This window comes from Arthrobacter sp. 001422645 (assembly GCF_059816125.1).
Genome location: NZ_JCBANT010000018.1, coordinates 1 through 56,636, shown reverse-complemented (window position 1 = coordinate 56,636; position 56,636 = coordinate 1). Strand labels below are relative to the sequence as shown.

Sequence of the window (56,636 nt, the reverse complement as noted above, 5' to 3'; positions counted from 1 at the left end):
TGCAGCTCTTCGACTCCCAGCCCACAGCCGCCACAAAGGAATCCCGCCGTGAAAATTGAACGCATCGAGGCCATCCCCTATTCAATCCCCTACGCGCGCCCGCTGAAATTCGCCAGCGGCGAGGTGACCTCCGCGGAACACGTGCTGGTCCGGATCTACACGGACACCGGCGTCTGCGGTGTTGCCGACACCCCGCCGCGTCCCTACACCTACGGCGAAACCCAGGATTCGATCGTCTCGGTGGTGACCAAGGTCTTCGCCCCGCAGCTCATCGGGCTGGACCCGCTGGACCGTTCAAAGGTCCAGCAGCTGCTCCGGCGCACGGTCAACAACCCCACGGCCAAGGGGGCCCTGGACATCGCGCTCTGGGATGTCATCGGGATTTCCCTGGGCACCCCGGTGCACAAACTGCTGGGCGGCTTTACGGACAGCATGCGGGTCTCTCACATGCTTGGCTTCAAGCCCGCCGCGGAGCTCCTCGAGGAAGCGCTCCGGTTCCGCGAAACGTACGGCATCAACACCTTTAAGCTGAAGACCGGACGGCGGCCGCTCTCCCTCGATGTCGAGGCCTGCCATGTCCTGCGTGAGGGGCTCGGCGCGGAAACGGAGATTTACCTCGATGCCAACCGCGGCTGGACGGCGAATGAGGCCATGGAGGTCCTCCGCCGGACCGAGGGCCTGGGCCTGTCCATGCTGGAGGAACCATGCGACGCCGGAGAAGCCCTCGGCCGCCGTCGGCTGGTGCAGAGCTCCAGCATTCCGATCGTGGGCGACGAAAGCGTGCCCACCCTCGGTGACGTCTCCCGGGAACTGCTCTCCGGCGGCAGCAACGCGATCTGCATCAAGACCGCCCGGAGCGGGTTCACCGAAGCCCAACAGATCCTCGGCCTCTGCGAAGGCCTCGGCGTGGATGTCACGATGGGCAACCAGATCGACACCCAGGTCGGCAGCCTCGCCACGGTTACCTTTGGCGCTGCTTTCGAGGCCAGTTCCCGTCGGGCTGGGGAGCTCTCCAACTATCTGGACATGACAGACGACCTCCTGGCCGAGCCGCTCAAAATCAGCGACGGCGCCATCCGGGTCCGTGAGGTCCCCGGCGTCGGCGCGGCCATCGACGCGGACAAACTGCAAAAGTACCGGCAGGACTAGGCCTGACCCGGCCGCATTCTGCCGTCAGAAAGACCGCACACCACAAGGAGAACCACATGCTGTACCTGGTCCGCATGGACGTCAACATTCCGCTGGACATGCCCAAGGAGCGCGCCGACGCCATCAAGGCGGAGGAGCGGGAGTATTCCCAGCAGCTCCAGCGCGACGGACGCTGGGCGCATCTGTGGCGGGTTGTCGGCGAGTACTCCAACTACTCGGTGTTCGACGTCGCGGACAACGACGAGTTGCACACCCTGCTCTCCGGACTGCCGCTCTTCCCGTTCATGGACATCAAGGTGACGCCGCTCGCCAAGCACCCGTCCGCCGTCGAATAGTCCGCGTACCCCCTCCGCCCTTTCATATCCGAAAGCTCTCAATGGGCTGGAAATAGGTATTTCCCCTCGATCAATTCCAGGCCTACCGTTGAAGCAACACCGGATGTGATGCGGGGCACGACGCGCAGCGCAGTCTGCCAGCCCGGAACCCACCGACAGCCGTTTCTACCATCGTTCTTTTGACACAGGAGTCACCATGACAACGGAAACTGAAGCCACAGCAGCCTCCTCGGGTGCGGGGGCAACCGCCCGCTTCCGGGAGAACAAGCACATCGCCGACAGCACAAGCCAGGAGCGGGTCAGCATGCTTGCGGGCCGCGTCATCAAGGCGATCAACGACACCGTCCTGGACGAGAAGGTCACCTACGACGAATACAACGCCTTCAAGGCCTGGCTCATCCAGGTCGGCGAGGACGGCGAATGGCCGCTGTTCCTGGACGTCTGGGTGGAGCACTCCGTCGAGGAGGTCGCCAACTCCAGCCGCCACGGCTCCAAGGGCAGCATCGAGGGGCCCTACTACATCCCAGACGCCCCCACCCTCAACACCCCGGCCACCCTGCCGATGCGCGAGGACGAACCCGGCACTCCGCTGCTGTTCCAGGGCCAGGTCACAAACGTCGCCGGAGAGCCGCTCGCCGGGGCCCTGATCGAACTGTGGCACGCCGACGACCTCGGCTTTTACTCCCAGTTCGCCCCCGGACTGCCTGAATGGAACCTCCGCGGCTCCATCATCGCCGACGCCCAGGGCAACTTCCAGATCAACACCATGCAGCCCGCGCCTTACCAGATCCCCACAGACGGCGCCTGCGGTGCCCTCATTGCTGCGGCCGGCTGGCACGCCTGGCGGCCCGCCCACCTGCACCTGAAGGTGTCGGCCCCGGTGCACCAGCTCATCACCACCCAGTTGTATTTCCAGGGTGACGAGCACGTCGCCGACGACATCGCCTCAGCCGTGAAACCGGAACTCATTCTCGCGCCCACGGAGCGCACTGACGGCAAGGGACGCGAAGTCACCTACGACTTCGTTCTCGACCCCCAGGACTAAGCCCCTTTCCCGATCCCGGGGCCGGAACCATCCGGCCCTGGGGTCGACCCACAATTCATCCCCAACATCCGCCGTAATGCCGCCTGCCCAAAATGAAGTTGCCGCAGCCGCACGGACCCCGGATCAGTCGGGTCAGAACATTCACACGAAAGTGAGTTAACGGTGACTAAACCCGCCTATAACGTCCAGGACGTTATCGACAACACGCCCATGGGATTCAAACGATGGTCCATCGTCGTCCTCTGTTTCGTGATCGCATTGCTGGACGGATTCGACACGCAGTCCATTGCATTCATCGGACCCGCGATCGCCGAAGACTTCGGCCTGCAGGCCACAGACATGACCTGGGTGATCACCGCCAGCACCGTTGGCATGTGCGTGGGCGCGATGTCCCTTGGCACCTTCGGGGACCGGATCGGCCGGAAGAAGACCGTCCTGCTCGCCCTGGCCCTTTTTGGTGTGTTCTCCCTTGCCGGAGCGTTCGCTCAATCCCTGGAACAGATTGTCATTCTGCGCTTCCTCATTGGCCTCGGCATGGGCGGGGCCACCCCGGCACTGCTGGCGTTGACGGCTGAGTACAGCCCCAAATCCCGCCGTGGCACGTTTATGACATTGGTGTTGCTCGGCCTGCCTGGCGGCGCGCTTCTCGGCGGGCTTGTGGCGGCGGCATGGCTGCCGGTGATGGGCTGGCGCGGCATCTTCCTGGTCGGCGGCGTGCTGCCACTTGCCATGGTGTTGGTCTGCAGCAGGATGCTCTCGGAATCGCCGGTCTTCCTGGCGGCCAAGGGCACCCCCGCGGCAGACGCTCGGGCACGTCAGATCATGGCCTCCATTTCCGGCAGCCCCGTCAGCCCGGATGCCGTGCTCGCGACAAACGACAAAATGGAGGAGCGCAGCTCTGTCGCTGCACTTTTCTCAGCCAGATACCGGATGGTCACGATCGCAGTCTTCGCCACCTACCTGCTCAATTGGATCGCCTGGTTCCTTCTGCTGCTCTGGATGCCAACCGCGCTCAAAATGTTGGGGCTGGCCGGCTCGCAGGCCGCGATGGGAACCGTTACCGTCAACGGTGCGTTCATCCTCTTCGCCATCCCTCTGTCCATCATCCTGCCCAAGGTAAACCCCAGAAAACTGCTGCTGGTCATGTTTGCCGCGGGGATCCTCATCGCGCTGGGTCTGGGGCTGGCCGGCTCCAACTTCGCGCTGGTGTTCGTGCTGATCGGGCTGGCCGGCTTCGGCATTGGCGGCCAGCAGTTGGCCCTGAATTATCTGATCGCCAACGCCTACCCCACTCAACTTCGTGCCACTGCTACCGGCTGGGGCATCGGAATTGGCCGCCTTGGTGCCATCGTTGGCTCTGCCCTGGGCGGGATCATTCTCACGGGGCTGGGCGTCTCCGGTTACTTCATGGCGCTCGCCGTACCGCTGGTTCTGGCCGGCCTGGCCACCCTAATGGTGCGGAACTCGGCAAGCCAAGCCGGGGCTGTCCCGACGACTTCGGCGCCATTGGAACGCGAAGCCGTCAGCTGACGACGCAAGAGACGACTGGCAGGGCCCGCGGCAGCGGCGCGGACGGGCAAACCCGGGACCCGCACCGGTGCTGCGGGCACCTGCGAGTTTACGAAAATTGGCCGTAACCGGCCGAAAGATCCCAGGAAGAAGGGGACGCACAGCAATGCGTTTTACTGACAAGGTTGTAGTGGTAACCGGCGCCGCCCAGGGGATTGGCGCCGTCGCCCATAAGATTGCCGCCGAGGGCGGCAGCGTCGTCTTGGCGGACCGGTCCGAGCTGGTCATTGAGGTGTGTGCTGAGCTGACGGCCGGTGGTGCTCCTGCCCGGTATTTTGTCTGCGATCTGGAAACCTATGCAGGCGCCGCGGACCTGATGGCCTACGCCGTGGCGGAGTTCGGCCGGATCGATATCCTGATCAACAACGTCGGCGGCACGATCTGGGCCAAGCCCTATGAGCACTACCAGGAGGAGGAGATCGAGGCCGAGGTACGGCGCTCGCTCTTCCCCACACTGTGGTGTTGCCGCGCCGTCATGCCGCACATGATCGAGCGGACCGCTGGGGTCATCGTAAATGTCTCCTCGATAGCCACGCGCAGCATCAACCGTGTGCCGTACGCGGCGTCCAAGGGCGGGATCAACGCCTTGACCGCGTCGCTGGCCTTCGAGGCAGCATCAAAGGGTATACGCGTCGTGGCCACTGCACCCGGCGGCACGCAAGCCCCGCCGAGGAAGGTTCCACGCAACCCCAACGCGCAGTCCGCCCAAGAAGAGGTCTGGTACCAGCAGATCATAGACCAGACCACCGAAAGCACCCTGTTCAAGCGCTACGGCACTTTGGAAGAGCAGGCCGCTCCGATCTTGTTCATGGCCTCTGACGACGCCAGCTACATCACCGGTGGGGTGCTGCCGGTGGGCGGCGGGGACCTCGGATAACCCAGGCGGTTCGAACAACAGCAGGAAGGGGAAGTCGATGACGCAGGACGTCATGGGAGGCATGGAAAAGCGAGAATTGCGCCAGGTATTCGGCACGTTCGCCACCGGTGTCACGGTGGTCACCACCCGGACGGACGACGGGGTTGCGCATGGCACCACGGTCAACGCGTTCGCCGCGGTATCCGTCGACCCGCCGCTGGTCCAGATCACGCTGACCCGGGCCTCGCGCGCCGCTGGGTACCTTGAAGGTGCCCCGTTCGCCATCAACATCCTGTCCCTCGAACAAGTCGATGCGGCCCGGCACTTTTCCGGCGAAGTCGTCGACACGGAACCGGAATGGACTCTGAACGGCAACGTCCCGGTGCTGACCGGGAACGCCGCCACGCTTAAGTGCCGGCCGTGGAACATCTACGACGGCGGTGACCACATCATCGTTGTCGGCGAGGTCATGGCCATGGACATCACACAGCGTGAACCGCTCGTGTTCTTCGGCGGTGAGTTCCGCACAATGGGGCGCCGCGTCGAGGCAATTCGGTCGGATCACTCCGGCGCTGACTCCGAATCGGGCTGGTTCGCGGGGTCCAACTACTTCAGGCCGCTTCATGCCCCAAAGTCCCGCTAGCCTGCCCGGGGCCCCGGCGCGGGGCTAGGTCCCCGAGTAAGCCGTCAGCAGCTCGGCCATTCCCGGGTCGCCGCTCATGCCGGCGAGGGCGACGGCGGCGGCGGTCATCGCGCCGGCGAAGCCCGTGGTGCACGCGGTCATCACGGCAAAGAACTTCCAGTCATCGCGGAGGACGCTCCGCATCGTGTCCGGCATTCGCAGCCCGGGAGAGATCATGTTGGGGGCGCTGTCCGTGGATCCGTCGTCCAGATAGGCGACGACGCGGCCGGACTGGCGGTCGACGCGCATGGCGCTGATGTGGTTGCCGTGCCGGGCGAGGAGAATGTCGTGGCCAACCAGCTGGCGGCGCTGAAGAGTGAGCATGTTCATCCCTTGGAACTCAAGAATATTGGACGTCCACGCCGGCGGGGGCACCTTCAATTTTACCGCCGGCACAGTGCCGCGACGGGGCGGAATCCCCGTGAGCCTGCCCACGGGGCGTGGTGACGCGCGTCAAGGCGGACCTGTCCCGGACGGTCCGCCGGCACTAGAGTGGCACCAGCCGCCGCCACTCTGGCGGACGCGGATCAAAGGAGATGTTGCGTGTTTTCGAGCCCGTTCCCCGATGTGGAAATTCCCAATGTCAGCCTCTACGACTACCTCTTTGGCGGCCTGGTGGAGGCGGACCTGGACCGGATCGCCGTCGTCGACGGCACGAGCGGCGCGGAGACCAGTTACCGGACCCTGGTGGGGCAGATCGACGCCGTTGCCGGAGCCGTGGCGGCGCGGGGCCTGGGCGTCCACGGCGTGGCGGCGATCCTGTGCCCCAACGTCCCGGCTTTCGCCGTGGTTTTCCACGGACTCCTGCGGGCCGGCGCCACGGTCACCACCGTCAACTCCCTGTACACGGCGGACGAGATCGCCCTCCAGCTTGACGACGCCGGAGCCGAATGGATGTTTACGGTCTCGGCCCTGCTCCCCGCAGCCCGGGAAGCCGCCACGCGTGCCGGGATCCCGGCGGACAGGCTCGTCGTGCTCGACGGCGCCGCCGGCCACCCCTCGCTGCGGGACCTGCTGACGTCCGGCGCCCCGGCGCCGGACGTCACGTTCGATCCCGCTACCCACGTGGCCGTCCTGCCGTACTCCTCCGGGACCACCGGCCGGCCCAAGGGAGTGATGCTCAGCCACCGGAACCTTGTGGCGAACGCCGAGCAGTCCCGCGGGCTGCTCAAGGTCACCGCTGAGGACCGGCTGCTGGCGCTACTGCCGTTTTTCCACATCTACGGACTGACCGTGCTGCTGAACCTCGCCCTGCGCCAGCGCGCCTGCCTCGTGACGATGCCGAAGTTTGACCTGGCCGAGTTCCTGCGGATCATCCAGGACCACCGGTGCAGCTACCTTTTTATTGCCCCGCCGGTGGCCGTGGCCCTGACAAAGCACCCGATGGTGGCCGACTACGATCTCAGCTCGGTGCACACCGCACTGTCCGGAGCGGCGCCCCTCGACGGGGAACTGGGCGGCAGGCTGGCCGAACGCCTTGGCTGCCGGGTCCTGCAGGGCTACGGCATGACCGAGATGAGCCCGGTGTCCCACTTGATTCCCGCTGACGCCGCCGAGCTGCCCGTCAGCTCGGTGGGATACACGGTCCCCAACATGGACTGCCGGCTGCTGGATCCCGCCACCGGGGAGGACATCGACGTTCCGGCCGAGGGCACCAGCGCGCCCGGGCACCTTCTCTGCCGGGGACCGAACGTGATGCTCGGCTACCTCAACCGCGCCGAGGAAACGGCGGACACCCTCGATGCCGACGGTTTTCTGCGCACTGGGGACATTGCCACCGTGGACGCCCACGGCGTCGTCACCATCGTCGACCGGCTCAAGGAACTGATCAAGTACAAGGGCTACCAGATCGCTCCGGCGGAGCTTGAGGCGCTGCTCCTCACGCATCCCGGCATCGCCGACGCCGCGGTGATCGGCACGTCCGACGCCGACGGCCAGGAAGTGCCGATGGCGTTTGTGGTGCGCCAGCCCGGAGACAACGGCGAGCGGCTCGACGAGGCCGCGGTGATGGACTTCGTGGCGGCCAAGGTGGCGCCCTTCAAGAAGATCCGGCGGGTGGAGTTCATCGACGCCGTGCCCAAGTCCTCCTCCGGCAAAATCCTGCGCCGGAAGCTCAAGACGGCTGAGGCTGCAGCCGGATAAGACTGCCGCTGCCCGACTGGCGGTCCAGCCACGCTGGAGCGCTAGTCGGGGACGTCTGTCTTGGCGATGTAAACGTCGCAGGGGGCGTTGTGCGCCACGGAGTTGGCAACGCTCCCGAGCACACGCCCCAGCCCCCTCATCCGGCGGTTGCCGACCACGATCAGCTGCGCGCCGGATCGTGCCGCTTCGTCGATGAGAGCCTCGGCCGGCTTGCCGCGGGCGGCCGCGTACGTGACGTGGAGTGCAGGAGTGCGCAGGCTGTCTGCGACGCTCCGCGCGACTTTCTCCGCGTCGCCGGCGTCGGAGACAATCCACTTGTCGCCGCCGCTGCTGTAGACCTCTGTCCTGTCGCTGTCGAACGCGCTGACCACATGAAGGGTGGCCCCGAGCGAAGTGGCCAGGTCGCGTGCGGTTTGCGCGGCCCGCAGGGCAGTCTCGCTGCCATCGACGCCGACAACAATAATTCCGGTCATGAAGTGCTCCTTGAGATCAACGAACGGCTGGCCATAACAATGATTCAGGCTACAGCGCGGCGATGGCTTCCCGCAGGACCGGTGCCAGCCGGCGGACCCCTTCGCGGATGGTCTCCGGCGGTACGGCGCTGAAAGCCAGCCGGATCTTGTTGGAGGGATCGTCGGAATGGGTGAAGGCCGCACCCGGAATGAAGACCACCCCGGCGTCGATGGCCTTCTTCAGCAGGGGGTAGGTGTCCACGCCGTCGGGCAGGGTGACCCAGACGAAGAATCCGCCTTCCGGCCGGGTCCAGCTCAGGCCCGGCGGCATAAACTCGCCGAGGGCGGCCAGCATGGCATCGCACCGTTCCTTGTACAGTCCCCGGTACGTCTCGATCTGGCCGCGCCAGTCGTAGTCGCGGAGGTAGGCGGACACCAGCATCTGGTTGAGGGTCGGCGGGCACAGGGTGACCGCTTCGGAGGCGAGGTAGTAGCGGCGCTGGAGGTGCGCGGGGACGAGGGCCCAGCCGATCCGCAGACCGGGCGCGAAGATTTTCGAGAAGGACCCCATGTAGATCACGTCGTCCGGGTTGGCGGCCCGCAGCGGCGTGAGCGGCTTACCGTCGAACCGAAGCAGTCCGTAGGGATTGTCCTCCAGCACCAAAATATTCGCATTGCGGCATATGTCCACAACCTGCTGCCGCCGCTCCGCCGACAGGGTGACGCCGGAGGGGTTGTTGAAGCTGGGGATGGTGTACAGGAACTTGATGTTCTTGCCGGCCGTCTGCAGGGCGGCGATTTTTGCCTCGAGGAGGTCCGGGACGATGCCGTCGCCGTCCATCGGCACGGTGGCGACCTGGACCTGGTAGGCCTCGAAGGTGTTGAGCGCGCCGACATAGGTGGGATCCTCCACCAGCACCACGTCCCCCGGGTTGCAGAAGACTTTGGTGGCGACATCCTGGGCCGACTGCGAACCCGCGGTGACCACCACGTTCTCCGGTTTGGCGTCCAGGATTCCCTCCGCGGCCATGACTTCGCAGATCTGGGTGCGGAGTTCCTCGGTGCCCTGGCCGCCGCCGTACTGCAGGGCGGTCATTCCCTGTTCGGCGATGATCTTCGCGGCGGTCTGGCCGAGCCGTTCCAGCGGCAGGGACTGGAGGTATGGGCTTCCGCCGGCCAGGGACACGAGGCCGGGGCGCAGCGAGATGTCGAAGACATCGCGGACTGCCGATTGCTTGATATTTGCTGCGCGCTCCGAGAACAGGTCCTCGTGGCGGTGGGCGGACGTAGCCGCACGTTCGATTGCGTCAATTGCCTCGGCCGGAAGTACTTCTGCGGCGGCATCAAGTGTTTCGTGGGTCACATCTCCCAGAATACAACCCTTGTTGCTACAGGGGAAACGTTTGTTTCCTCCCACCCGGATTCGCGTCGGAAACGGACAGCCGCCACGTGGATCCACGTGGCGGCTGTCTGGAATCGGCGCGAAATCGACGGGGAATTAGGCCGCGGTAGCCGTAAGGGATTCTTCCAGCGCGTCGAAGACACCCTTGATCTGCTCCACGACCTCGGCGTCGTCCTTGGGGTGGACTTCGGCGAAGCGGACCATGGAGCCCGGGACAGCCAGCTTGACGTCCTCGAGGACACGGGCGCCGGCGATGCCTACAGCCTTGCGGGCCTCATCCTGGGCCCAGACTCCGCCGAACTGGCCGAAGGCGGTGCCGACGACGGCAGTCGGCTTGCCGTTCAGGGCGCCGGCGCCGAACGGGCGGGACAGCCAGTCGATGGCGTTCTTGAGCGAGGCGGGGACCGTGCCGTTGTGCTCCGGGGTGACCAGGAGCAGGGTGTCGGCGTCGTTCGCGGCGGCGCGCAGGGCGGCGGCGGCGGCCGGGACCTGACCCTCGACGTCGATGTCCTCGTTGTAGAACGGGATGTTGCCGAGGCTGTCGTGGATGAGCACCTCAACCTGTTCCGGCGCGTTCAGCTGGATGGCTTCGGCCAGCTTCTGGTTGGTGGAATCCGCGCGGAGGCTGCCGACCAGGGTGAGTACGGTGTTCTTGGACATGTGAACTCCTAGGTTTCGCGCCACAGGTGATCCTGCGGCTGGATGATCATGGAGGCTTTGCCGGCCTTCACTGATCAAAACGGACTGCGGTCCGTTTCTATTCCCCGGGACTAGACTGTGCGGTGTGAGCTCAATCCCAATGCGCCCGGGCCTGGAGCCCGAGCGCCGCGACGCCGCCCGGAACCGCGAGCTGCTGCTCCGTGCTGCCCGCGAGCTTATTGAGGAGTGCGGGGCCGACGGCCTGACCATGGGAACGCTGGCGCAGCGGGCCGGCGTGGGCAAGGGGACGGTGTTCCGGCGGTTCGGCAGCCGGGCCGGACTCATGATGACCCTCCTGAGTGACGCGGAGGCCCACTTCCAGGGACGCTTTATGTTCGGTCCGCCCCCGCTCGGCCCCGGCGCACCGCCACTGGAGCGGCTCATCGCCTTTGGCGAGGAGCGCATCGCCTGGGTGTTGGAATTCGGCGAGCTGGCCCGGGCCGCGGACGTGTCGGCCTACAACCGGTTCGACGTGCCGGCGGCCGTCCTCTGGCACCGGCACCTGGAGATGCTGCTGCGGGAAGCGGGGGTCACCACGGATCCCTGGCTGATGGCCACATCGCTGAGCGCTGTGCTGGAGCCTGAGCGGATCCTGCATGCCGTTCGCGTGCACCACATAGCCCCGGAGCGGCTCGCCGCGTCGTGGCGCGAGCTCGTCTCGCGCGTAGTCCGCGGAGCGTAGGCGGGCGCGGCTCTCCGGCTCACACCGATCAAATCAATTCCCCTGAATTATTCATAACGATCTGATACCTGACTGCCGGAACGCCGGGCAGGCGGCATCTGGCGGCAATATCGATGTGATAGTTTCCTCTGGAATGTGACCTGCAACATAGCCCACAAGGGCCTGCCGAAAGGCCTGCAGGCGGCCAGATACCCGCTGGCCCAGATCCCGGATCGGCAGCGGTAATCCCCTGCCGGATGGGGACTACGGAAGGATCAGGTAGTGAAACTTGTCAAATATCCTGCGCGCGGCGAGGCTGTTTCAGCCGGCCCGGCAGGCACCGCACAGGCACCGGCGATCCAGAACTAGCTACCCATGCTCCGATACCTCGCCAAGCGCGCCCTCACCTATGCCTTCATGATCTTCCTGACCACCACCGCCGGGTACTTCCTGGCCGTGAACACCCTGCAGCCGGCGCTGCTGGAGCAGGAGCGGATCCCGCGGCCCACCCCCGAACAGGTGGCCAACTCCTTCCGGCTCAAGGGCCTCGATCCGGATCTCAGCCCCTGGGAACGCTACGTCGAGTGGCTGACGGCGATCGTCACCCGCTGGGACTGGGGGCGCAGTCCCAGCGGCGCGTTCATCAACGCCGAATTCGGCGACCGGGTCTGGATCTCCACCCGGCTGTTCCTGGCCTCCATCATCCTGACCCTCATCATCGGCATCGCCCTGGGCGTCTACACGGCGGCCCGGCAGTACAAAGCCTCGGACCGGGTCATCACCTCCTACAGCTACCTCGTCTACATTGTGCCCGCGCCGATCGCCTACTTCCTGGTGCAGCTCGGAGCCATCAACATCAACGAGACGGTCGGTGAACGCATCTTCTTCGTCACCGGCATTTCGACGCCCGGCCTGGAGGGGGACGGCTGGGCGCAGTTCGTGGACATGCTGGCCCACTACGCGGTGCCGACCTTCGCGATCACCATCGTGGGCTGGGGCGCCTATCAGATCGCCCAGCGCCAATACCTCCTGGACAACGTCAACGCCGACTTCGTCCGGACCGCGCGGGCCAAGGGACTCACCCGCAACCAGGCCATCAGCCGGCACGCCCTGCGTGTGTCCTTCATCCCTGTCGCACAAAGCATCGCCTTCACGATCCCGGCCATCTTCGCCGGCGGCTTCTTCGCTGAAAAGATCTTCGCCTGGCACGGCGTCGGATCGTGGAGTATCGACGCGATCGCACTGCAGGACGTCAACGCCGCGACGGCGACCCTCGCCTACGGCTCCGTGATCTTTGCGATCGGCGCGATCCTCGCGGACTTCGCCACCACGCTGGTCGACCCGAGAGTGCGGGTGCAGTAACCATGACAAACCTCAACACCATCGACCCGGCCGCCGTCACCGGCGAGGCCAAAATCGAGAACAACGACGTCGTCATCGCGAAGTCGACGATCATCCTCCGCCGCTTCCTGCGCAACAAGACAGCCGTCGTGGGCCTCGTCATCTTCGTGGCGCTGACCCTGTTCTCCCTGGTCGGCGGCCTTTTCTCCAGCTGGGACAAGGAAACGATCGACCCCTTCAGCATCGGCATGCCGCCGTCGGCCGAGCACCTGCTGGGCACCTCGCAGGCCGGCATCGACCTGTACGCCCTCACCGTCGAGGGCACCCGGGTCTCGATCCTGATCGGCCTCGTCGTCGGCCTCGTCTCCGTCCTGATCGCGGCGGTGTACGGCTGCACCATGGCCTACTTCGGCGGGAAGGTGGACAAGGTCATGCTGTTCATCCTTGAGGCCCTGATCATGATGCCGGCGCTGCTGGTCGTGGCCGTGGCCACGAGCGGCGGCGGCAACGGCCTGCAGGAGAGCCTGCCCAGCTGGCTGCTGCTGATCATCGTGCTGCTCGTCTTCAGCTGGATGGGCACTGCCCGCCTCATCCGCTCGCTGTCCATGTCCCTGATGTCCCGCGACTTCGTCAAGGCAGCCCAGTACATGGGCATCCCGCCGCGGCGCATCGTCTGGCGGCACCTTGTCCCGAACATCGGCTCGCTCCTTGTCCTTGACATCACCCGCGGAGTCACCGGCGCGATCCTGGCCGAGGTTGCCTTCTCCTTCATCGGCATCGGCATCAAGGTTCCGGATGTGAGCCTGGGCGTGCTGATCGGCCAGGCGACGTCCCAGGTCTCCACGTTCCCGTGGATGTTCTGGGTCCCGCTGACCGTCATGTTCCTGCTGACCGGTTCGCTCGCCATGATGAACGACGGCCTGCGGGACGCGTTCGACCCCAGCTCCAGCTCCATCGGCAGCGCCAAGAAGCGCGCCTCCGGCAAGGGCAGGACCGGCAGGAATCAGAAGAAGGACCAGACCGGCAAGACACAGGAGAAGGCCTCATGAGCCACGAAATGACCGCCAGCGCCGAATCCTCCGAGCTCTCCGCCTCCGGCCTCTCCACTGCTGAGCGCCTGCGCGTCGCCGGTCTGCACGCCGCAGGTGATGCCGTGCTCTCCGTCCGTGACCTGAACGTCCGCTTCAACACGGAGAACGGGGTGGTCCACGCCGTCCGCGGCATCGACTTCGACCTCCATGCCGGCAGGACGCTGGGCATCGTCGGTGAATCGGGGTCCGGGAAGTCCGTCACCTCCATGGCCATCCTGGGCCTGCTGCCGGACACCGCCCAAGTCACCGGCTCGGTCCGGCTCCAGGGCAAGGAGCTGCTGGGCCTCAGCGACAAGGCGATGTGCCGGCACCGCGGCAACGACATCGCCATGGTCTTCCAGGATCCGTTGTCCTCCCTGACCCCGGTCTACACGGTGGGCACCCAGATCATCGAGGCGCTCACGGTCCACAACCCCGCCATGAGCAAACAGGCGAAGGAGGCGCGCGCCGTCGAACTCCTCGGCATGGTGGGCATCCCCAGCCCGAAGGACCGGCTCAAGGCATTCCCGCACGAATTCTCCGGCGGCATGCGCCAGCGCGTGATGATCGCCATCGCCATCGCGAACAACCCGCGGGTGCTGATCGCTGACGAGCCGACGACGGCGCTCGACGTCACCATCCAGGCGCAGGTCCTCGAGGTGCTGCACACCGCGCAGGAGGAAACCGGCGCCGCCGTCGTGATGATCACCCACGATCTGGGCGTCGTCGCCGGCATGGCGGACGACATCATGGTGATGTACGCCGGCAAGCCCGTGGAGACCGGCAGCGTCGATGACATCTACTACAACCCGCGGATGCCTTACACGATGGGCCTGCTGGGCGCGGTGCCGCGCGTCGACGTGGCCGAGAAGACCTCGCTGGTGCCGATCGAGGGCATCCCGCCGAATCTTGTCCATACCCCGACGGGCTGTTCCTTCGCGCCGCGCTGCCCGCTGGCCGGCGACGCGTGCCTCGACGGGGAGCCGGAGCTGTGGCCCGTCGCCGGGGCCGGACTGGACGGCGGCCTGCAACACAAGGCCGCCTGCATCAAGACCGACTCCCTCGGCGGTGACGTGGACGTCCGCGAGGTCTTCCGGGCCCCGGCCGTGCCGGTGTCACACTTTGACGCGATCCCGCGTGCAGAGCGCCGGACCGTGCTGGAGCTCCGGGACGTGCGGAAACACTTCCCGCTGATGAAGGGCGCCCTGATCAAGCGCCGCATCGGCACCGTCAAGGCCGTCGACGGGCTGAGCTTCGATATCCGCGAGGGTGAGTGCTTCTCGATCGTCGGCGAGTCCGGCTGCGGCAAGACCACCACCCTGCTCGAAATCATGGAGTTCCACAAAGACCAGGACGGCGAGGTGGTCATCGGCGGCCTCAGCAACAAGCAAGCCGCGGATGCCAGGACCAAGGGCGCCATGCGCAAGGAACTCCAGATGGTGTTCCAGGACCCCACCGGCGCCCTCGACCCGCGTTTCACCGTCTTTGAAGTGCTGTCCGAGCCGCTTGAGAACGCGGGCATGGCCAAGCCCCAGATCCGCGCGCGGATCATGGAGCTGATGGAACTCGTGGGCCTCCAGCCGGACCACGTGAACCGCTTCCCCAACCAGTTCTCCGGTGGCCAGCGCCAGCGCATCGGCATCGCCCGCGCCCTGGCCGTGAACCCCAAGCTGGTGGTCCTGGACGAACCGGTATCAGCCCTGGACGTGTCCGTGCAGGCCGGCGTGATCAACCTCCTGGACAAGCTCCGCGCCGAACTCGGGCTGAGCTACCTGATGGTGGCCCACGACCTCTCCGTGGTGCGGCACATCTCCAACCGCGTGGCCGTGATGTACCTGGGCAAGATTGTGGAGATCGGGGACGTCGACGCGGTCTTCGACAATCCGCGCCACCCCTACACCCGGGCACTGCTCTCCGCGATTCCGGTACCCGACCCGGTCCTGGAGCGCACCCGGGAACGGATCATCCTGCAGGGGGATCTGCCCTCGCCGCTTGAGGCGCCCAAGGGCTGCAACTTCGCCACCCGCTGCCCGGTCTTCGCCGCCCTGCCGGCGGCCAAGCAGGAGAAATGCCTCACCCTTGAGCCGCCGCTGGAAGCGGCCGCGGCTCCCGCCCCGGCCGCAGGTTACCGGGCTGCCGGTCTTCCGGCCGCACCCGCGGCCCCCACAGACCAGCACTTCGCCTGCTTCTACCCGGACGGCGAACTGGACGCGGACATGTTGGTTGTCCACGAGTCCCTCTGACGCACCAAACCGCACCTGCATCACAACTCGCACAAAAAATGAAGGGGATCATGATGAAGAATCTGACCAAGATCGGCGGGGTGGCCGCCGTCGCGGCAGCACTCGCGCTGACCGGCTGCGGCGGAGGCGGCGCCACCACGTCCGCCGAGAGCGCCAAGGCCCAGGACGCCTCCGGCGACATCAACAAGCTCATCAGTGTCAACGCCAAGAAGGCCGATGAGCTGAAGCAGGGCGGCACCGTGACGCTGCCGGTCGGCAACATCGGCCCGGACTTCAACGGCTTCTCCAACGCGGGCAACTCCGCGGACAACACGGAACTGCACTACCCGATCGACGAGGCCGGCTACGTGGGCTGCTGGAAGCTCGACTTCGACGGCACCAGCAAGCTGAACACCAACTTCTGCGAAGACTTCCAGAGCGAGGTCAAAGACGGCAAGCAGACCATCACCATCAAGATCAACCCGAAGGCCGAGTACAACGATGGCACCCCCATCAACGCCGACACCTTCGTGAACACCTGGACGATGCTCAACGGCAAGAACAAGGACATCGACATCGTGTCCTCCGGTGCCTACGAGTTCATCGACTCCGTGAAGGCCGGAAGCAATGACAAGGAAGTCATCGCAACCACCACCCAGCCGGTCTACCCGCTGAGCGACATCTACGGCGGCTTCATCCCGCAGGCAGTCAACACCCCGGAGCTGTTCAACACCGGTTTCTCCGGCGAAATGCACCCCGAGTGGATGGCCGGCCCGTTCAAGGTCGAAAAGTACGACTCCGCGGCCAAGACCGTCTCCATGGTTCCGAACGAGAAGTGGTGGGGCGAGAAGCCGGTCCTGGAAAAGGTGATCTTCCGCCAGCTCGAGGCAAGCGCCGAGATCGCCGCCTTCAAGAACAGCGAAATCGACATGGCCGACGGCCGCACGCTGACCAAGTACAAGCAGCTCGAAGGCACCAAGAACTCCGAGGTCCGGCGCGGCCAGCGCCTGTTCGCCGGCGGCCTGAACCTCAACGCCATGAAGGCCCCGCTGACTGACGTCGCGGTCCGCCAGGCGATCTTCACCGCCGTCGACCGTCCGGCCGTCCGCGCCGTGCGGTTCGGCGGGTTGAACTGGGAAGAGGAAAGCTCGGGATCGATGATGCTGATGCCGTTCTCCAAGTACTACCAGGACAACTACCCGGTCAAGGAAGCGGGCACCGACGCGGCCAAGAAGGTCCTGACCGACGCCGGCTACGCGCCGAACGCCAAGGGCACCATGGAGAAGGACGGCAAGCCCGTCTCCTTCAAGATCACCAACTTCGGTGACGACCCGACGTCCCTCGCCACCGTGCAGACCCTGCAGAAGCAGCTCCAGGCCGCCGGCATGGAGGTCGGCATCGACCAGCGCGGCGACGCGGACTTCGGCAAGGTCCTGGGCAGCCGCGACTTCCAGCTCACCATCAGCGGCTACACCGTCGGCGCGGATGCAACCTCGGGTGTGAAGCAGTTCTACGACTCCAAGACCAACGAGAACGAACTCGGCGACGCCGAACTGGACAAGGCCATCAAGGACCTCGCCTCCATCCAGGACGACACCGAGCGCAACAAGGCCGCCATGGAGGTCGAAAAGAAGCACATGGCCAAGTACTACTCCATGGGCGTCCTTATGAACGGCCCGCAGATCTACTTCGCCCGCACGGGCCTCGCCAACTACGGCGCGTCCCTGTTCCAGACTCCGGACTGGAGCGTCGTCGGCTGGCAGAAGTAACCCCTCCGACGCTCCCTCACCTTTAGCAGCTTTTCGGGCGACGCTCCCTCACCTATTGAGGGGGCGTCGCCTGTCTTGTTGCGATATCTGAGGGAGCGTTGAATGGGCCCGCGGGAGTAGCGTGGGACCATGACAACAGACTCCAACCGGCCCGTCCGCACGGCCGTCGCCGGCTTTGGCCTCTCGGGCAGCGTCTTCCACGCGCCCTTGCTCACCTCCGACCCCGCCTATTCCCTGGAGATGATCTCCACGTCCGACGCCGGCCGGCAGTCCGCCGCGTCCGCCCGGTACCCCGGCGTCCGGATTGTGGACACCCCGGCGGACATCCTGGCGCGCGCCGGTGAGCTGGACCTGCTGGTCCTGGGAACCCCGCCGGCCACGCACTACCCGCTCGCGAAAGCCGCGCTGGAAGCCGGACTCGACGTCGTCGTCGACAAGCCGTTTACGGTGCGCAGCGCCGAAGCCGGGGAGCTCATCCGGCTCGCAGAGCGGCTGGGCCGCGTCCTCACCGTCTTCCAGAACCGGCGCTGGGACGGCGACTACCTCACGGTCCGCGGGCTGCTGGACAGCGGTGCCCTGGGCGGCGTTACACGGTTCGAATCCCGCTTTGAACGCTGGTCCCCGACGGTCGCCAAGGCCTGGAAAGCGGAGGCGACCGCGGACGACGGCGGCGGGGTGCTGTTCGACCTCGGCACCCACCTGCTGGACCAGGCCGTGCAGCTCTTCGGACCCGCCACGGTCACCCACGCCGAACTCGCGGCCCGCCGGGCCGGGGAGAAGACAGACGACGACGTGTTCCTGGCCCTGCGGCACGAATCCGGCGTGACGACCCACCTGTGGATGAACATGCTCTGCGCCCAGCAGGGGCCGCGCTTCCGGCTGCTGGGCAGCGACGGCGCCTTCACCAAGCACGGCGTCGACCCGCAGGAGCCCTTCATCGTGGCCGGCGGCAGCCCGCTGGATCCGGACTACGGGGTCGAGGACCGCGAGTGGGCCGGGCTGCTGGGCCGCGACGGGCACCTGGACCGGCTGCCCACCGAACGCGGCGCCTACCCGGAGTTCTACCGGATCCTCGCGGAGAAGATCAGGGGCGGCGGGGCGGCGTCGGCACTGCCGGTCCCGGTGGATCCGGCGGGGACGGTGGAAGTGCTGCGGCTGATCGAGCAGGCGCGGGCGCTGGCCTAGCCGTTAAACAGCAATCGGCTGCTCCGTAACTGCCCTTCTGGGGGTCCAAAAGGGCGGTTTGGGCCCACACCGGCAGGGTTCCCTGGCCGAGCTTGCGAGGCGAGGGGGCCGGTGGGGAGGAGCAACCGATGCTAACTCCGGGGTGTTACGCGGAGACCAGTTCGTGCCAGTCGGCGACGAGGGGCAGGTTGTGCGCCTCGGAGACCGAGCGGTGCGCCACCTTGCCACCGGCGATGTTCAGGCCGGCGGCCAGGGCGGCATCGCGTTCGAACGCGGCCTTGACGCCCAGGTTCGCCAGGGCGACGGCGTAGCGCAGGGTGACGTTGGTCAGCGCGTAGGTGGAGGTGTTCGGGACGGCGCCCGGCATGTTGGCAACGCAGTAGAAGATCGTGTTGTGGACCTTGTACGTCGGTTCCTGGTGCGTGGTGGGGTGCGTGTCCTCGAAGCAGCCGCCCTGGTCAACGGCGATGTCCACCAGCACGGAGCCGGGCTTCATGCGGGAGACGAGCTCGTTGGTGACCAGCTTCGGGGCCTTTGCGCCCGGGATCAGCACGGAGCCGATCACGAGGTCGGCGTCGACCACGGACTTCTCGATCTCGTAGGCGTTGGAGGCAACGGTCTTCAGGCGGCCCTGGTACTGGGCATCCAGTTCGCGCAGGCGGTTGATGTTGATGTCCAGGATGGTGACGTCGGCGCCGAGGCCCAGGGCCATGGCGGCGGCGTTGGTGCCGGCCACGCCGGCGCCGAGGACAACCACCTTGGCCGGGCGGACGCCCGGTACGCCGCCGAGCAGCACACCCTTGCCGCCGGCCGGAGCCATCAGCGAGGTGGCGCCCACCTGGACGGACAGGCGGCCCGCGACCTCGGACATCGGGGCGAGCAGCGGCAGGGCGCGGCCTTCCTGGACGGTCTCGTAGGCGATAGCGGTCACGCCGCTGTTGATAAGCGCCTGCGTCAGCTCCGGCTCGGCCGCGAGGTGCAGGTAGGTGAAGAGGATCAGGCCCTTGCGGAAGCGGTGGTATTCGGCCTTGACCGGCTCCTTGACCTTCAGGACCATGTCGGCGCGCGCCCAGACGTCATCTGCTTCGGTGACGATCTCGGCGCCGGCGATGGCGTATTCCTCGTCCGTGATGCCCGAGCCCAGGCCCGCGCCGCGCTCCACCAGGACCGAGTGGCCGTGGGTGCGGAATTCGTGGACACCAGCAGCTGTGATGGCGACGCGGAATTCGTTGTTCTTGATCTCTTTGGGGACACCGATGATCATTTGGGGACTCCATTGCTGGCGGCTTTATGGGCCTGGGTGTGTGGGGGAAGTTGTACTTCCAGAATAAATCCGGCTGTGAGGCAAGCGACAGGCCCGGCCGCGCGTCAGCACCCGGCTTCCGCGGAATTCCGCGCTTTTCCAAATAGTGTGTTGGACATTTGTCGAACCCTCGAGCGTCAGGTGTCGCCTGCTGTCCGTTGGGGGTGACATTCGCCGCCGCATTCCCGGCGCGGGGCCAATGCGCAGTAATGTGGCAGCATGCAGCAGCAGGACGTCGAACAGCTCGTGGAGCAGGTCGCACTGAAACTGGGCCGCGGCCTCTCACTTGAGGACCTGGACGGCCTGCTGCTCGCCTACAGCTCCAACCAGTCGCACGCGGACCGGGTCCGGGTAAATTTCCTGCTCAGCAAGCGGGTCCCGGTGGACGTCAGCGCCTGGCAGCTCTCGCACGGTATCGCGACAGCGGTGCGCCCGGTGGTTGTGCCGGCCAACGAGGACCTGGGCATGCTCGGCCGCGTCTGCGTTCCCCTGCTGCTGCGCGGTTTCCGGGTGGGCTACCTCTGGGTCCAGCTCGACGCCGAGGAACCGAACGCGACGGCGGTCCTCGGCCAACTGCCCGACGTGGCGCGCGAGCTCGAGCAGCTTTCGGCCCTGCTGCTGGAATCCAACACGGCCGAATCCGAGTTCCGCCGCCGCCGCGAGCAGGAATTCCTGGCCGCCTGCCGGGGCGAGTCCAACGCCGTCGCGGCTGTGGGCGGGTGGAAGGAAGTGCAGGGGCGCGGGCCCTGGCAGCTCGTGACGGTCCTGGATGCGGACGGCTGGGCGGAAGGATCGGACCCGAACGCCTCCACGCTGATCCACCGTTCCGCGGCGCTGCAGTCCACCATCGGGGTGGACGCCGCCCTGTTCAGCGCGGGCACGGAGACGCACTCCGTGGTCCTGTTCAAGGAATCTACCGGCCGGGCGGACCACGCCCAGGTGCTGGTCCACTACCAGCTGGAGCTGGCCAAACGCTCCGGCAGGGCGGTCGATCGGATCATCCTGGGGACCTCCGAGGGCTTCGCGCGGCCGCGGGAACTGGCGGACGCCTACCGCCAATCCCGGCAGGCCGCACAGGCAGCGGCGGTGGATCCCCAGCTGGGGGAGCTCGTCGACTGCCGCGCCACCGGAATCTATCAGCTGCTGGCCTCGGCGGGCGGCGGTGCGGGGGCATGGGCGGACGCCGGGTCTGTCTATTTCCGCCTCCTGGAGGACCATGACCGGAACCAGGAGCTGCTGCCGGTGCTGGAGCTCTTCTACGACAACGACGGCTCGGTCCAGGAAGTGGCGGACAAGCTGCACCTGCACCGGAGCAGCATCTACAACCGGCTGGGCCGGATTCGGCAGCTGCTAGGCGTGGACCCGCTCAAGGGGATGGTGCGGCTGGAGCTGCATGCGGCGCTGAAGGCGCGGCGCTGGGCGGGAAGGCCCAGGATTTAGTGCTCGCGGTTGGAGGAGTCGGAGTCCAAGGCAGGGTCCCGTGCCGTCTCCCGCGCTGCCTCTCGCGCCACGTCCCGCGATGCCTCTCGCGCTGTTTCCCGCGCTCTTTCTCGCGCTGTTTCTCGCGCGCTTTCTCGCCTGCGGCGGGTAATCCTGCCGTCCATCCACATCGCCACAGCCACAAACGCAACACAGCTGGACATAAAGGCTGCCGTATTGTTCAGCCCCATCGCGGTTCCGAGGATGCCGGTGAGCACCATGGCGGCAATGCCTGCCACAATGTGCCACCCTCTGAACTTACCCACAATCCAAGCGTAACCCCGGCCTTCCCCACGTTTCCGCGCAGGGCCGGGATCGTTGTTTGATCCTTATCACGCCGTCACGAAGCATCCGCGGCACCGTCATTTCCGTGGTCCCGGGCGCCGTCGGCGGTACTGTTCTTCTTCTGCTTCTCAATCCAGGCCATGATGTCGGCGAGTCTGATCCGCCGGTGCGTGCCCCGGTATTCCACCGGAATTTCACCACGGTCCGTCATGTTCCGCAGGTAGGTGTGCGAGATTCCCGCCAGCTCCGCGGCCCGCGACGTGGTGAGCATTTCCTCCACGCTGCTGACCGTCACCGCCTCGCCCCGGCTGAACCGGGCCAGCAGGTCGACGACGGCGTCCCGCGCCTGGGCCGGCAGCCGGTGGACGGTGCCGTCCACGAACACCGTGATGTCGTCGCTGCCGTGGAGAGCGTACTGGAGTTTCTGCGCCTCATCGGCCGGAAGGGCGGCCGCCACCCGGGGAGCTATCTGTGTCATGGAGTGCATCCTAGCGCCCGCGGATCAGTCGCACACTGCCGCCTGCCAGCCATGCCATGCCATGCCCTGCCGCGCCGCTACAGCCCCAGCTCCTCGAGGATCGGAAGCTTCGCCCGGACCCAGGCGCGGGCCTCGGTGGCGCTCGGCGCGGAGAGCGCCAGTTTGGCCAGCGCCTGCGCCTCGGCCAGGGTGACGGTCTTCAGCACTGCCGCCACCGCGGCGAGCGACCGGGCCGTCATGGACAGCGTCGAGACGCCAAGCCCGGTCAGGACGACGGCGAGGGCGGGATCCGCGGCGGCCTCGCCGCAGACGCCGACGGGTTTGTTGTGGCCTTCCGCGGCGGAACCCTCCACAGTCAGCCCGACCAGCCGAAGGACGGCGGGCTGCCAGGGCGTGTTGAGGGCGGCGAGCGGGCCGAGCTGGCGGTCCGCCGCCATGGCGTACTGGGTGAGGTCGTTGGTGCCCAGGCTCGCGAACCCCACTTCACGGAGGATGGCCTCGGCGGTGAGCGCCGCGGACGGCACTTCCACCATCACGCCTGGGGTCTTGATTCCGGCCTCGGCGCACAGCGTGGCGAAGCGGGCGGCCTCCTCGGCGGTGGAAATCATCGGCGCCATCACCCAGACGTCCGCCTCGGATTCCTGCTCGGCCCGGGCGATGGCCTGCAGCTGGCGTTCCAGCACGCCCGGCGTCGTGAAATCGGTGCGGTACCCGCGGACGCCGAGGGCCGGGTTCGGTTCGGTGGCGTCGGTGAGGAACGGCAGCGGCTTGTCCGCGCCGGCGTCAAGGGTCCGGAGCACCACCTTCTTGCCCGGGAAGGCGTCGAAGACGCCCTTGTACGCGGCAGCCTGTTCGTCCACGGTGGGCTCGGTGTCCCGCTCCAGGAAGCAGAATTCGGTCCGGAACAGCCCCACCCCCTGCGCGTTGAGCTTGGCGGCGGCCACGGCGTCCTTGGCCCCGCCGACGTTGGCGAGCAGCGGCACCAGGTGGCCGTCCGCCGTCGCGCCGGTGCCGTCAAAGTCGGCCAGCAGCGAGGCGGTGGCGGCCCAGTGTTCGGCCGCGGCCCGCTGGGAGTCATCCGGGTCCGCCGTGATCAGTCCGGCGGCGCCGTCCACGTACACCTCCGTGCCGTCCGGCAGCTGGTCGACGCCGGTCGCGGCGACGACGGCGGGAAGGCCCAGCGAGCGGGCAATGATGGCGGTGTGGGACTGCGGCCCGCCGCCTGCCGTGAGCAGGGCGAGGATCTTCTCCGGGTCCAGGGTGGCGGTGTCCGCCGGGGCCAGGTCCTCGGCGATCAGGATGAACGGGGTGGGGGAGGACGGGATGCCCGGTGCCGGGACTCCGCGCAGTTCGGCCACGATCCGGGCCCGGACGTCCAGGACGTCGGTGGCGCGCTCGGCCATGTAGCCGCCCAGGTTGTGCAGCATTTCCGAGACAGAGCCGCCAGCTTCCCAGATGGCCCGCTGGCTGGACGTGCCGCGGCCGATCAGTTTGGCGGCCGATTTCAGGAGCATGGTGTCCGTCGCCATGAGCGCAGTCGCTTCCAGGACCGCCTTGCCGTCGCCGCTGACCGTCTCCGCCCGGGCCTTCAGCTCATCGTGGACGGCTTTGGCGGCGGTCTTCAGCGCCGCCGTCGCGTCCTCGGCGGTGGCGCCGGCCGGCAGCTGTTCCCCGGCCGGCGGTTCGCTGACGGGTTTGGGCATCTGGCGGATGGTTCCGATGATGCGGCCGGGGCTGACGCCTACTCCTGGGAAGTTCTGCACTGAAGGTCCTCATTCTCTGCCGTGGGCCCGTAAGCCGGTGAGTCAGGTAGCGCCGGAGCCGGCCGTCCGATCCGGCCGGAGACTCCGTGCCGGATCGTCCGGGTAGGCCAGTCGACGGCTACGTCGGCGGGCGGATCCGGTACCTGAAAAAATTGTATGTGATGCACTTCATATAGCGTTGCTATAGGTGCTAGGGTAGCGGTTATGAGTTTCGATGGCCAGCTTCCGCCAAAGACGCGGCTGCTCCGTGCAGCCGCCGAGTTGCTGGCCAACTCCGCCGGGGGTGCGGTTTCCACCCGCCAGATCACGCAGCTGGCTGGCGTTACGGCGCCCACCCTCTACCACCACTTCGGTGACAAGGAAGGGCTGTTCGACGCCGTCGTCGCGGCAGGATTCGAAGAGTACGTCGCGGGCGAACGTGACTTTGCGCCGTCCGGGCAGCCGCTGGAAGATATCCGGCGGATGTGGGACAACCATGTGCAGTTCGGGCTCAACCAGCCGGAACTGTACCTCGTCATGTTTGGCAATATCCGCCCCGAGAGCCGCCCGGCGGTCGTCGCCGACGCCGAGGGCCTCATGGAGGAGATGCTGAACAAGGCCGCCGTCGCCGGCCAACTGAACGTCCCTCCGCGGGAGGCAGCCAGGAGCATCCTGGCTGCCAACGTGGGGGTGACGCTGATGCTGATCACGGAAAAGGCGCCCGAGCGCAACCTCGAGCTCTCCACCATGACCCGCGACGCCATGATCTTTGCGGTGTCCTCGGACCAGGCCAAGAGCAGCAGTCCTGAAGCCTCCGGGAAATCCTCGGTGGTTGTGGCGGCGATCGCCCTGAACGCGGCATTGCAGGCATCGCACTCGGACCAGCTGTCCAGCTCGGAACTCAAGCTCTTCCTCGAATGGCTCCACCGGATCTCAACCAGCTCCACCAGCTAGCTTTCGCGAAATTATCGGACGATCCTGCGATGCAGCAGGAATGACGGTTAGGAATTCACATGGCAACAGAGACAGTTGCGAAACCCCGCACCAGCATGCGGGTACACGTTCAGAAATTTGGGACGTTCCTGTCCGGAATGATCATGCCCAACATCGGCGCGTTCATCGCCTGGGGCATCATCACGGCGCTGTTCATCCCGGCGGGATTCCTGCCGAATGAGGAGCTCGCCAAGCTTGTCGGACCAATGATCACCTACCTGCTGCCGCTCCTGATCGGCTACACCGGCGGCCGGATGGTCTACGGCGTGCGCGGCGGCGTCGTGGGCGCTGTGGCCACCACGGGTGTCATCGTCGGCACGGACATCCCCATGTTCATCGGCGCCATGATTCTCGGCCCCCTCACGGCCTGGCTCATGATGAAGGTGGACAAGATCTGGGAAGGCCGGGTCAAACCCGGCTTCGAAATGCTCATCGACAACTTCTCGGCCGGCATCCTGGCCGCCGGCATGGCGGTCGTCGGCATGCTGGTGGTCGGCCCGGTGGTGAAGGCCTTCAGCAACGGCGCCAGCGCCGTCGTCGAATTCCTGGTTCTTAACGGACTGCTTCCGTTCACCAGCATCTTTATCGAACCCGCCAAGGTCCTGTTCCTGAACAACGCGGTCAACCACGGCATCCTCACGCCGCTGGGAACGCAGCAGGCCCTGGAGGAGGGCAAGTCCCTCCTGTTCCTGCTCGAAGCCAACCCCGGTCCCGGCTTCGGCATCCTGCTGGCCTACTCGATCTTCGGCACGGGGCTCGCCCGGGCGTCAGCGCCGGGCGCAGCCGTCATCCAGTTCGTCGGCGGCATCCATGAGATCTACTTCCCGTACGTGCTGATGAAGCCCATCATGATCCTCGCCGCCATCGGCGGCGGCATGACCGGCATCTTCACCCTGGTGGTCACCGGCGCCGGGCTCCGCTCACCGGCAGCCCCGGGCAGCATCCTTGCCGTCTACGCAGCGACCGCACGCGACAGTTACGTCGGTGTGACACTCTCCGTGCTGTTCGCCACCATCGTGTCCTTCCTCATCGCCTCGGTGATCCTGAAGGCCAGCAAGGCGACCGCGGAGGACGACCTGGACGAAGCCACCCACCGGATGGAAGCCCTCAAGGGCAAGAAGAGCTCGATTTCCTCCGCCCTGACCGGCGCGGGCATGAACGCCGGCGGTGTCGCCGTCCTCGCCGGACCGGTCAAGAACATCGTCTTTGCGTGCGACGCCGGTATGGGCTCCAGCGCGATGGGCGCCTCGGTGCTGCGGAACAAGATCAAGGCGGCCGGCTTCCCGGACGTCAAGGTCACCAATTCCGCGATCGCCAACCTCACGGACACGTACGACGTCGTCATCACGCACCAGGACCTGACGGAGCGGGCCAAGCCCGTCACCGCCAGCGCCGTCCACGTTTCGGTGGACAACTTCATGAACAGCCCGCGCTACGACGAGATCGTGGAGCTCGTCCAGGCCAGCAACACGGACGGGGGAACGGGCGCCGCCGCCCCGGCGGCTGGTGCTGCTCCCGCCGTCGGCGCTCCTGCCGCTGCCGCGGCGGAAGCACCCGAGGAGGCCGGTCCCGCCGGCATCCTGGTGGCCGAAAGCGTTGTCCTCAACGGCACCGCCACCACGCGGGACGCCGCCATCGACGAGGCCGGCCGGCTCCTGCTGGACCGCGGCGCCGTCGACTCCGGCTACCTGGACGCCATGCACGAACGCGAGGAGTCCGTGTCCACCTACATGGGCAGCTACCTCGCCATCCCGCACGGGACCAACGCCGCGAAGGACCACATCATGAAGTCCGCGGTCTCCGTGGTCCGGTACCCGGACGGCATCGACTGGAACGGCAAGGAAGTGAAGTTTGTGGTCGGCGTCGCCGGCATCAACAACGAACACCTGCAGATCCTGTCCTCGATCGCCAAGGTCTTCACCAACAAGGCGCAGGTGGCACAGCTTGAGGCGGCCACCACCGTCGAGGAAGTCCTTGACCTGTTCGGAAAGGTCAATTCATAGTGAAGGCCGTTCATTTTGGAGCCGGGAACATCGGACGCGGGTTCGTGGGCTTGCTGCTGCACGAGGCGGGGTATGAGGTGGTGTTCGCGGATGTCGCGGAGGACCTTATCAACCAGCTGGCCGCCGCGGACAGCTACCAGGTCCACGAGGTGGGGGACAACCCCGCCGTCCGCACCGTGGAGAACTTCCGCGCGCTGAACTCCAGCACCCAGGAGGCGGACGTCATCGCGGAAATCGCGACGGCGGACATCGTCACCACCGCCGTGGGGCCCCACATCCTCAAGTTCCTGGCGCCTGTGATCGCCAAGGGGATCACGGCCCGCGCCGCCGGGCTGGCGCCACTGCAGGTGATGGCGTGTGAGAACGCCATCAACGCCACGGACACCCTGAAGGCCGAAGTTGCAGCGCAGTGGGATCCGGCCGCCGGCTCCCTGGACGCGGCCGCCGTCTTCGCCAACACGGCGGTGGACCGGATCGTGCCCAACCAGGAGCCCGGGCAGGGCCTGGACGTCACGGTGGAGACCTTCTACGAATGGGTCATCGACCGGACCCCGTTTGCGGGCAAGGAGCCGGTGATTCCGGGAGCGACGTTCGTGGATGACCTGGAGCCGTACATCGAGCGGAAGCTGTTCACCGTGAACACCGGGCATGCCGCGGCGGCCTATTTCGGTTTCGAAGCCGGCCTGGGCAAGATTTCCGAGGCCATGACCGATCAGGATGTCTCCGCGGACGTGCGCGCCGTCCTGGACGAAACCAAGGAACTGCTGGTGGCCAAGCACGGCTTCAACCGTGACGAGCAGGAGGCCTACGTCCAGAAGATCCTGGGCCGTTTCTCCAACCCGCACCTGCCGGACACCGTGAATCGGGTGGGACGGGCGCCGCTGCGCAAGCTCAGCCGGCACGAACGCTTCATCGGGCCCGCAGCGGAGCTGGCCGAACGCGGGATCGTCCCGGAGGCCCTGCTCGGTGCGATCGCCGCGGCCCTGCGCTTCAACGATCCGGCCGACACTGAAGCCGTGGAGCTCGGGAAGATTCTGGCTTCCTCGGGCGCGGACGAGGCGACGGCGACCATTACCGGTCTGGCGCCGGACCACCCGCTGTTCAAGGCCGTCTCCGCCATGGTCGAGGAGGCCAAGGCCGCCGTCTAGCCCGATTCCCATCGCGAAAGCAAGCCGCCGGCGCCGGAACTCACCCGAGTTCCGGCGTCGGCGGCTTTGTTGGCGCCCCCTCGGTTGCGCTATCACTTGGTGCGCCCAAATCCGGGTTCTAACCACCGGAAGTGATAGGGCAACTCCTTTTCTTTGACCATTAGGTAGCCTAACTGTTAGGCTACCTAACTATGAGTGTGAGCGAAACGACCGATCCCGGCCTTCTGGCCCTGGCCCAGGACTTCCGTGAGGCCCTCCGCCACAGCATCTACCTCGTCCGCCGACTGGACGCTGACGGCGAGCTCAGCGCCGCCCAGCTCAGCACGCTCAAGATGCTGATGGACGCAGGAACTTCCCGCGAGGCCGGCGGTGGTTCCTCCGCCGCCGGAGTGCGGGTCGGTGAAATCGCCCGGAACCTAGGCGTCAGGGTACCCAGCGCCACCGAGCAGATCATCAAGCTCGAGCGCGCCGGCCTCGCTCGGCGCGAACCGGACCCCGAGGATTCCCGGGCCGTCCGGGTGAGGCTCACCGAAGCCGGGCTCGCCGCCGTCGCCTCCGCCAATGAGCGCCGCAATGCCGTCATGGCCGGCGTCCTCTCGTCCCTTTCGGACGATGAACGCGCCACCCTGGCTGCCGCCCTGCCGGTCATTGGCAGGATCAACGCGACGGTCCAGGCCTGATCTTCAACCGACATTCCAATCAACCAGGAGTACCAAATATGCACGGCCAGCCAGCCGACACCCTACCGGCAGCCGACGTTACCCTCGAGGCGGAGAAGGCCTCACTACTCAAGCAGCCCAAGGCGGTGTGGGCCACGGCTCTCGCAGCCGTCTTCGCCTTCATGGGCATCGGGCTGGTGGATCCCATCCTGCCCGCGATCGCCAAGAACCTGGATGCCTCGCAAAGCGAGGTATCCCTGCTCTTTACGAGCTATTTCCTCGTTACCGCCGTTGCGATGCTGATTACCGGCTACGTCTCCTCCCGGATCGGCGGTAAGCGGACGCTGCTGATCGGGCTGGCAGTGATCGTCGCGTTCGCCTCGCTGTCCGGCACCTCGGGCAGCGTGGCTGAGCTCATCGGCTTCCGGGCCGGCTGGGGGCTGGGCAACGCCCTCTTTGTGGCCACGGCGCTGGCCGTGATTGTCGGCGTCGCGAGCGGCGGAGCCGGCACGGCGATCATCCTGTACGAGGCCGCCCTCGGCCTGGGCATCTCCCTGGGCCCGCTCCTGGGTGCACTGCTTGGCGGCTGGCAGTGGCGCGCCCCGTTCTTCGGCACCGCCGTGCTGATGGCCTCCGCGTTCATCGCGCTTATTGCCCTGTTACCCAAGACGCCGCTGCCTGAGCGGAAGGTCCGGCTCCGGGATCCGCTCCTCGCGTTGGGGCACAAGGGACTCCGGACGACGGCGGCCAGCGGCCTGTTCTACAATTACGGCTTCTTCACCGTCCTGGCCTTCACGCCCTTCATCCTGGGCATGGACGCGTACGGGATCGGCGGGGTGTTCTTTGGCTGGGGCGTCGCCGTTGCTGTGTTCTCCGTGTTTGCTGCGCCTGTGCTGCAGAACCGCTTCGGGGCCGTCCGGGTGCTCACCGGCACCCTGGTCCTGCTGGTGCTGGACCTCGTGGGCTTGGGACTGGCCGCCGGACACTCGGTGCCTGCCGTCGTGGTCCTGGTGGTGGTTTCCGGGGCGCTCCTGGGCGTCAACAACACCATCTACACGGAGCTGGCCATGGGGGTTTCCGATTCGCCCCGGCCGGTGGCCTCCGCCGGGTACAACTTCGTGCGCTGGATGGGCGGCGCACTGGCGCCCTTTGCCGCCGCGCAGCTGGGCGAGCACTTCGGCCCGCAGGTCCCCTTCTTCGCCGGTGCGCTGGCCATGGTGGCCGCGATTGCCGTGGTCTTCGGCGGACGCCGCTACCTGACCGCGCACGAGCCGCGAGTGGTCTAGCCAGCCCGCGGCCGCGGGCACAACCCTCCAAGGTCACAGAAAACGCCCATGTTCCGCAGGAACATGGGCGTTAGCTGTCACCTCGCGGGGTGCAAGGCGCGGGTGCCGAACGGCTCAGGCTTTTGCCGACCCCTTCGCGGAACCCTTGGGCACGAAGAGGGTCTCGGCCTGCTCCAGTGACATTCCGTTGGTCTCCGGCACCTTGAACTTCACGAAGAAGAACGACGCCGCCGCGAACATCGCGTACATGGCGTAGGTCAGGGGCAGCGAGGCAGCCGCCATGGCAGGGAAGCTCAGGGTGATGGCGAAGTTCGCGATCCACTGCGCGGCCGCGGCGAGGCCCAGGGCGCGGGCACGGATCCGGGACGGGAAGATTTCGCCCAGCAGCACCCAGACGAGCGGGCCCCAGGAGGCGCCGAAGCTGATCACAAAGACGTTGGCGGCCACCAGGGCGGCAGGGCCCCATGCGCCGGGCAGCGAAATCGCGTCGCCGGTTCCGGTGGCGGACCCGAAGGCCAGGGCCATGGTGCCCAGCGAGGCGGCCATGCCGATGGAACCCGCGAGCATGATGGGACGGCGGCCGATCCGGTCTACCAGGGCAATCGCCACGAGGGTCACCAGGATGTTCGTGACGGCCGTGGCCACGGAAATCGTCAGGGAGTCCTTTTCCTGGAACCCGACAGCCTTCCACAGGGTGGTGGAGTAGTAGAAGATCACGTTGATCCCGACAAACTGCTGCAGCACCGACAGGATGATGCCGATCCACACCACGGGCTGCAGGCCGAAGGCCTTGCCGCGCAGGGACCCCTTCTGGCCCGCGACCTTGTCCTCCTCGATGGCGGTCTTGATGTCGCGCAGGTGGCGGTCTGTGTCCTCATCCGGGGCGATGGACTGGAAGACCTTGAGGGCTTCCTCATCCTTGCCCTGGAACACCAGGAAACGCGGCGACTCGGGGAGGGTGAAGGCAATCCAGCCGTAGACGACGGCGGGGACCGCACCGGCGAGGAACATCCAGCGCCAGGCCTCGAGGCCGAACCAGAGATCCTGGTCTGCGCCGCCGGCGAAGTTCGCGAAGAGGGCGTCCGAGAGCAGCGCGGCGAAGATACCGGTGGTGATGGCGAGCTGCTGGAGCGAGGCCAGGCGTCCGCGGACGTGGCGCGGGGAGATCTCGGAGATGTAGGCCGGGGCGATCACGGAGGCCAGGCCGATGCCCAGTCCGCCGACGAGGCGCCAGAAGATAAGGTCCCACACGCTGAAAGCGAAGCCCGTGCCGATGGCGCTGACCAGGAACAGCAGCGCACCGATCTTCATGGCCGGGATGCGCCCGTAGCGGTCAGCAACCTTGCCGGCCAGGAAGGCGCCCGCCGCGCAGCCGAGGAGGGCGACGGCCACGGCGAAGCCGGTCACGGCCTCGCTGAGCGCGAACTCGTCCTTGATGGCGTCGACGGCGCCGTTGACCACCGAGGAGTCGAAGCCGAAGAGGAAGCCGCCCACGGCGCCCGCCACGGCCAGCCAAATGACCCGGTGGGGGATCTTGGCGGCGGTCTGGTCTTGGGTGGTTGTCATTGGGCTCCCTCGGCATTTCGCGTTCCACGGCCTGCGCCGCAGCTACCAAGTCTTACACCAGAGCCGGAGCGACCCCTGTCACACGCCGCAAAAAGTGAGACGAAACATACAGTGCGCCGTCGAGGTGAGACTTCGCGCCGATGTCTGGTCCAACCATGGGCGCGAACTCTCTCCTCGGTGGTTCCGGGCGGGGATGTGTGGGGGACGGGTGGAGTGCAAGGTGTGGATAACCTAAGCAGGCGGCGCCGGATCCCGTCATCATGAGGGGATGCGCCGATTTGAGCTCCCGCGTCCACTGGCTGATGGCTCTTTCTCCGTCCTTGCCGCGGATGCCGCGGGAATCCCACGGAAGCGGACCCGTGCCCAGGATCTGGTCACCGTGTCCCGTGGCATCCGCGTCCCGGTCGGGAGCGGCGCGCAAGGCACCGCTGCGTTGAGGGCCTACTGCCAGCTCGATGAATGCACGGTTCTCTGCCACTTCCCGGCGGCGCGGATTTGGAGCGTTGGCCTGCCCCTTTGGGCCGACTGCGACTGGCGGATCCATCTGGCCCGGCCCCGGGGTGGCAGCATCCCCAAGCGGGCAAACGTGGCGGGCCACCGGCTTGATCTGCGGACCGGGGACGTGGTGATTCTCGACGGCGTCCGGGTCACTTCGCCCGAACGCACCTTCCTCGACTTGGCGGCTACTCTGCGGTTGGACGACCTCGTGGCCGACGGCGATTCCCTGGTGTCTGAGCACGGTCCGGAGTTTCCCTTTTGGACCGGTTGGGCTGGGTCGAGGTGAGGATCTCGAAGGACGACCTGCAGGGAGAGCGCCCCGCCGTCGTCGGCAGGGTCCGACGCACGATTCAGTCCCGGGGATGGACGCCGAGGTGAGAGTTCGCGCCCTTACACAGGGGAGACATGGGCGCGAAGTCTCACCTCGGCCCGGCTCAGCGCTCGACCAGGATCCCGTCCGGATCGCACCAGATCTTGGCGCCGGGCCGAATTACGACGCCGTCGATCTCCAGTTCCACGTCGCTCTCTCCGTCGCCCGTCTTGGCGCTCTTGCGCGGGTTGCTGCCCAACGCCTTCACGCCGAGCGGCAGCCCCGCGATGGCGGTCCGGTCACGGATTGCGCCGTTGATCACGACGCCGGCCCAGCCGTTCGCGACGGCGCTTGCCGCGATCAGGTCCCCCATGAGCGCAGTGCGCAGAGATCCGCCGCCATCCACCACCAGGACCGCCCCGTCGCCGGGTGTGGCGAGGGCGGACTTGACCAGGGCGTTGTCCTCGAAGCAGCGGATGGTCCGGACCGGGCCGCTGAAGTGGGTATGGCCGCCGAGCGACTGGAACTGCAGAGCCACGGAGTCAAGCTCCTCGCCCCGTTCGTCGAAGAGATCGGCGGTATTAACAGCGGATGCGGCCATGAGTTCTCCTGTGCACTGGAAAGAGGGGTGCGGATCGTGATCCCCACGATAGTCTGGCTCCACACTGACCTTCAGTCTGCGTCATCCGTTTCCGGGGGGAACCGAACCACATGAGCCTGTCCGATATGCCCGGAGCAGCTCCGGACCCTGCCCTTGGCCGCCTCGCCGCCGACGGCCCGACGGCGGTGGCGCTCGCCGAACCCGACAGGGCCGTCCGGCCAGTATGGATTGCCGGAGTCGTCCTCGTTAACCTGGGCATCAATGCGGCCTTCTTCGGCCCGATCCAGGTCCTCCTTGGCCAACAGGCGGAAGCGTTCAGCGAAGGCGACAAAGAAGCCATCCTCGCCCTCGTGACCGGAGCCGGTGCTGCCGTCTCACTCGTGGCCAACCCGTTGTTCGGCGCATTCAGCGACCGCACCACCTCGCGCCTGGGTCGACGGGTCCCCTGGGTACTCTTCGGCGCCGTCCTCGGCGCCGCGGCCCTGATCGCGCTCGCGGGGGCGCCCAACGTGGCCATCATGACGCTGCTCTGGTGCCTGGTGCAGGCCGGGTGCAACGGTGCCTATGCCGCCATCACCGCGGCCATCCCGGACCGTGTGCCCGTGGCCCAGCGCGGCACGGTGGGGGGACTCGCCGCCATGGGACAGACGGTGGGCATCCTCGTCGGCGCCGTGATCGCCGCAGCGGTGACGGGTAACTTCGCCGTCGGCTATCTGGTCTGCGCCGTGGCGCTGCTCGCCGGCGTCGTGCTGTATTTCTTCAGGAACGACGACGTCCAGCTCCCCGCGGGGGCCCGCCCGCCGTTCAGCCTGGCCGGCTTCGCGAGGGGTTTCTGGATTTCCCCGGCGCTCTACCCGGACTTCGCCTGGGCCTGGCTGACCCGGCTCCTGGTGAACATCGGCAACCACATGGTGACCCTTTACCTGCTCTTCTTCCTCAAGGACGCGGTCCGCCTTGAAGAGACGCAGGGCATCGCGCCGGAGTTCGGCGTGTTGGTCCTGACCGGGCTTTACGCCGTCATGGTGATCATCACCAGCGTGATCGGCGGCCGGCTGAGCGACCGGATGGGTAAGCGGAAGCCGCTGGTGATCATCTCGTCCGTCATCATTGCGGTGGCCTCGCTGATCCTCGCGTTCGCGCCGAACTGGGCCGGCGCCCTCGTGGGCGCCTCGGTGCTGGGCATCGGCTTCGGCTGCTACCTCGCGGTGGACTTCGCCCTCATCACCCAGGTCCTCCCGGCGGCGCTGAGCCGCGGAAAGGATCTGGGTGTCCTCAACATCGCCAATTCCCTGCCCCAGGTGCTCGCTCCGCTCATCGCCTTCCCCTTCGTGACGCTGTGGGGCGGCTACGTTTCCCTGTACGTCGCGGCGGCTGTGATCGGCCTGCTCGGGGCCGTCTTTGTGGTCAAGATCAAGGGCGTCGACTAGGGCCCGGACCCGCCGCCGGGGAGGCTGTGCCCGGGTGCGGGCGGCACCGCCTGTGACTCGCTGAGGGCCCGGGAGCGTGGCGTATAGTGGACGGAATTGCCGCGGCAGTGCTGTGGGGGATCCCTCCGGGCTGCCGAGAAAACCGACCCCGGAACGCTGCTGATGCCTGAATTCCACTCAGAACTTCCACCGATGGCTCCTCCGCCCACCCTGCCCCGGCAGCGGCTCCGCTACACGCGGATCCTCGACGTTGCCGCCGGGTTCGCCCGCAAGGGCCTGGACTCCGTGGTCCTCTCCGAAGTCGCTGCCAAGGCCGATGTTCCGCTGGGCACCCTGTACCGCTACTTTCCCTCCGCCACCCAGCTCATGCTGGCGCTCTACCGCAAGCAGCTCACGGAACTGCATGCGGCCAACTCGCCGGCCGGAGTCCCCGAACGGGACGTTCCGGCCCAGGCTCTCGTCGGGGTTGTCATGGAAATTTTCCACATGCGCCTGATGCAGCCCGCCGTGGAGCAATGCCTGAACAAAGCCGTTTACACCAAAGGCACGGACACCACGAGGCTGCTCCGCGAGATCGACTCCACGGCTGAGAAGGCCATCACCGAAGTGAGCGGCGACGCCGCCATTTCCCGGGTCCTGCTGCTGACCGTCACCGGACTGGTCCAGTCCGTCCGCTGCCGCCGCCTCTCGCTCTTCGAGGCCGAGGGAGACCTCAAGAAGGCCTGCTTCCTGCTGACATCCAGCCGCCCTGCCGCGTAACTGGTCTAGACCAATCCGGTTTTCTACTGGGCAGTAGGGGCCGTTTTGCGTGATGCGGCTCACCAGAAGCGCGGGATAAACGTTTCACCGGATGCCGGTTTGTGTCGTGTGACACCTTGCGCCCGGAATGTTGTGTTTACCATTGCAGAACCGGAGCGGCCCTGCCGCCTGCAGTACCCGGAGCGTCACCGCAGACCCACCACCTCGGGTCGCTGCCGACGTTCCCCAGACCATCTTGAGCATGCCTGTGCTTGAGCTTCCATGAGCCGTACGCCCACGGTGAGCCCCAGGAGACAACGACGTGTCCACTGAAACGATCAACCCCACCGACGCCACTTCCCCCGCCGAGCCCGTAGCGGTGCTCACCGACGAGGAAATTTTCGCATCCCACCAGGGCGGCAAGCTTTCCATTTCCAGCACCGTGCCGCTGGCCAGCAAGCGCGACCTGTCCATCGCCTACACGCCCGGCGTTGCCCAGGTCAGCCGCGCCATCGCCGCCACCCCGGAACTCGCCAAGACACTCACGTGGGCCCAGCGCCTCGTCGTCGTCGTGAGCGACGGCACCGCCGTCCTGGGCCTCGGCGACATCGGCGCCAGCGCCTCGCTGCCCGTGATGGAGGGCAAGTCGGCCCTGTTCAAGGCCTTCGGCGAGCTCGACTCCATCCCGTTGGTACTCAACACCACCAACGTCGACGAGATCGTGGAGACCCTGGTCCGCCTGCGCCCGAGCTTTGGCGCCGTCAACCTCGAGGACGTCTCGGCGCCGCGCTGCTTCGAACTTGAGGACAAGCTCATCGAGGCCCTCGATTGCCCCGTTATGCACGACGACCAGCACGGCACCGCCGTCGTGGTCCTCGCGGCCCTGACCGGCGCCGCGAAGGTGACCGGCCGCGGGCTCGAAAAACTCCGCGTTGTCGTCTCGGGCGCCGGCGCGGCCGGAATCGCCGTCGCGCAGATGCTTCTTGCCGCCGGGATCACCGACGTGGTGCTGCTGGACTCCCGCGGCGTCATCAACAGCGACCGTCCGGACATCGCCGCCGACCCCGCCAGCAAGAAAGCGCAGCTGGCCGCGAGCGGCAACCCGCGCGGCGTCTCCGGCGGCCCGGCCGAGGCCGTGCTGGACGCCGACGTGTTCATCGGTGTCTCGTCCTCCAAGCTGGCCGAGGAGCACCTCCAGCTCATGAGCCAGGACGCGATTGTGTTCGCCCTGTCCAACCCGGACCCCGAAGTCCTGCCGGAGGTCGCCCGCAAGTATGCGGCCGTCGTCGCCACGGGCCGCAGCGACTTCCCGAACCAGATCAACAACGTCCTCGCGTTCCCGGGCATCTTCCGCGGCGCCCTCGACGCCGGCGCCCGCCGGATCACGCCGGCCATGAAGCTGGCCGCGGCCCGCGCGATCGCCGAACTGGCCGATGAGGACTTGTCCGCCGACTACATCGTCCCCAGCCCGCTGGACTCGCGGGTGGCCCCGGCGGTAGCCGCCGCCGTGGCCGCGGCGGTTGAAGCCGAGTAACCACAGCTGAACAGACGTCGACGGCGGCACGTCCTTGGGGGATGCGCCGCCGTCGACGTGCCGGCCTCCGGCCCGCTCCGAGGCCGGGCCGGCCCATAGACTGGGGCCATGAACCCCGAGACTGTTGTGACGATCCTGTGCGGCCTCGCCATCCTGGTGGGCGTGGCCGGAACCGTCATCCCCGTGCTGCCCGGCAGCATCCTGATCGGGCTGAGCCTGCTGGCATGGGCCATCTGGGGCGGCGCCGGAACCACCGGCTGGGTGGTGTTCGCGATCGGCATGGTCTTCGTCTTAGCGGGGATGGCCGCCAGCGCGGTCCTGACCGGCCGGAAACTCAAACAGCACAGCATCCCGGGCCGCTCGGTCGTCACCGGGCTGGTGTTCGGCGTGGTGGGGATGTTTATCATCCCGGTTGTGGGCCTGTTCGTCGGTTTCGCCGCGGGCCTGCTGCTGAGCGAGCTGCACCGCACGCGGGTTTTCGGTACCGCCGTGGCCTCCAGCTGGGCGGCGCTGAAAGCCACCGGACTGGGAATGATCGTCGAGTTCGGACTCGCCTGCCTCGCCGGCAGCACCTGGGTGATCGGCCTGTGGGTTTCGGCCGCGGCCTAGTCTGCCCCCGCCTGCCCGTGCCCATTAACATGGATACATGAGCTCCGGACCAGGCGGATCCACACCCCTTTCCGCGCTGTACCGCGACCACCGCGACCTGACGCCGTTCCGCACCCCGGTCATCCGGACACCCGTCCGCGGCCTCGCCGACGGTGTGGGAGGTGTGGTGTCCGGGGTCCTGGCCGGGCGGATCCGCGGCGCCTTGCCTGTGGAGGGCGGCGCGCCCCGGCTCGGCAAGGTCGGCGGGAGGGCACCGGCCAAGGCGGCGAAGGCAGTCCATGCCGCCATCTTCGGTAGCTCCGACCCGGACCGGCTGATCGCGCTGGCGCACACCTACCCCGGCTGGGCAGGGCTGTGCTACCTGATGGCGGGGTTGCAGAGCTACGCCCAGGGCGGCCATCTTCGCGCATCCGAACTGCTCCAGCGCGGACTGCTGACCAGGAATGACGACGACGCGAACCGTTACGCCTTCACGTACCTGGCCCGCGTCATCACTAGGGTGTCCGTGGCGGAGCGGGTCGAGGTTCCGGTCCTGTTCAGCGAGGAAGCCGTGTTCCTGGCGTTGTCCCATTCGCTGCGCGAGACCGGCCAGGGGGAGGCCGCCCTCGCGGCCCTGACCGGGCTGCCGCCGTCGTTACCCATGGCCCTGGCGCGCTGCTCCTTGGCCGCTTCGCTGGGACGGGATGCGGACGTGGTGGCGGATACGGAAGGACTGCTCAACGGGGATGACCTTTCGGCTGCGTTGCTTCTGGTCCGGGCGCGCTCGCTGCGGAAGTTCGGTGCCAACGCGGCCGCCCGTGCCGCCTTGCAGGAAGTCCTGCGCCGACGCGGAACCGACTTGACGCTCCGCAGCGATGCCCTGACGGACCGGACCCTCCTGCTGCTGGACAATGGGCGGAGGGCGCTCAGCCGCCGTGAGTGGCAGCCCCGCCCGCCCGCCGATCTGGAGCCGGTCCGGGCTGTCCGGAAGGACGCCGAATTGCATGAGCTCTGGGACCGCGAATACGGCCGGGCCGACGACGCCTGAATCCCCGGCGCAATGAGCTTCATGCCGGATCACTGACCCTTGCGGGCGGGCGAAAACAGGGAGTACAAACGAGGGATGAGAGACGCGGCAGCACGCTGGATGCAGCACTACGTCACGGCCTGGACGTCGAACGATCCGGAGGACATCCGCGCGCTATTCACCGAAGGCGCCGTGTACGCCACCCGGCCGGATGATCCCGAGCCGTGGATCGGGCGAGAGCAGATTGTGGAGCGCTGGATCGCCGCGGGGGATGCGCCGGGGGACTGGACTTTCGAGTGGAAACTCCTCGGAGTCGACGGCGGGAGGGCCTTCGTGCAGGGCCGCACCGACTATCGGGGGGACAGCCGCAGCTACGACAATCTCTGGGTCATCCAGCTCACCGGGGACGGCCGGGCCACGGAATTCACCGAATGGTATATGCCGCGCAAGTGACCGGCCCTGCGGTCCGCCGCGCCGGCTCCATGCACGGGGGCCTCAGCCCCGCGACAGGGCCTGGCCCAGGAGCGGCAGCAGCTGTTCGGACAGCAGCACTGCGCCCAGTGCAACCATGATGACGCCGCTGGCCAGCGTCACTTTCCGTGCCGCTCCCGGCCGCGAGTGCAGCAGCTTGCGTGCCAGCAGTGCGACGCAGGTGTAGACCACGGCAACCAAGAGAACAAAGGTCAGGCCGAGGAGGCCAGACTGCACCGGCACCGGGAGGGATGCCTGCGGGCTGACAAACTGCGGCACCAGGGCCACATAGAACAGCAGTCCCTTCGGGTTGATGCCGCTGGTTCCCATGCCCCGCAGGAACGTTTGGAACTGGTTCGCCGGCGCCCGCACCTCTGCGCCGCCGAAACTTGCTCCGCGCCAGGACCGGATGGTGGTAAGTCCTAGCCACAGAAGATAGGCCGCCCCGGCCACCGTCAGCCAGCCCAGCACGCCGGGAATCCCCGTCAGCAGGGCCGCCAGTCCCGCCACCAGCAGCACCGTGTGCAGCACGTAGCCGCCGCAGAGTCCTGCGACCGCGGGCACGAAGCTGCGCTGCTTCAGGCCCGCGGTGATGGAATACGCCCAGTCCACCCCGGGCGTGCAGGCCAGCGCGCCGGCGACCACCAGAAAGGCGAAAAACAGCTGGGGGTTCATGGTGATCTCCTGACGTGTGGGTAAAGGAAAAGTCTAGGAAATTCGGCGCCGGAAGTGTTCCCTCTTTTCGCCCAGAAACACCTCGAGGCGGTACGATTATTGCGTGATTGACCATTTGGACAGAAGTATTTTGCGCTACCTCAAAGAGGACGGCCGCATGACTGCCACGGCCCTCGCCGCCAAGGTGGGACTGACTGTGGCTCCCTGCCACAGGCGGCTCCGCGACCTGGAGGCCTCCGGCGTCATCCGCGGCTACCGGGCGGACATCGATCCGGCCGCCGTGGGGCTCGGGTTCGAGGCGATCGTGTTCGTCACCCTGCGCCAGGTGGACCGGGCCACGATGGAGATTTTCGAGAACCGCGTGGCGGACAACCCGAATATCGTGGAGGCGCAGCGGCTGTTCGGTTCCCCGGACTACCTGTTAAAGGTCATCGCCGAGGACCTGCCCGCCTACCAGCGCTTCTACGACGCCGAACTGACTTCGCTGCCTGGCGTCGAACGCCTCACGTCGACGCTGGTGATGAAGAACCTGAAGCCCAATACCGGTCCGCCCGTGTAGGCCATTGGTTCAGGCGCCCAGCAGCCCCGTGGTCCGGTAGGGGATGACCTCACGCAGGAACATGCTGGTGGACGTCCGCACGATCCCGGGGCAGAGCCGGATTTCCTCGGAGACGCGATACAGATCGTCCGGACTCTTCGCCACCACGCGGATCAGCAGGTCGGTCTCGCCGGCGGGGGCGTGGCACTCCAGCACCTCCGGGATGTTCCGCAGCGCAGCGATCGCCTCATTCAGGTGGCTCTGGTCCAGTTCGGCGCTGACCGACGCCGCGACGCCCCGGCCCAGCGCCGAGGGCAGGACCCGGCTGCTGTTGGGGCGCAGGGCGCCCGACGCCGTCATCCGCTCCAGGCGCGACTGTACGGTGCCGCGCGCCAGGCCGAGTTTCTGGGCCAGTACCATGATCGGCAACCGGGGGTCTTCGTCGAGGGCGAGGAGGATCCGCCGGTCCGTCGCGTCGAGTTCCTGCAAAGTGACCACTTCCTGCACGTAGTTGCGTCCCGACTTGATCAGATTGACCAGCGCAACCCAAGTCCGTTGCACCAACTGTAGGGCTTCTGTTGAAATAGTGACAACGAAGGGACGCCGGCCACCGCCGCATCCCAACAGGCTACAAGCACCCCGGCACACCACCCGGACCTTGGATGAGGCTTCCCGCAAGGAACCCGCCCGCTGACTGACTCTTGTTCACACCATCGTCATTCCGCGTCGTTCACCGCAGTTCTCCTTATTCGCAGTGCCATGGCCCGGAGCAACGCCCCGGGCCCGGCACGGCAAGAGCCCCTGAGCCACCGACGTCGGTTTTCCGAAGTCATCGGTAGCTGAGGGGCTCTTGTGCTGTGACCCCGCGTTGCTGCTGGAGTGACCACGGGGAGGCTGCGCTTAGGCTGGTGACATGACGTCTGCCGGCCGCTTCGCCCCCAGCCCCTCCGGCGAACTGCATGTCGGCAACCTCCGCACCGCCATTCTCGCCTGGCTCTTCGCCCGGTCCACCGGCAGGCGGTTCCTGATGCGGGTTGAGGACCTCGACCGGGCCCGGTCCGGCGCCGAGGCGGAGCAACTCCGGGACCTGGCCGCCGTCGGGGTTACGTGGGACGGCGATGTGGTGCGCCAGACCGACCGCGGGACCCTCTATACGGAAGCGATCGGCCGGCTGGCCGCGGCGGGTCTTACGTATGAGTGCTTCTGCACCCGCCGGGAAATCCAAGAGGCCCCGTCCGCGCCGCACGCCCCGCAGGGAGCCTACCCGGGCACATGCCGGGAGCTGTCCGCGGCGGAACGTGAGGCGAAGCGTGCCGTCCGGCCCGCGGCGGTCCGGCTCCGGTCGGCCGTCACGGAGGTGACAGTGCAGGACGTGCTGCACGGCAGCTATACCGGCGTCGTGGATGATTTTGTGCTCCGCCGCAACGACGGGGTGACGGCGTACAACCTCGCCGTCGTGGTGGACGACGCCGCCCAGGGGATCGACCAGGTGGTCCGCGGCGACGACCTGCTGCCCTCCACGCCCCGGCAGGCCTACCTCGCCTCCCTGCTGAATATTCCCGTTCCGGAATATGCCCACGTTCCGCTCGTCCTGAACGCCGACGGCGCACGGCTGGCTAAGCGCGACGGCGCCGTTACGCTCACGGACCTCGCGGCCGTCGGGGCGTCCGTAGACGAGGTGCGGGACGCTCTGCTGGGGTCCCTTGGACTGCCGGGCGGGCCGCTGGCGCACGCCCTCGCCGCATTTGACCCTGCCGCGCTGTCGCGGGAGCCGTGGATCTGGCCCGGGATGGCCGGGCCGGACGCGTAGGCTGGATGCATGTCAGAACCAGAGTTTAGGGAATCGCGCAGCCCGCAACCGAGTTTTACCGTCGAGACGGCCAAGGTTCTCGCCGAAGTGGCCCACAACCGGCAGAAGGACAAGCTCAAGCGGCCCTACCGCGAGCACGTGATCGCCGTCGGGGATGCCCTGGCGGACTTCGACGACGACATCCGGATTGCCGGTTATCTGCACGACATCGCAGAGGACACCCCGATGACCCGGCAAGCTCTGCTGGACATGGGCGTTTCCGAGCGCGCCGTGGACATCATCGAGCGCGTCACCAAGCGCCTGCACGAGAACCCGGACGACTACCAGGCCGGCATCCGTTACATCGCCGAGGACCACGACGCCACCCTCGTGAAGATCGCGGACAACGCGCACAATTCGCTGCCGGAGCGCGTCAAGGCGCTGGCTGAGAAGTGGCCGGACAAACCGCCGGTAACCCGCTACAACGATGCCCGCCCCGTGCTCTACGCCGCAGTTCCGGTGGAGGAAACCCGGAAGATCCTGGCCCGGATCAACCCGTGGCTGCTCGAGGAACTCGACGACCTGCTCGACGAGGCGGATGACACCGACTACGAGAACCTCTCCTACGACGACGCGCCGACGGAAGACCCGACGGCGGGGCCGGACGAGGTCCCAGCCGCTGCCGCCGAGCCTGCTGCCGCTGAGGCCGAGCCGCGCCGGGGCTGACAGTGCGCGGCTACGTCCTCACCCGCTACGGCGGGCCGGATGCCATGGAGCTCCGGGACCTCGCTGAGCCCCAGCCCGGGCCCGGCGACGTCCGGATCCGGGTCGCCGCCGCAGGCCTGAACCCGGTCGACTTCAAGCTCCGCGAGGGCGGGCTGCGTCCCATCAGCCCGTTCCGGCTGCCGGTCGTCGCCGGCTGCGAAGTCGCCGGAACGGTCGACGCCGTCGGACCCGGCCCGAGCCGCTTCGCGGTGGGGGACCGTGTCTACGCGCGGGTGGACAAACGCAGGCTGGGCGCCTTCGCCGAGTTCGTGTGCGTGCAGCAGGAACTCGTGGCCGCCATGCCGGCGTCCATCGGGTTCGCCGAGGCCGCCGGACTTCCGCTGGCCGGGTTGACTGCGCTGCAGGCGCTCCGCGACGAACTCGACGTCGGCCCCGGCACCCGGCTTTTCATCGCCGGCGGCGCCGGGGGCGTGGGAACGCTCGCCATCCAGCTCGCCAAGCACTTCGGCGCCGAGGTCACCACTACAGCCTCTGCCCGCGGAGAGGCACTGGTGCGGCGGTTGGGGGCGGACCGGGTTATCGACTACACGCGGGAGGACTTCGCCGGTGTGCTGCAGGATTTCGACGCCGTGCTGGACCTGGTGGGCGGCGCGACGCTGGAGAAATCCTTCCGCATCCTCCGGCCGGGCGGGTGGGTAGTCTCCATCGCGGGGGTTCCGGAGCCGCTCACCGCGACGAAAGACCTTGACGCTCCGCCGTGGGTCACCGCAGCATTCTGGGTGATGAGCCTGGGCATCCGCAGGCGCGCCCGCAAGGCGAAGACCAGCTACCGCTACCTGTTTATGCACCCGAGCGGGGACGGGCTGCGCTTCCTGGCAACGCTCGTCGACGCCGGCCAGCTGCAGCCGGTGGTGGACAGCAGCTATCCGTTCGACCGGATCGCCGAGGCCTTTGCCGCGCTGGAGCAGGGCCGCGCCAAGGGCAAGATCGTCGTCACGTTCTGACCAGCGTGCGGCAGGCCGGCGGCTACACCCGGCCCAGGGCGTCGATGTCCTCGAGGAACTGCTGGTGGACCTCGTCGCTCACCGTGGTCCGGGTCTCCGCAATCGCGTCGAGGTAGTCCTGCGTCGCGGGGCCCTTCCGGACGGCCTCGCGGATGGAGGCGTTGCCGCTGGAAGCCAGCCCGCCGTCGTCGTACACCGCTTTCTCCAGAGCCCGCTGGGACGCGCTCCGGGCCGCGTATTCGATGTCTGCGGGGGAGAATCCCTCCGTGCGGTCCACCAGAAGCTCCACGTCCACGTCGTCCACAACTGTGGCGGGAATGAACCGCTGCCACATAGCCTCGCGGGCCTGGCGGTCGGGCAGGCCGATGGGGATGACGTAGTCGAAGCGGCCGTGGCGCAGGAACGCGGTGTCCAGGGCGCGGATGAAGTTGGTGGCGCAGACCAGCAGGCGGCCGGGCTGTTCGCGGAAGGCAGGGATGATCTTCAGGAGCTCGTTGGTGACGCCCTGCAGCGGCGACGGCGGTTCACCGGAGCGCTGGGAGGCAATCTCCTCCACCTCATCGATGAACACCACGGCGTGTTCCAGCTCGGCAATCTCCAGGAAAGTCTCGCGCAGCGCACCCGCAAGACCCTTGGGATCGGAGGCCAGCCGGGAGGGGAATACCTCCACGAAGGGCCACTCCAGCCGGGACGCAATGGCCTTCGCGAACGTGGTCTTGCCGGTGCCGGGCGGGCCGAAGAGAACGACGGCGCGCGGCGGCACCACACCGTACTCGTCGGCGAGGTCGGCCTCGGCCAAGGGCAGGACCAGCCGGCGTTCCAGCAGTTCCTTCTCGTTCCGCATGCCGGCGACATTTTCCCAGAGGTCGCGGGCCAGGATCCGGCCGCCCAGCAGGCTGAGCGGTTCGAGTTCCTGGCGCTGCACCGGAATCTTCCGCTCGAAATAGCGCAGGTTCTTCTTCAGCACAAACCCGCGGCCCAGGAACGCCTCCACCCGGGTCTCGGATTCCGGCATGAGCGCAGAAAGCTTGTTCAGGCCGTGCGGCGCCATCCGGTTCTCGACGGCGGCCAGCAGCGACGTGCCGATGCCGCGGCCGCGGTACTCGGGGAGGGTGGCGAGGAACACGATCCAGCCCTGGTCATGGGCGGCGCGCCCGACGGCGGCGCCCACCACCTGATCCCCCAGCACCGCGACGACGGCGTGGTCCTTTTCGCACGAGGCCAGTACCTCGGAGAGTGCATAGACCGGTTCCACGTTGGTGGCCTTGAGCGTTTCCCAGAGGTGCAGGATGCCGTCAAGGTCGGCGGAATGGAAATCCCTGATTCGCCAGTTGGTCATGAGGTGTCTCCCGGGTGGTTCGTCGCTGAGCCAGTGTGAGTCTGTCTGCTGAGCATATGCGAACCCTATCCGCGAGGGGTTGCGCCGACGTTGCGTTACGGGGAGGCGGAACCCCGGAAGACTATTCCGAATCTCCGCCGGCGGAACCGTCCGTGCCGCGCGCGGGACGGGCCGCCACAAGCGGATACGGGCCGGTGAAGCCGTCGCGGACGGCGGCAATTTCCAGGATGCGGTGCCGGCTGAGGCGCCAGCCGAGCATCAGGAGCGGAACGATGACCACGATGGACGCGATGGTCCACGTTCCGACGGGCGAGTCGAATGCCATGAGGATCAGCACCGACAGGAGGAAGGCCAGCGTGACCCAGCCCGTGACGGGTGCGCCCGGCATCCGGAAGGTGGGCCTGAGCAGTTCCCCGCGGGCTGCGAGCCGGGCAAGCTGCATCTGGCACAGGACGATCATGGCCCAGGTGCAGATGATGCCCAGCGACGCGACGTTCAGGACGATCTCGAAGGCCTCGGCCGGGACCAGGGCGTTCAGGATGACGCCCAGGACGGCCACACATGCGGTAAGGGCGATGCCGCCGTAGGGGACCCCGGACTTGTTCATTCGGCTGGCGAATTTCGGCGCAGAACCCGAAACGGACATCGAACGCATGATCCGGCCGGTGGAGTAGAGGCCGGCGTTCAGCGAGGACAAGGCCGCGGTCAGGACCACGAGGTTCATGATGGCGTCCACCCCGTCGACGCCGATGGAGCCGAAGAACGTCACGAACGGGCTCTCGCCGGCCTTGTAGGAGTTATAGGGCAGCAGCAGCGAGAGCAGTACGAGCGAGCCGACGTAGAACACCGCGATACGGACGATCACGGTGTTGATGGCCCGCGGCATGATCTTTTCCGGGTTTTCCGTCTCGCCGGCGGCGGTGCCGATCAGCTCGATCGAGGCGTAGGCGAACACGACGCCCTGCATCACCACGACTGCGGGCAAAAGACCGTTGGGGAACATGCCGCCGTTGTCCGCGATGAGGCTGAAGCCGACCTCCTGGCCGGTGACGGGGGTGCCGAAGATGACGAAGTAGGTGCCGATGAGAAGGAAGGACACGAGCGCCACAACCTTGATCAGCGCGAACCAGAATTCGAGCTCGCCGAACACCTTGACACTGATGAGGTTGAGGCCCAGGACCAGGACGAGGGCGGCCAGGGCCCAAGCCCACTGCGGTACGTCCGCGATCGGCGCCCAGTACTTCTTGAAGAAGTTCATGTACAGCGCGACGGCGGTGATGTCCACGATCGCCGTCATGGCCCAGTTCAGCCAGTACAGCCAGCCGGTGACGAACGCCGCCTTCTCGCCGAAGAATTCGCGGGCATAGGAGACGAACGAGCCCGACGACGGCCGGTGCATCACGAGTTCGCCGAGGGCACGCAGGATCATGAAGGCGAAGAACCCGCAGACTGCATAGCTGATGACCAGGGCGGGTCCGGCAGTGGCGAGGCGGCCGCCCGCGCCCATGAACAGGCCAGTGCCGATGGCGCCGCCGATCGCGATCATCTGCACCTGCCGGGGTTTCAGGCCCTTGTGGTAGCCCTGGTCCTCGGCGTGCAGCGCTGCCTCGGAGGCATGGGCATGCGCGGGAATGGTGTGGTCGGAGATGGCGGGCTGGTTTTGGGTCGTTTGTTTTTGGGCGCGGGCAGTTTCGGGATAAGTCATGGGGGTCCTTCGGGGGTCGAGGGTGCGCTATTTGCTCAGGTTGGCCAAGCGCTGCGGGCTGAGGAGGTCGGTGAGCTGCTCGGCGGTGAGCAGCCCGTGTTCGAGTACGAGCTCCGCGACGCCCTTGCCGGTGGCGAGGGCTTCCTGCGCGATGGCCGTGGCCGTGGCATAGCCCAGGTGCGGGTTGAGTGCGGTGACGAGGCCGATTGACTGTTCCACCGTGAGGCGGAGGTGTTCGGTGTTGGCCGTGATGCCCCGGACGCAGCGGGCCGTAAGGGTGCGGCAAGCGGCTTCCAGGTGGGAGATGCTCTTGTGGAGGCTGTGGACGATGATGGGTTCGAAGGCGTTGAGCTGGAGCTGCCCGGCTTCGGCCGCCATGGTGATGGTGACGTCGTTGCCGATCACCTCATAGGCGACTTGGCTGACCACTTCGGGGATGACGGGGTTGATTTTCCCCGGCATGATCGAGGACCCGGACTGCACGGCGGGGAGGTTGATTTCGCCGAAGCCGGCGCGCGGGCCGGAGGAGAGCAGCCGGAGGTCGTTGCAGATCTTGGACAGTTTCACGGCGACCCGTTTGAGCACGCCGGAAAGGTGCACGAAGGCGCCGACGTCCTGGGTGGCCTCGATCAGGTCCGCCGCCGTGACGAGCGGCAGGCCCGTGATTTCGGCGAGGTGCCGGCAGGCGGCCGCAGCGTACCCTGCCGGTGCGTTGAGTCCCGTGCCGATCGCCGTGGCGCCCAGGTTGATTTCGTGGATCAGCAGGTCGGCTTCGGCCAGGCGGAGCCGGTCCTCACCGATCGTGACGGCGTAGGTGCCGAATTCCTGGCCGAGGGTCATGGGGACGGCGTCCTGCAGCTGGGTGCGGCCCATCTTCACCACCGTGCGGAATTCGAGGGCTTTGGCGGCGAAGGCGTCTTCGAGCTCGGTGAGGGCATCGAGCAGTTCCCGGGCGGCGAAGATCGTGCCCAGCTTGACTGCGGTGGGGTAGACGTCGTTGGTGGACTGGCTGAGGTTGACGTGGTCGTTGGGGTGCAGCCGCGCGTAGTCGCCCTTGGGGTGTCCAAGGATTTCCAGGGCCCGGTTGGCGATGACCTCGTTGGCATTCATGTTCGACGACGTCCCGGCACCGCCCTGGATGACGTCCACCACGAACTGCTCGCTGAGCTTCCCGTTCATGACGTCGGTGCAGGCCTCCTCGATGGCACGGGCGCGCCCGGCGTCGAGCAGCCCGAGCTCGTGGTTGGTGCGGGCGGCGGCCAGTTTGACGGCCGCCAGCCCGCGGACCAGGTACATGTTGGAGGCGAGCGGCTGGCCGGTGATGGGGAAGTTCTCCACGGCCCGGAGGGTGTGGACACCCCAGTAGGCGTCGGCGGGGATGTCCCGGTCGCCCAGGAGGTCGTGTTCGGAGCGGAAATCTGAACGTTCGTCGAGGAATGTCATGTCGGTCCTTACGGGGCGTCGGGGGAGTTGGCGGTGCCGGAGGTTTCGGGCGAAGCGAGGAAATCGACGGCTTGCAGCAGCCCGACGGGCCGGCCGCCGCCGAGCACGGGTGCCGCGGCAATGCCCGCCAGGGGAGACGTATCGACGTCGAGCGCGGCCAGCAGGCGCACGGTGACAGGCATCCGGGCGCGGTCTCCGCCGTCGGAGATCTTCACGGCGACGGCACGGCCGTCCGGCAGTCCCACCAGCTGGACGCCTTCGAATCCGTCCTTGGCCAGGAGTCCGGGCACCAAGCGCATCAGTGCGGTGACATCCCGGTCCTCGCCCGCGGCCATCTCCGGGTGACGGCGCATGGCTCCGGCGACGGCGGCTTCCGCGCTGCCGGGTCCCGTTGCCGAGGCCAGCCGGCCAAAGGCGCGGGCCATGCCTCGCAGGGTCAGGGCGAAGAGCGGGGTGCCGCAGCCGTCAGTGGACGTGCGCTCCGGTTCCTCGCCGGTCAGGTCCGCGACGGTCCTGGCCACGAGCTGCTGGAGCGGGTGCGCCGGGTCCAGGTATCCCGGGACCGGCCAGCCGTTGACGACGCAGGTGGCTGCCATGGCCGCGTGTTTCCCGGAGCAGTTCTGCGCCAGCCGGGTGGCCTTCCCGCCGCCGCCGACCCATTCCTCGCGCTCGCGGACGCCGTAAGGGAGGTCGGTGCTGTTCTCGAGGTCGGCAGGGGTCAGCCCATGCATGTCCAGGATGCGCAGGGCGCCGTCGCGGTGGGCGGCGGCCCCGGAGTGGCTGGCGGATGCGAGGGCGAGGAGTTCGTCGGGGAGCTCCAGGCCGGTGCGGACCATGGCGACGGCCTGCAGGGGCTTGAGGGCGGATCGCGGGTAGAACGGGGCCAGGGGCTCGCCGGCGGTCAGGAGGGCCCGGCCGTCCGCCGCGATGGCGATGACCGAGCCGCAGTGGACGCTTTCGACCAGGCCGTCGCGGGTCTGGACCGCAAGCGGCACGTGCTCCGGGAGCCGCTCCGGAGCCAGCGGAGTCGGGATGTGAGCGGGGGCAGGAGAAAACATGACGTCCTTTGGCGGTGGTGTTGGTTGTCGCTGGTCAAGCCGCTGCTGAATCTGCACGTCCTGGCGCAGGGTCAGGCGCCGTCAGCGGCGTGGAGAATCGAATCGAGGGCAACGCCAACAGCATGCAGGTGCTGGCTCATGGCGATGCCTGCCGTTGCAGCGTCGCCGGCCTCGATGGCGGCCAGGATGCGCCGGTGCTCCTCGTTGGACGCGTGTCGCCGGTCCGTCACCATGTTCAGGGTCTCGGACTGGTGGGCAAGGGCCTCCCGGATGTCGGAGACGACATTTTCGAAGACCTTGTTGCGGCTGGCCCTGGCGATCAACGCGTGGAAGCTCGAGTCCAGGCCCACCCACACTTCGGGGTCGTCCTCGGCGGTCATCGCGGCAACGACGTCCCGCATGGTGTCCAGTTCCTCGGGCGAACGGCGTTCTGCCGCCAGCGCGGCGGCAGGAACCTCGATGTGGGGGCGCGCCTCGGTGAGGTCGCGTGCCGAGTATTGGCCAAGGACCAGGTCCTTGGCCACGTGGTCGGCGACGACGAACGTGCCCCGCCCGGTCCTGGTGACGGTCAGCCCCAAGGCGGTGCAGGAACGCAAGGCCTCGCGGACCACGGAGCGGCTCACTCCGTACTGCTGGGCGAGCGTGGCCTCGGAGCTCAGCTTGGCGCCGACGATGAGCTTGCCGGACTCGATTTCGGAGCGGAGGACATTAAAGACCGCTTCGGCTGCGCTAAGGCGGGCGAGGGGCTGTCCTGCTGTCCGGCTGTCTGACAGGTTCATGTTTGAAATATGGCAGAGGTCACACCGGGGTGTCAACTGTGACGGCGGCCCAGGGGCCGGTGGCCGCCGTCACAGCGAGCGCTGATCTCCGCCTACAGCAGGGCGAGCAGGTCCTTCATGTCCTGGATCTCGCCCGTCTGGGAGGCCGCGATGTCCTTGGCCAGCATGACGGCTTCGGCGTTCTTGCCGGAGCGGACCTCGGCGTTCGCCATCTCGACGGCGCCTTCGTGGTGCGCGATCATCTGGCTGAGGAAGAGCTTCGCCGCGTCGGTGCCCTGGGCGGCGCCGAGCTTGGTGAGGTCATCGCCGCTCATCATGCCGGTCATCGAGTGGCCGCCGGGCGCCTGGGTGGGTTCGTTCCAGTCACCGAGCCAGCCGGTCATCTTGTCGATCTCGGGCGCCTGGGCGGCTTTGATTTTCGTGGCCAGCGCGGTGATCCTGGCGTCGACGCCCTGCTTCTTCAGGATGATGTCGCTCATCTCCACGGCCTGCGCGTGGTGCGGGATCATGGCCTGGGCGAACATCGTGTCCGAGCCGTTGTGGTCCGCGGCGGCGCTCGAGCCCGGCATTGCGCTGCCCGTGCTGTGGTCCATGCCGGGCATGCTGCTCCCGGGGGTACTGCTGGCCGAGCAGCCGGCCAGTGCAATCACCGCGGCCATGGCCGCGGCGGAAATCGTAAGGGTTTTCTTCATGGCACATCGTGTCTTTCGTGGATCCGGCGGAGACACCGGGGGATGGGCGCGCAGCAGCCAGTGCGTGGATGCCGGGCGCGGGTGGCGGGAGGTGGCCGGCGGTGTCACGGCGCATGCCCCGTCTTACGTGCGACTGATGGACAAGTCGTTGGGGGATGGCGTACCGGGCCGGTAAGCATAGCCGGACGGGAGGTCCGCCAGCCCTGCGGTCCACGGCCGGGCCGCCGGCAGGGCTGCGCCGGGCTGCGGTGCGCTCAAGGTGGCGCCCGCCGGTGAGGGCGTGCAGCCGACGTGCATCGCCGGCTTCTCGGCGCAGCCGCCCTGGCAGACGCACGACGGCGGCACCACGGTTCCGCCGACGGTCACCGACGCGGGGATCACGTCCGGGCCCGGAGGTGGAGCCGGTGATCCGGCCGGAGCCGTTGAACCGGATTGGTGGCTGGAGTGTGTGCCGTGGGCCGGGGCAGGCGCCGGTGCCGCGTGGTGTTCCGCCGCGGTGTGTCCGGTGGCGCCCGAAGGCGCCGCCTGAGAGTGCATCCCGTGGGACCCCGAGAGGATGTGCATGCCCAGGAAACCCGCGATGACGGCGAGGAGTGCGGCCAGCAGCACGGCGTGGCGGAGCCAGGCCGCGGCTCGGGCCGGGGTGGCGGCGGGCATGGCGTCCTCCTCTCCGGGGCCGGCTTGGTGGTCAATAGGCTACCGGTGTCCAACGGCGCCGCCGCCCATTGTGTTCCGACCGCTGTGTTCCGGCCGCGGACATGCCGCGCCTGGCGGCCTGCGCCGCCGCAGCCACCGTCAGCTCGCCGGGGTTGGATTCCCGGCGTCAGATTCCCAGGGTCGCCAGGCTCTGCCGCAGCGTCTCGGCAGAGTGGTGCAGGGAGGCCAGTTCGCCGTCGTCCATGGGTGTGTCAAGCACCGTACGGACCCCGCCGTTCCCCACGATGCTGGGCAGGGACAGCGCCACCCCGGAGATTCCGTATTGGCCGTCCAGCACGGTGGAGACTGGAAGGACGGCGTTCTCCGAGCGCAGCAGCGCCTCCACGATCCGGGCCCCCGAGAGGCCGATGGCGTAGTTCGTCGCGCCCTTGCCGGCGATCACCTTGTAGGCCGCGTGCGTCACTTCCCGCGCGGTGTCGGCGAGGTACTCGGGCGTAAAGACGCGTTCGCCGTCGACCGTCCACTGGCGGATCGGGACCGGACCGATCGTGGCGCCGGACCAGATGGGGAACTCGGTGTCGCCGTGCTCGCCTACCATGCTCGCGTGCACGCTGGTGAGGGAGACTCCGGCCTTGTGCGCCAGCACCCAGCGCAGCCGGGACGTATCGAGCACCGTGCCGGAGGAGAAGATGCGCGATGACGGCAGGCCGGAGATCTGCTGCGCCGCGACGGTCAGCACGTCGCAGGGATTGGTGACCAGGACGTAAACGGCTTCGGGGGCGTGCGTGAGCAGTTGCGGCATGAGCTGTTCGAGGATCCGGACGTTGGTGCTGGCCAGGTCCAGGCGCGTCTGGCCCGGCGCCTGTTTGGCCCCGGCGGTGATGACGACGACGTCGGCCCCTTCCGTCGCGGTAATGTCCCCGCCGCCGGTGACGGTCGACGCGGCGGCGGCGAACTGGGTGCCGTGGGCGAGGTCGAGGACTTCGGCTTCGGCCTTGGTGGCGTTGACGTCAAAGAGGGCCACATTGCTGGCGGAGCCGCGGATCAGGGCGGCGTAAGCGAGGGAGGTGCCCACGCTGCCAGCGCCGACAATTGCCAGTTTGGTACCGGGATTCTGGGACATGGGCTTCTGCTTTCGTGTCAGGCGGAGGGTGGCGCCACGGTACCGGCCGTCTCGCCGCCGTCGATCACGAACTCGGCGCCCGTGACGAACGAGGACTCATCGGCTGCCAGGTACACCGCCAAATCCGCGATCTCCCTCGGTTGGCCGGTCCGGTGCAGGGGGACATGTCCAGTGTCGAAGGTCATGCCCGCAGTCATGGGCGTCTCGATGACGCCGGGGTGCACCGAGTTCACGCGGATTCCGGACCCGCCGAGGTCCAGGGCGGCGCTCTTGGTAAGGCCCCGGACGCCGAACTTCGACGCCGTATAGCCGGAGAGGGACTCGTAGCCCCGGATTCCCGCGATCGAGGAGATGTTGATGATGGACGCGGCGCCGGCGCGCGCCAAGGCCGGGGCCCCAGCCTTGATGCCGTTGAAGACGCCGGTCAGGTTCACATCGATGATCCGGGTCCAGTCCCCGTGCGAGTACTCGTCGATTCGGCCGAAGTTCACAATGCCGGCGTTGTTGACCAGAACGCTGAGGCTGCCGAAGGCGGCCACGGCCTCGTCCACCGCCGCTTCCCAGTCCGCCGGCTGCGTTACGTCCAAGTGGACATAGCGGACGCCGTCCCCGAGGTCGGCGGCTAACTGCCTCCCGTCCTCGTCCAGGACATCACCGGCCACGACTTTCGCGCCTTCGTCGAGGAACCGCCGGGCGATGGCTGCGCCGATCCCCCGGGCGCCGCCGCTGACCAGGGCCACTTTGCCGTCCAACCGTCCCATCGCTGAGTCCTTTTTCGGGAGCGAGCCTCTCCAGGGACGCGGCCGTCCGGGCTCCGCTTCAAGCTCACCAAGGACCGTCCGGCTTGGGCAGGGCCGTTGGACCCTACGCGCGCCGGGCGACGACGGACCGGGCGGTGGAGACGGGCGGCGGGCGACCGCCGTCGTGCAGTCCCGGCGGTGTTACATCAGAGGTGTCAGATCAGTGGGCCGGATCAGAGGTGCTGGATGCCTGCCCGCTGCATGGCGTCGCGGTATACCTCGACGTTCTTGCTCAGGAGTTCCTCCTGCTTGGCGGCGGAGACGGCAAAGGCGCGGCCGCCGAGGGCCGTGGCCTTGTAGATCTTGACGCCGCGGTTCTTCAGCGAGGAGTGGTACGTCTTCTCGAACAGCGTCAGGAAGGCGTGGGCGTCGGCACCATGGGCGATGACGGCGGAGACGCGCTTGTTGATCTTGAGGAACTGGCGGAAGGGCCGCAGGCCGTCGGTCTTCTCCTGGACGTTCAGCGCGGACGGAAGCTCGGGGTCGCGGACCCACGGGTAAGCGTTCCACGGCATGACGTAGCGCGGGTCCAGCTCGACGGCCTCGTAGATGGAGGTGGCGCGGCGGGCGGCCTCGTCATCGTTGAAATGGGAGACGAAGCCCGATTCGGTGCCCTTGCCCGGTGCTATGTGGAGGCTGACGATCCGGCATTCGTCCTCGTCATGGACAGGATCGATGTACGGGACGACCGACCCCGGCTTCTTTTCCATCAGTTCGTCGCAAAGCTGCGTTACGGCGGCGATGTTCGGTTCCTGCAGCAGGGTCTTCTTTTCGTCCCAGTCAATCGTCACGATTTCTCCCTCAGCACTTGGCGTCCAGAATCAGGCGTCGCCTTCCACTCTACGCTTCCGGGCCGGGCGGCGGTTTTGTTGCCCTGGTGGGCAGCCTGCTTTACTTCGTGCCGGGACGTGTCGGAGAACAAAGCGACCGAAAGCCTGGCCCCTTGCCCTACCCATGTCCGCGGACCGGGCGTAGGCTTAAAGCGTCTGCAGGTAACCATCTGATTAAGCCGGGTCGTTCTGGATATGAAAATGTCCGAGCCAGCTCATAGCGAGATCGCGAAGGTACCTGCAGGCCTTGTGTTTAACGGGAAGAACTTGGTGAAGCCGCCCGAATCCAGGACAGAATCCACCGGGATACCGTCTGACAACCGACGGAGGTATCCGCAAACCTCTGGCCCCTCCCCGCCGCCAACGGCATGATGGAACCCAACCGCAGGTCCCCAACCCGGCGCGGCGCCAAACGCCCGCGGGCTGACCCCTAAGGCAGGCACGCGTGAACCCAGAAGCGATGGAACGGGCCCGGAAGGTCGAGGCGCAGATGACTGATGAGGAGCGCTTCTCCCTCCTCATCAGCGTCATGGGCACCAACGCGACGCTCACGGACAAGGACCCGCGCATCCCGGAGGACGTCCCGATGAGCGCCGGCTACACCCCCGGGATCCCGCGGCTGGGCATCCCCGCCCTGTTAATGAGCGACGCGAGCCTGGGCGTCACCAACCCGGGCTACCGGGAGGGCGACACCGCCACGGCCCTCCCGGCGTCGATTGCCCTCGGGGCCAGCTTCAACCCCGAACTCGCCCGCCGATCGGGGCAAATGGTGGGCAAGGAGGCCCGCAGCAAAGGCCTCAACGTCCAGCTGGCCGGCGGCCTCAACCTGCACCGCGATCCGCGCAACGGCCGGAATTTCGAGTACCTGTCCGAGGATCCCTGGCTCACCGGCGTCCTCGGCGCGGAGTCGGTGAAGGGCATCCAGGGCGAGCAGGTCATCTCCACGGTCAAGCACTTTTCGCTGAACTGCAATGAAACCAACCGGCACTGGCTGGACGCGATCATCGACCCGGCCGCTCACCGGGAATCCGATCTCCTCGCGTTCGAAATCGCCATCGAGCGCGCCCGGCCCGGCTCGGTCATGACCGGCTACAACAAGGTCAACGGCACTTACGCCGGCGGCAACGAGACGCTGCTTCAGGGCATCCTGAAGGGCGCCTGGGGCTTCCCGGGCTGGGTGATGTCCGACTGGGGCGCGACGCCGAGGTGGGACTTCGCGCTGCGCGGCCAGGACCAGGAATCCGGCGTGCAGATCGACGTGATGATGTGGGGGCAGGAGACGTTCACCGGCCCGCTGCACGAGGCCTACGCGGCGGGTGAATTCCCCAAGGAACGGCTGTCCGAGATGGTGCAGCGCATCCTCTACGCCGTGTTCGACGTCGGGACCGACCGCTGGGAGAGAACTCCCGACGTCGACCTCGCCGCCCACGCGGACATCGCCCTGGAGACGGCGCGGCAGGGGATTGTCCTGCTCAAGAACGACGGAGTGCTCCCGCTGGACGCGCTGTCCGGCAGTGGCGGGCCGCTCAAGATCGCGGTGATCGGGGGACATGCCCAGCTCGGCGTGCCGATCGGCGCCGGGTCCAGTGCGGTGGTGCCGCCCGGCGGCTACGTCGAAAGCCACACCATCGGCGGCCCGGGCATCATGGGCGGCATGCGGAACCTGTACCTGCTGCCGTCCTCGCCGCTGGCGGAACTGCAGAAGCTGCTGCCCGGCGCCGCGATCGAATACGATCCCGGGATGAGCCCCGCCGAGGCGGCGTTGCTGGCCCGACGCTCCGACGTCGCCGTCGTCTTCGGCATCCGGGTGGAAGGCGAAGGGTACGACAATGCTGACTTGTCCCTGCCGTGGGGGCAGGACGCCGTGATCGAAGCCGTCGCGGACGCCAATCCGGCCACCGTCGTCGTCCTCGAAACCGGCAACCCCGTGGCGATGCCGTGGCTCCCGAAGGTCCGGGCCGTCCTGGCGGCCTGGTACCCCGGCCAGTGCGGCGGGCAGGCGATCGCCGAGATCCTCACCGGCGACACCAACCCCTCCGGGAAACTCCCGCTGACCTTCCCCGCGGGCCTGGACCAGACCCCGCGGCCGGAGTTGCCGGGCCTCGGCACGCCGTGGGGGACGCCGACGACCATCCACTACAACGAAGGATCAGACGTCGGCTACCGCTGGTTCGCCAGAACCGGACAGCGGCCGCTGTTCCCCTTCGGCCACGGGCTCAGCTACACCCGGTTCGACTACGCAGGCCTGACAGTGTCGGACCGGGACAGGGTGCGGGCCAAATTCACAGTCACCAATAGTGGGCCGCGCCGCGGGGCCGACGTCCCCCAGCTCTACCTCCTGGAAGATCCTGCCGGCGCCCGGATGAGGCTGCTCGGCTTTGAGCGCGTGAATCTCGACGCCGGCGAATCACGGACCGTCTCCCTGGATGTTGATCCGCGGCTGCTGGCGTCCTATGACACGGATCGCGGACAGTGGCACACCCCCGGTGGCAGCTACCGTGTGGCGCTCGGGCACGCGGCCGGCAACTACGCCTTGGAAGCCGACGTGTCACTGGCCGAGGCGTGGTTCGGGCGCTAGCCAAGCGACCGATTCAGGAGGGTTCAGGCCGCTGCCGGTGCCTTTGACCCAGGTTCTTGGGCCCCACATCTGCGAAGTCTGAGCGACTTGGCCCGGTGTCGGAGTTCACGGCGGTGATGGTTGGTGTCGGTGGCCGGCACGGCCGTGTTGGGCAGCGGAGGCGAGTCGGTCAGACCCGTCCCGGG

General features: G+C 67.2%; 53 protein-coding genes (1 of these 53 running past the window's edge). 32 read left to right on the top strand and 21 right to left on the bottom strand.

All coding sequences use genetic code 11. The features are described 5' to 3' along the window. From AC6EUH_RS16300 to AC6EUH_RS16270, 7 genes are all read left to right on the top strand, one after another. Positions 1-59, top strand: partial view of a LysR substrate-binding domain-containing protein gene (locus AC6EUH_RS16300; protein WP_499739297.1) — the 3' portion only. It extends 847 nt beyond the left edge of the window; 59 of the gene's 906 nt are visible here — the last part of the coding sequence; its start codon lies beyond the left edge, outside the window; it ends in the stop codon at positions 57-59. After that, positions 49-1,149 carry a mandelate racemase/muconate lactonizing enzyme family protein gene (locus tag AC6EUH_RS16295; RefSeq protein ID WP_056429030.1) on the top strand — a complete coding sequence of 367 codons (1,101 nt, stop codon included), beginning with the start codon at positions 49-51 and terminating at the stop codon, positions 1,147-1,149. The genes AC6EUH_RS16300 and AC6EUH_RS16295 overlap by 11 nt, the downstream gene beginning before the upstream one ends. 56 nt (positions 1,150-1,205) lie before the next feature. Beyond that, entirely contained in the window at positions 1,206-1,484 is a 279-nt protein-coding gene (catC, locus tag AC6EUH_RS16290; protein ID WP_056429033.1) for a muconolactone Delta-isomerase, read from the top strand. Positions 1,485-1,680: 196 nt separating this feature from the next. After that, complete coding sequence (catA, locus tag AC6EUH_RS16285) at positions 1,681-2,529, top strand: catechol 1,2-dioxygenase (protein WP_499739296.1); 849 nt, start codon at positions 1,681-1,683, stop codon at positions 2,527-2,529. A 210-nt stretch (positions 2,530-2,739) separates the two neighbouring features. Then, entirely contained in the window at positions 2,740-4,059 is a 1,320-nt protein-coding gene (locus tag AC6EUH_RS16280; protein ID WP_499739295.1) for an MFS transporter, read from the top strand. A gap of 145 nt (positions 4,060-4,204) precedes the next feature. After that, positions 4,205-4,975, top strand: a complete 771-nt coding sequence (locus AC6EUH_RS16275) for a 1,6-dihydroxycyclohexa-2,4-diene-1-carboxylate dehydrogenase (RefSeq protein ID WP_499739294.1) — start codon at positions 4,205-4,207, stop codon at positions 4,973-4,975. 37 nt (positions 4,976-5,012) lie between these two features. After that, complete coding sequence (locus tag AC6EUH_RS16270) at positions 5,013-5,597, top strand: flavin reductase family protein (protein WP_056429041.1); 585 nt, start codon at positions 5,013-5,015, stop codon at positions 5,595-5,597. A gap of 24 nt (positions 5,598-5,621) precedes the next feature. On the opposite strand, the gene AC6EUH_RS16265 is transcribed toward AC6EUH_RS16270, so the two are convergent. After that, positions 5,622-5,960: a hypothetical protein gene (locus AC6EUH_RS16265; protein ID WP_056429323.1), complete on the bottom strand. Its 339-nt coding sequence runs from the start codon at positions 5,958-5,960 to the stop codon at positions 5,622-5,624. Between the two features lie 219 nt (positions 5,961-6,179). Here AC6EUH_RS16265 and AC6EUH_RS16260 point away from each other — a divergent pair, with 219 nt between their 5' ends. Continuing rightward, positions 6,180-7,778 carry an AMP-binding protein gene (locus tag AC6EUH_RS16260; protein WP_499739293.1) on the top strand — a complete coding sequence of 533 codons (1,599 nt, stop codon included), beginning with the start codon at positions 6,180-6,182 and terminating at the stop codon, positions 7,776-7,778. A 41-nt stretch (positions 7,779-7,819) separates the two neighbouring features. Here AC6EUH_RS16260 and AC6EUH_RS16255 read toward each other — a convergent pair whose 3' ends face one another. The 3 genes from AC6EUH_RS16255 to AC6EUH_RS16245 form a co-directional block, all read right to left on the bottom strand. Then, complete coding sequence (locus AC6EUH_RS16255; protein WP_056429048.1) at positions 7,820-8,251, bottom strand: universal stress protein; 432 nt, start codon at positions 8,249-8,251, stop codon at positions 7,820-7,822. Between the two features lie 49 nt (positions 8,252-8,300). Further along, positions 8,301-9,593, bottom strand: coding sequence for an aminotransferase-like domain-containing protein (locus AC6EUH_RS16250; protein WP_499739292.1), 1,293 nt, complete (start codon positions 9,591-9,593; stop codon positions 8,301-8,303). Positions 9,594-9,728: 135 nt separating this feature from the next. Beyond that, positions 9,729-10,292 carry an NAD(P)H-dependent oxidoreductase gene (locus AC6EUH_RS16245; RefSeq protein WP_499739291.1) on the bottom strand — a complete coding sequence of 188 codons (564 nt, stop codon included), beginning with the start codon at positions 10,290-10,292 and terminating at the stop codon, positions 9,729-9,731. 124 nt (positions 10,293-10,416) lie between these two features. Between AC6EUH_RS16245 and AC6EUH_RS16240 the strand changes: the two genes are divergently transcribed. The 6 genes from AC6EUH_RS16240 (at position 10,417) to AC6EUH_RS16215 (ending at position 18,579) form a co-directional block, all read left to right on the top strand. Beyond that, positions 10,417-11,013: a TetR/AcrR family transcriptional regulator gene (locus AC6EUH_RS16240; RefSeq protein WP_200913016.1), complete on the top strand. Its 597-nt coding sequence runs from the start codon at positions 10,417-10,419 to the stop codon at positions 11,011-11,013. A 354-nt stretch (positions 11,014-11,367) separates the two neighbouring features. Next, on the top strand, positions 11,368-12,354 hold the full coding sequence (locus AC6EUH_RS16235) for an ABC transporter permease (protein ID WP_499739290.1): 987 nt from the start codon (positions 11,368-11,370) through the stop codon (positions 12,352-12,354). Positions 12,355-12,356: 2 nt separating this feature from the next. Beyond that, entirely contained in the window at positions 12,357-13,382 is a 1,026-nt protein-coding gene (locus tag AC6EUH_RS16230; protein WP_499739289.1) for an ABC transporter permease, read from the top strand. Beyond that, a complete protein-coding gene (locus AC6EUH_RS16225) occupies positions 13,379-15,646 on the top strand; it encodes a dipeptide ABC transporter ATP-binding protein (RefSeq protein WP_499739288.1) in 2,268 nt (755 codons plus the stop codon). Before AC6EUH_RS16230 ends, AC6EUH_RS16225 begins: the two co-directional genes overlap by 4 nt. A 53-nt stretch (positions 15,647-15,699) precedes the next feature. Then, complete coding sequence (locus AC6EUH_RS16220) at positions 15,700-17,394, top strand: ABC transporter family substrate-binding protein (protein WP_499739311.1); 1,695 nt, start codon at positions 15,700-15,702, stop codon at positions 17,392-17,394. Between the two features lie 129 nt (positions 17,395-17,523). Continuing rightward, the gene (locus AC6EUH_RS16215) at positions 17,524-18,579 is read left to right on the top strand and encodes a Gfo/Idh/MocA family protein (RefSeq protein WP_499739287.1); all 1,056 of its coding nucleotides are present in this window, start codon (positions 17,524-17,526) and stop codon (positions 18,577-18,579) included. A gap of 145 nt (positions 18,580-18,724) precedes the next feature. Here the strand turns inward: AC6EUH_RS16215 and ald are convergent, their stop codons facing one another. Beyond that, positions 18,725-19,843, bottom strand: coding sequence for an alanine dehydrogenase (gene ald / locus AC6EUH_RS16210; protein WP_056429068.1), 1,119 nt, complete (start codon positions 19,841-19,843; stop codon positions 18,725-18,727). 258 nt (positions 19,844-20,101) lie between these two features. On the opposite strand from ald, the gene AC6EUH_RS16205 reads away from it, so the two are divergent. Further along, positions 20,102-21,322: a PucR family transcriptional regulator gene (locus AC6EUH_RS16205; RefSeq protein WP_499739286.1), complete on the top strand. Its 1,221-nt coding sequence runs from the start codon at positions 20,102-20,104 to the stop codon at positions 21,320-21,322. A gap of 379 nt (positions 21,323-21,701) precedes the next feature. On the opposite strand, the gene AC6EUH_RS16200 is transcribed toward AC6EUH_RS16205, so the two are convergent. Both AC6EUH_RS16200 and ptsP read right to left on the bottom strand, forming a co-directional pair. Beyond that, positions 21,702-22,124, bottom strand: coding sequence for a helix-turn-helix domain-containing protein (locus tag AC6EUH_RS16200; protein WP_499739285.1), 423 nt, complete (start codon positions 22,122-22,124; stop codon positions 21,702-21,704). A 77-nt stretch (positions 22,125-22,201) separates the two neighbouring features. Beyond that, positions 22,202-23,887, bottom strand: coding sequence for a phosphoenolpyruvate--protein phosphotransferase (gene ptsP, locus AC6EUH_RS16195; RefSeq protein WP_499739284.1), 1,686 nt, complete (start codon positions 23,885-23,887; stop codon positions 22,202-22,204). A gap of 204 nt (positions 23,888-24,091) precedes the next feature. Between ptsP and AC6EUH_RS16190 the strand changes: the two genes are divergently transcribed. The 5 genes from AC6EUH_RS16190 (at position 24,092) to AC6EUH_RS16170 (ending at position 29,955) form a co-directional block, all read left to right on the top strand. Continuing rightward, positions 24,092-24,820 (top strand): TetR/AcrR family transcriptional regulator, encoded by a 729-nt coding sequence (locus AC6EUH_RS16190; protein WP_056429084.1) that lies wholly within the window; start codon positions 24,092-24,094, stop codon positions 24,818-24,820. A gap of 59 nt (positions 24,821-24,879) precedes the next feature. Next, complete coding sequence (locus AC6EUH_RS16185) at positions 24,880-26,862, top strand: PTS mannitol transporter subunit IICBA (protein WP_499739283.1); 1,983 nt, start codon at positions 24,880-24,882, stop codon at positions 26,860-26,862. Further along, a complete protein-coding gene (locus AC6EUH_RS16180) occupies positions 26,862-28,010 on the top strand; it encodes a mannitol-1-phosphate 5-dehydrogenase (RefSeq protein WP_499739282.1) in 1,149 nt (382 codons plus the stop codon). The genes AC6EUH_RS16185 and AC6EUH_RS16180 overlap by 1 nt, the downstream gene beginning before the upstream one ends. 191 nt (positions 28,011-28,201) lie before the next feature. Continuing rightward, entirely contained in the window at positions 28,202-28,690 is a 489-nt protein-coding gene (locus tag AC6EUH_RS16175) for a MarR family winged helix-turn-helix transcriptional regulator (protein ID WP_499739281.1), read from the top strand. A 38-nt stretch (positions 28,691-28,728) separates the two neighbouring features. Then, complete coding sequence (locus tag AC6EUH_RS16170; protein ID WP_499739280.1) at positions 28,729-29,955, top strand: MFS transporter; 1,227 nt, start codon at positions 28,729-28,731, stop codon at positions 29,953-29,955. Positions 29,956-30,069: 114 nt separating this feature from the next. Here AC6EUH_RS16170 and AC6EUH_RS16165 read toward each other — a convergent pair whose 3' ends face one another. Next, entirely contained in the window at positions 30,070-31,521 is a 1,452-nt protein-coding gene (locus AC6EUH_RS16165) for a sugar porter family MFS transporter (RefSeq protein WP_499739279.1), read from the bottom strand. A gap of 379 nt (positions 31,522-31,900) precedes the next feature. Here AC6EUH_RS16165 and AC6EUH_RS16160 point away from each other — a divergent pair, with 379 nt between their 5' ends. Beyond that, positions 31,901-32,305: a hypothetical protein gene (locus tag AC6EUH_RS16160; protein WP_499739278.1), complete on the top strand. Its 405-nt coding sequence runs from the start codon at positions 31,901-31,903 to the stop codon at positions 32,303-32,305. Positions 32,306-32,453: 148 nt separating this feature from the next. On the opposite strand, the gene rraA is transcribed toward AC6EUH_RS16160, so the two are convergent. After that, complete coding sequence (gene rraA, locus AC6EUH_RS16155) at positions 32,454-32,930, bottom strand: ribonuclease E activity regulator RraA (RefSeq protein ID WP_499739277.1); 477 nt, start codon at positions 32,928-32,930, stop codon at positions 32,454-32,456. Positions 32,931-33,040: 110 nt separating this feature from the next. Between rraA and AC6EUH_RS16150 the strand changes: the two genes are divergently transcribed. From AC6EUH_RS16150 to AC6EUH_RS16125, 6 genes are all read left to right on the top strand, one after another. Next, on the top strand, positions 33,041-34,357 hold the full coding sequence (locus tag AC6EUH_RS16150) for an MFS transporter (RefSeq protein WP_499739276.1): 1,317 nt from the start codon (positions 33,041-33,043) through the stop codon (positions 34,355-34,357). Positions 34,358-34,549: 192 nt separating this feature from the next. Then, on the top strand, positions 34,550-35,116 hold the full coding sequence (locus tag AC6EUH_RS16145) for a TetR/AcrR family transcriptional regulator (protein ID WP_499739275.1): 567 nt from the start codon (positions 34,550-34,552) through the stop codon (positions 35,114-35,116). A 301-nt stretch (positions 35,117-35,417) separates the two neighbouring features. Further along, positions 35,418-36,629 carry an NAD(P)-dependent malic enzyme gene (locus AC6EUH_RS16140; protein ID WP_499739274.1) on the top strand — a complete coding sequence of 404 codons (1,212 nt, stop codon included), beginning with the start codon at positions 35,418-35,420 and terminating at the stop codon, positions 36,627-36,629. Between the two features lie 108 nt (positions 36,630-36,737). Next, complete coding sequence (locus AC6EUH_RS16135; RefSeq protein WP_056429113.1) at positions 36,738-37,238, top strand: DUF456 domain-containing protein; 501 nt, start codon at positions 36,738-36,740, stop codon at positions 37,236-37,238. Positions 37,239-37,275: 37 nt separating this feature from the next. After that, positions 37,276-38,265 (top strand): hypothetical protein, encoded by a 990-nt coding sequence (locus AC6EUH_RS16130; protein ID WP_499739273.1) that lies wholly within the window; start codon positions 37,276-37,278, stop codon positions 38,263-38,265. 75 nt (positions 38,266-38,340) lie between these two features. Further along, the gene (locus AC6EUH_RS16125; RefSeq protein WP_499739272.1) at positions 38,341-38,697 is read left to right on the top strand and encodes a nuclear transport factor 2 family protein; all 357 of its coding nucleotides are present in this window, start codon (positions 38,341-38,343) and stop codon (positions 38,695-38,697) included. A 42-nt stretch (positions 38,698-38,739) separates the two neighbouring features. Here the strand turns inward: AC6EUH_RS16125 and AC6EUH_RS16120 are convergent, their stop codons facing one another. After that, positions 38,740-39,390 (bottom strand): LysE family translocator, encoded by a 651-nt coding sequence (locus AC6EUH_RS16120; RefSeq protein WP_056429123.1) that lies wholly within the window; start codon positions 39,388-39,390, stop codon positions 38,740-38,742. Positions 39,391-39,493: 103 nt separating this feature from the next. Between AC6EUH_RS16120 and AC6EUH_RS16115 the strand changes: the two genes are divergently transcribed. After that, positions 39,494-39,949: an Lrp/AsnC family transcriptional regulator gene (locus AC6EUH_RS16115; RefSeq protein WP_082492652.1), complete on the top strand. Its 456-nt coding sequence runs from the start codon at positions 39,494-39,496 to the stop codon at positions 39,947-39,949. Between the two features lie 9 nt (positions 39,950-39,958). Here AC6EUH_RS16115 and AC6EUH_RS16110 read toward each other — a convergent pair whose 3' ends face one another. Further along, positions 39,959-40,417 carry an Lrp/AsnC family transcriptional regulator gene (locus AC6EUH_RS16110; RefSeq protein WP_499739310.1) on the bottom strand — a complete coding sequence of 153 codons (459 nt, stop codon included), beginning with the start codon at positions 40,415-40,417 and terminating at the stop codon, positions 39,959-39,961. A 424-nt stretch (positions 40,418-40,841) separates the two neighbouring features. Here AC6EUH_RS16110 and gluQRS point away from each other — a divergent pair, with 424 nt between their 5' ends. Genes gluQRS through AC6EUH_RS16095 form a run of 3 tightly spaced genes read left to right on the top strand, consistent with a single transcriptional unit; the run spans position 40,842 to position 43,447 of the window. After that, positions 40,842-41,738, top strand: coding sequence for a tRNA glutamyl-Q(34) synthetase GluQRS (gluQRS, locus tag AC6EUH_RS16105; RefSeq protein WP_499739271.1), 897 nt, complete (start codon positions 40,842-40,844; stop codon positions 41,736-41,738). A 9-nt stretch (positions 41,739-41,747) separates the two neighbouring features. Next, entirely contained in the window at positions 41,748-42,443 is a 696-nt protein-coding gene (locus AC6EUH_RS16100) for an HD domain-containing protein (protein ID WP_499739270.1), read from the top strand. 2 nt (positions 42,444-42,445) lie between these two features. After that, the gene (locus AC6EUH_RS16095; RefSeq protein ID WP_499739269.1) at positions 42,446-43,447 is read left to right on the top strand and encodes an NADP-dependent oxidoreductase; all 1,002 of its coding nucleotides are present in this window, start codon (positions 42,446-42,448) and stop codon (positions 43,445-43,447) included. 22 nt (positions 43,448-43,469) lie between these two features. Here the strand turns inward: AC6EUH_RS16095 and AC6EUH_RS16090 are convergent, their stop codons facing one another. The 10 genes from AC6EUH_RS16090 to AC6EUH_RS16045 form a co-directional block, all read right to left on the bottom strand. Beyond that, positions 43,470-44,786 carry an ATP-binding protein gene (locus AC6EUH_RS16090; RefSeq protein WP_056429135.1) on the bottom strand — a complete coding sequence of 439 codons (1,317 nt, stop codon included), beginning with the start codon at positions 44,784-44,786 and terminating at the stop codon, positions 43,470-43,472. Positions 44,787-44,907: 121 nt separating this feature from the next. Further along, positions 44,908-46,491 carry an amino acid permease gene (locus AC6EUH_RS16085; protein ID WP_499739268.1) on the bottom strand — a complete coding sequence of 528 codons (1,584 nt, stop codon included), beginning with the start codon at positions 46,489-46,491 and terminating at the stop codon, positions 44,908-44,910. 27 nt (positions 46,492-46,518) lie between these two features. Then, positions 46,519-47,934 (bottom strand): aspartate ammonia-lyase, encoded by a 1,416-nt coding sequence (locus AC6EUH_RS16080; RefSeq protein WP_499739267.1) that lies wholly within the window; start codon positions 47,932-47,934, stop codon positions 46,519-46,521. 8 nt (positions 47,935-47,942) lie between these two features. Then, complete coding sequence (locus tag AC6EUH_RS16075; protein ID WP_499739266.1) at positions 47,943-48,992, bottom strand: asparaginase; 1,050 nt, start codon at positions 48,990-48,992, stop codon at positions 47,943-47,945. A 71-nt stretch (positions 48,993-49,063) separates the two neighbouring features. Continuing rightward, the gene (locus AC6EUH_RS16070; RefSeq protein WP_499739265.1) at positions 49,064-49,771 is read right to left on the bottom strand and encodes a FadR/GntR family transcriptional regulator; all 708 of its coding nucleotides are present in this window, start codon (positions 49,769-49,771) and stop codon (positions 49,064-49,066) included. A gap of 92 nt (positions 49,772-49,863) precedes the next feature. Next, positions 49,864-50,463: a DUF305 domain-containing protein gene (locus AC6EUH_RS16065; protein ID WP_499739264.1), complete on the bottom strand. Its 600-nt coding sequence runs from the start codon at positions 50,461-50,463 to the stop codon at positions 49,864-49,866. Between the two features lie 123 nt (positions 50,464-50,586). Then, positions 50,587-51,120 carry a hypothetical protein gene (locus tag AC6EUH_RS16060; RefSeq protein WP_499739263.1) on the bottom strand — a complete coding sequence of 178 codons (534 nt, stop codon included), beginning with the start codon at positions 51,118-51,120 and terminating at the stop codon, positions 50,587-50,589. A 166-nt stretch (positions 51,121-51,286) separates the two neighbouring features. Further along, the gene (locus tag AC6EUH_RS16055) at positions 51,287-52,243 is read right to left on the bottom strand and encodes an L-lactate dehydrogenase (RefSeq protein WP_056429152.1); all 957 of its coding nucleotides are present in this window, start codon (positions 52,241-52,243) and stop codon (positions 51,287-51,289) included. Positions 52,244-52,260: 17 nt separating this feature from the next. After that, the gene (locus AC6EUH_RS16050; protein ID WP_499739262.1) at positions 52,261-53,004 is read right to left on the bottom strand and encodes a glucose 1-dehydrogenase; all 744 of its coding nucleotides are present in this window, start codon (positions 53,002-53,004) and stop codon (positions 52,261-52,263) included. A 212-nt stretch (positions 53,005-53,216) separates the two neighbouring features. Next, complete coding sequence (locus tag AC6EUH_RS16045; protein ID WP_056429157.1) at positions 53,217-53,834, bottom strand: uracil-DNA glycosylase family protein; 618 nt, start codon at positions 53,832-53,834, stop codon at positions 53,217-53,219. A gap of 484 nt (positions 53,835-54,318) precedes the next feature. On the opposite strand from AC6EUH_RS16045, the gene AC6EUH_RS16040 reads away from it, so the two are divergent. After that, positions 54,319-56,451, top strand: coding sequence for a glycoside hydrolase family 3 C-terminal domain-containing protein (locus tag AC6EUH_RS16040; protein WP_499739261.1), 2,133 nt, complete (start codon positions 54,319-54,321; stop codon positions 56,449-56,451). Positions 56,452-56,636 lie beyond the last annotated feature (185 nt).

Bases quoted from the DNA above. Each gene is read 5' to 3' on its own strand.
- catC (WP_056429033.1), top strand. From the start codon at position 1,206: ATGCTGTACCTGGTCCGCATGGACGTCAACATTCCGCTGGACATGCCC.
- catA (WP_499739296.1), top strand. From the start codon at position 1,681: ATGACAACGGAAACTGAAGCCACAGCAGCCTCCTCGGGTGCGGGGGCA.
- AC6EUH_RS16280 (WP_499739295.1), top strand. From the start codon at position 2,740: ATGGGATTCAAACGATGGTCCATCGTCGTCCTCTGTTTCGTGATCGCA.
- AC6EUH_RS16275 (WP_499739294.1), top strand. From the start codon at position 4,205: ATGCGTTTTACTGACAAGGTTGTAGTGGTAACCGGCGCCGCCCAGGGG.
- AC6EUH_RS16270 (WP_056429041.1), top strand. From the start codon at position 5,013: ATGACGCAGGACGTCATGGGAGGCATGGAAAAGCGAGAATTGCGCCAG.
- AC6EUH_RS16265 (WP_056429323.1), bottom strand. From the start codon at position 5,960: ATGCTCACTCTTCAGCGCCGCCAGCTGGTTGGCCACGACATTCTCCTC.
- AC6EUH_RS16255 (WP_056429048.1), bottom strand. From the start codon at position 8,251: ATGACCGGAATTATTGTTGTCGGCGTCGATGGCAGCGAGACTGCCCTG.
- AC6EUH_RS16245 (WP_499739291.1), bottom strand. From the start codon at position 10,292: ATGTCCAAGAACACCGTACTCACCCTGGTCGGCAGCCTCCGCGCGGAT.
- AC6EUH_RS16235 (WP_499739290.1), top strand. From the start codon at position 11,368: ATGCTCCGATACCTCGCCAAGCGCGCCCTCACCTATGCCTTCATGATC.
- AC6EUH_RS16230 (WP_499739289.1), top strand. From the start codon at position 12,357: ATGACAAACCTCAACACCATCGACCCGGCCGCCGTCACCGGCGAGGCC.
- AC6EUH_RS16225 (WP_499739288.1), top strand. From the start codon at position 13,379: ATGAGCCACGAAATGACCGCCAGCGCCGAATCCTCCGAGCTCTCCGCC.
- AC6EUH_RS16220 (WP_499739311.1), top strand. From the start codon at position 15,700: ATGAAGAATCTGACCAAGATCGGCGGGGTGGCCGCCGTCGCGGCAGCA.
- AC6EUH_RS16215 (WP_499739287.1), top strand. From the start codon at position 17,524: ATGACAACAGACTCCAACCGGCCCGTCCGCACGGCCGTCGCCGGCTTT.
- ald (WP_056429068.1), bottom strand. From the start codon at position 19,843: ATGATCATCGGTGTCCCCAAAGAGATCAAGAACAACGAATTCCGCGTC.
- AC6EUH_RS16205 (WP_499739286.1), top strand. From the start codon at position 20,102: ATGCAGCAGCAGGACGTCGAACAGCTCGTGGAGCAGGTCGCACTGAAA.
- AC6EUH_RS16200 (WP_499739285.1), bottom strand. From the start codon at position 22,124: ATGACACAGATAGCTCCCCGGGTGGCGGCCGCCCTTCCGGCCGATGAG.
- AC6EUH_RS16190 (WP_056429084.1), top strand. From the start codon at position 24,092: ATGAGTTTCGATGGCCAGCTTCCGCCAAAGACGCGGCTGCTCCGTGCA.
- AC6EUH_RS16185 (WP_499739283.1), top strand. From the start codon at position 24,880: ATGGCAACAGAGACAGTTGCGAAACCCCGCACCAGCATGCGGGTACAC.
- AC6EUH_RS16175 (WP_499739281.1), top strand. From the start codon at position 28,202: ATGAGTGTGAGCGAAACGACCGATCCCGGCCTTCTGGCCCTGGCCCAG.
- AC6EUH_RS16170 (WP_499739280.1), top strand. From the start codon at position 28,729: ATGCACGGCCAGCCAGCCGACACCCTACCGGCAGCCGACGTTACCCTC.
- AC6EUH_RS16165 (WP_499739279.1), bottom strand. From the start codon at position 31,521: ATGACAACCACCCAAGACCAGACCGCCGCCAAGATCCCCCACCGGGTC.
- rraA (WP_499739277.1), bottom strand. From the start codon at position 32,930: ATGGCCGCATCCGCTGTTAATACCGCCGATCTCTTCGACGAACGGGGC.
- AC6EUH_RS16150 (WP_499739276.1), top strand. From the start codon at position 33,041: ATGAGCCTGTCCGATATGCCCGGAGCAGCTCCGGACCCTGCCCTTGGC.
- AC6EUH_RS16145 (WP_499739275.1), top strand. From the start codon at position 34,550: ATGGCTCCTCCGCCCACCCTGCCCCGGCAGCGGCTCCGCTACACGCGG.
- AC6EUH_RS16135 (WP_056429113.1), top strand. From the start codon at position 36,738: ATGAACCCCGAGACTGTTGTGACGATCCTGTGCGGCCTCGCCATCCTG.
- AC6EUH_RS16130 (WP_499739273.1), top strand. From the start codon at position 37,276: ATGAGCTCCGGACCAGGCGGATCCACACCCCTTTCCGCGCTGTACCGC.
- AC6EUH_RS16125 (WP_499739272.1), top strand. From the start codon at position 38,341: ATGAGAGACGCGGCAGCACGCTGGATGCAGCACTACGTCACGGCCTGG.
- AC6EUH_RS16120 (WP_056429123.1), bottom strand. From the start codon at position 39,390: ATGAACCCCCAGCTGTTTTTCGCCTTTCTGGTGGTCGCCGGCGCGCTG.
- gluQRS (WP_499739271.1), top strand. From the start codon at position 40,842: ATGACGTCTGCCGGCCGCTTCGCCCCCAGCCCCTCCGGCGAACTGCAT.
- AC6EUH_RS16100 (WP_499739270.1), top strand. From the start codon at position 41,748: ATGTCAGAACCAGAGTTTAGGGAATCGCGCAGCCCGCAACCGAGTTTT.
- AC6EUH_RS16090 (WP_056429135.1), bottom strand. From the start codon at position 44,786: ATGACCAACTGGCGAATCAGGGATTTCCATTCCGCCGACCTTGACGGC.
- AC6EUH_RS16085 (WP_499739268.1), bottom strand. From the start codon at position 46,491: ATGACTTATCCCGAAACTGCCCGCGCCCAAAAACAAACGACCCAAAAC.
- AC6EUH_RS16080 (WP_499739267.1), bottom strand. From the start codon at position 47,934: ATGACATTCCTCGACGAACGTTCAGATTTCCGCTCCGAACACGACCTC.
- AC6EUH_RS16075 (WP_499739266.1), bottom strand. From the start codon at position 48,992: ATGTTTTCTCCTGCCCCCGCTCACATCCCGACTCCGCTGGCTCCGGAG.
- AC6EUH_RS16070 (WP_499739265.1), bottom strand. From the start codon at position 49,771: ATGAACCTGTCAGACAGCCGGACAGCAGGACAGCCCCTCGCCCGCCTT.
- AC6EUH_RS16065 (WP_499739264.1), bottom strand. From the start codon at position 50,463: ATGAAGAAAACCCTTACGATTTCCGCCGCGGCCATGGCCGCGGTGATT.
- AC6EUH_RS16060 (WP_499739263.1), bottom strand. From the start codon at position 51,120: ATGCCCGCCGCCACCCCGGCCCGAGCCGCGGCCTGGCTCCGCCACGCC.
- AC6EUH_RS16055 (WP_056429152.1), bottom strand. From the start codon at position 52,243: ATGTCCCAGAATCCCGGTACCAAACTGGCAATTGTCGGCGCTGGCAGC.
- AC6EUH_RS16050 (WP_499739262.1), bottom strand. From the start codon at position 53,004: ATGGGACGGTTGGACGGCAAAGTGGCCCTGGTCAGCGGCGGCGCCCGG.